This is a genomic window from Clostridiales bacterium, from assembly GCA_014799665.1.
In the GTDB taxonomy this organism is placed as follows: Bacteria; Bacillota; Clostridia; order Christensenellales; family Pumilibacteraceae; genus Anaerocaecibacter.
This window is the reverse complement of sequence record JAAVHP010000006.1, coordinates 1-57671: the sequence shown is the minus strand read 5'-3', so window position 1 is coordinate 57671 and position 57671 is coordinate 1. Positions and strand designations below refer to the sequence as shown.

General features: G+C 42.5%; 53 protein-coding genes, 1 tRNA gene and 1 pseudogene (1 of these 55 running past the window's edge). 39 read left to right on the top strand and 16 right to left on the bottom strand.

Annotation, left to right across the window (positions count from 1 at the left end; genetic code table 11):
• The 7 genes from HDT28_02525 to HDT28_02495 all read left to right on the top strand — a co-directional run.
• Window positions 1-5, top strand: partial view of a 3-dehydroquinate synthase gene (locus tag HDT28_02525; GenBank protein ID MBD5131457.1) — the 3' end only. Its footprint begins 994 nt before the window's first position; only the last 5 of its 999 coding nucleotides appear in the window; its start codon lies beyond the left edge, outside the window; its stop codon occupies window positions 3-5.
• A gap of 6 nt (window positions 6-11) precedes the next feature.
• Entirely contained in the window at window positions 12-770 is a 759-nt protein-coding gene (locus HDT28_02520; protein ID MBD5131456.1) for a hypothetical protein, read from the top strand.
• Between the two features lie 96 nt (window positions 771-866).
• Window positions 867-2033 carry an HAD-IA family hydrolase gene (locus HDT28_02515; protein MBD5131455.1) on the top strand — a complete coding sequence of 389 codons (1167 nt, stop codon included), beginning with the start codon at window positions 867-869 and terminating at the stop codon, window positions 2031-2033.
• A gap of 107 nt (window positions 2034-2140) precedes the next feature.
• Window positions 2141-3769, top strand: coding sequence for a phosphomannomutase/phosphoglucomutase (locus tag HDT28_02510; protein ID MBD5131454.1), 1629 nt, complete (start codon window positions 2141-2143; stop codon window positions 3767-3769).
• Between the two features lie 56 nt (window positions 3770-3825).
• Window positions 3826-5844, top strand: a complete 2019-nt coding sequence (gene tkt, locus HDT28_02505; protein ID MBD5131453.1) for a transketolase — start codon at window positions 3826-3828, stop codon at window positions 5842-5844.
• Entirely contained in the window at window positions 5834-6415 is a 582-nt protein-coding gene (gene yfbR / locus HDT28_02500; protein ID MBD5131452.1) for a 5'-deoxynucleotidase, read from the top strand. Before tkt ends, yfbR begins: the two co-directional genes overlap by 11 nt.
• 236 nt (window positions 6416-6651) lie before the next feature.
• Window positions 6652-7572 (top strand): hypothetical protein, encoded by a 921-nt coding sequence (locus HDT28_02495; protein ID MBD5131451.1) that lies wholly within the window; start codon window positions 6652-6654, stop codon window positions 7570-7572.
• Window positions 7573-7669: 97 nt separating this feature from the next.
• Here the strand turns inward: HDT28_02495 and HDT28_02490 are convergent, their stop codons facing one another.
• The 6 genes from HDT28_02490 to HDT28_02465 form a co-directional block, all read right to left on the bottom strand.
• A complete protein-coding gene (locus HDT28_02490; GenBank protein ID MBD5131450.1) occupies window positions 7670-8533 on the bottom strand; it encodes a DegV family protein in 864 nt (287 codons plus the stop codon).
• Between the two features lie 69 nt (window positions 8534-8602).
• Window positions 8603-9112, bottom strand: coding sequence for a GNAT family N-acetyltransferase (locus HDT28_02485; GenBank protein MBD5131449.1), 510 nt, complete (start codon window positions 9110-9112; stop codon window positions 8603-8605).
• Between the two features lie 19 nt (window positions 9113-9131).
• Window positions 9132-10073 (bottom strand): ornithine carbamoyltransferase, encoded by a 942-nt coding sequence (argF, locus tag HDT28_02480; protein ID MBD5131448.1) that lies wholly within the window; start codon window positions 10071-10073, stop codon window positions 9132-9134.
• 177 nt (window positions 10074-10250) lie between these two features.
• Window positions 10251-11441, bottom strand: a complete 1191-nt coding sequence (locus HDT28_02475) for an aspartate aminotransferase family protein (protein ID MBD5131447.1) — start codon at window positions 11439-11441, stop codon at window positions 10251-10253.
• 95 nt (window positions 11442-11536) lie between these two features.
• Window positions 11537-12403 carry an acetylglutamate kinase gene (argB, locus tag HDT28_02470; GenBank protein MBD5131446.1) on the bottom strand — a complete coding sequence of 289 codons (867 nt, stop codon included), beginning with the start codon at window positions 12401-12403 and terminating at the stop codon, window positions 11537-11539.
• Window positions 12404-12436: 33 nt separating this feature from the next.
• Window positions 12437-13432, bottom strand: a complete 996-nt coding sequence (locus tag HDT28_02465) for an N-acetyl-gamma-glutamyl-phosphate reductase (protein MBD5131445.1) — start codon at window positions 13430-13432, stop codon at window positions 12437-12439.
• A gap of 475 nt (window positions 13433-13907) precedes the next feature.
• Here HDT28_02465 and HDT28_02460 point away from each other — a divergent pair, with 475 nt between their 5' ends.
• The 24 genes from HDT28_02460 to HDT28_02345 all read left to right on the top strand — a co-directional run bounded on the left by HDT28_02460 (window position 13908) and on the right by HDT28_02345 (window position 39557).
• Entirely contained in the window at window positions 13908-14375 is a 468-nt protein-coding gene (locus HDT28_02460) for an ATP-binding protein (protein MBD5131444.1), read from the top strand.
• Complete coding sequence (locus HDT28_02455; protein MBD5131443.1) at window positions 14376-16073, top strand: AAA family ATPase; 1698 nt, start codon at window positions 14376-14378, stop codon at window positions 16071-16073.
• Between the two features lie 59 nt (window positions 16074-16132).
• Complete coding sequence (locus tag HDT28_02450; protein MBD5131442.1) at window positions 16133-16351, top strand: helix-turn-helix transcriptional regulator; 219 nt, start codon at window positions 16133-16135, stop codon at window positions 16349-16351.
• Window positions 16352-16435: 84 nt separating this feature from the next.
• Window positions 16436-16750 (top strand): hypothetical protein, encoded by a 315-nt coding sequence (locus tag HDT28_02445; GenBank protein ID MBD5131441.1) that lies wholly within the window; start codon window positions 16436-16438, stop codon window positions 16748-16750.
• 11 nt (window positions 16751-16761) lie between these two features.
• On the top strand, window positions 16762-16947 hold the full coding sequence (locus HDT28_02440; GenBank protein ID MBD5131440.1) for a hypothetical protein: 186 nt from the start codon (window positions 16762-16764) through the stop codon (window positions 16945-16947).
• Window positions 16948-17264: 317 nt separating this feature from the next.
• A complete protein-coding gene (locus tag HDT28_02435; GenBank protein MBD5131439.1) occupies window positions 17265-17480 on the top strand; it encodes an XRE family transcriptional regulator in 216 nt (71 codons plus the stop codon).
• A 9-nt stretch (window positions 17481-17489) separates the two neighbouring features.
• Window positions 17490-18347 carry a macro domain-containing protein gene (locus HDT28_02430; GenBank protein MBD5131438.1) on the top strand — a complete coding sequence of 286 codons (858 nt, stop codon included), beginning with the start codon at window positions 17490-17492 and terminating at the stop codon, window positions 18345-18347.
• Window positions 18347-19387, top strand: a complete 1041-nt coding sequence (locus HDT28_02425; protein ID MBD5131437.1) for a DUF4433 domain-containing protein — start codon at window positions 18347-18349, stop codon at window positions 19385-19387. Before HDT28_02430 ends, HDT28_02425 begins: the two co-directional genes overlap by 1 nt.
• A 29-nt stretch (window positions 19388-19416) precedes the next feature.
• Window positions 19417-20415, top strand: a complete 999-nt coding sequence (locus HDT28_02420) for a hypothetical protein (protein MBD5131436.1) — start codon at window positions 19417-19419, stop codon at window positions 20413-20415.
• Window positions 20402-22171: an ATP-binding protein gene (locus HDT28_02415; GenBank protein MBD5131435.1), complete on the top strand. Its 1770-nt coding sequence runs from the start codon at window positions 20402-20404 to the stop codon at window positions 22169-22171. The genes HDT28_02420 and HDT28_02415 overlap by 14 nt, the downstream gene beginning before the upstream one ends.
• A gap of 7 nt (window positions 22172-22178) precedes the next feature.
• A complete protein-coding gene (locus tag HDT28_02410; protein ID MBD5131434.1) occupies window positions 22179-23705 on the top strand; it encodes a hypothetical protein in 1527 nt (508 codons plus the stop codon).
• A 286-nt stretch (window positions 23706-23991) separates the two neighbouring features.
• Window positions 23992-24801 carry a hypothetical protein gene (locus HDT28_02405; GenBank protein MBD5131433.1) on the top strand — a complete coding sequence of 270 codons (810 nt, stop codon included), beginning with the start codon at window positions 23992-23994 and terminating at the stop codon, window positions 24799-24801.
• A 203-nt stretch (window positions 24802-25004) separates the two neighbouring features.
• Window positions 25005-26609, top strand: a complete 1605-nt coding sequence (locus tag HDT28_02400) for a DUF2326 domain-containing protein (GenBank protein ID MBD5131432.1) — start codon at window positions 25005-25007, stop codon at window positions 26607-26609.
• A 212-nt stretch (window positions 26610-26821) separates the two neighbouring features.
• The gene (locus HDT28_02395) at window positions 26822-28393 is read left to right on the top strand and encodes an SAM-dependent DNA methyltransferase (protein MBD5131431.1); all 1572 of its coding nucleotides are present in this window, start codon (window positions 26822-26824) and stop codon (window positions 28391-28393) included.
• Window positions 28377-29528, top strand: coding sequence for a hypothetical protein (locus tag HDT28_02390; protein ID MBD5131430.1), 1152 nt, complete (start codon window positions 28377-28379; stop codon window positions 29526-29528). Before HDT28_02395 ends, HDT28_02390 begins: the two co-directional genes overlap by 17 nt.
• A 46-nt stretch (window positions 29529-29574) precedes the next feature.
• Window positions 29575-30516, top strand: coding sequence for a DUF2971 domain-containing protein (locus tag HDT28_02385; protein MBD5131429.1), 942 nt, complete (start codon window positions 29575-29577; stop codon window positions 30514-30516).
• A complete protein-coding gene (locus tag HDT28_02380; protein ID MBD5131428.1) occupies window positions 30513-31406 on the top strand; it encodes an ABC transporter substrate-binding protein in 894 nt (297 codons plus the stop codon). Before HDT28_02385 ends, HDT28_02380 begins: the two co-directional genes overlap by 4 nt.
• A gap of 184 nt (window positions 31407-31590) precedes the next feature.
• Entirely contained in the window at window positions 31591-32037 is a 447-nt protein-coding gene (locus HDT28_02375; protein ID MBD5131427.1) for a selenium binding protein, read from the top strand.
• 33 nt (window positions 32038-32070) lie between these two features.
• Window positions 32071-35229, top strand: coding sequence for a type I restriction endonuclease subunit R (locus HDT28_02370; protein ID MBD5131426.1), 3159 nt, complete (start codon window positions 32071-32073; stop codon window positions 35227-35229).
• Between the two features lie 92 nt (window positions 35230-35321).
• Window positions 35322-36308, top strand: coding sequence for a hypothetical protein (locus HDT28_02365; GenBank protein ID MBD5131425.1), 987 nt, complete (start codon window positions 35322-35324; stop codon window positions 36306-36308).
• Between the two features lie 221 nt (window positions 36309-36529).
• Window positions 36530-37243, top strand: a complete 714-nt coding sequence (locus HDT28_02360) for a hypothetical protein (protein ID MBD5131424.1) — start codon at window positions 36530-36532, stop codon at window positions 37241-37243.
• 149 nt (window positions 37244-37392) lie between these two features.
• Complete coding sequence (locus HDT28_02355; GenBank protein ID MBD5131423.1) at window positions 37393-37848, top strand: hypothetical protein; 456 nt, start codon at window positions 37393-37395, stop codon at window positions 37846-37848.
• 88 nt (window positions 37849-37936) lie between these two features.
• A complete protein-coding gene (locus tag HDT28_02350; GenBank protein MBD5131422.1) occupies window positions 37937-38224 on the top strand; it encodes a hypothetical protein in 288 nt (95 codons plus the stop codon).
• A 274-nt stretch (window positions 38225-38498) separates the two neighbouring features.
• Window positions 38499-39557 (top strand): hypothetical protein, encoded by a 1059-nt coding sequence (locus HDT28_02345; GenBank protein MBD5131421.1) that lies wholly within the window; start codon window positions 38499-38501, stop codon window positions 39555-39557.
• 249 nt (window positions 39558-39806) lie between these two features.
• Here the strand turns inward: HDT28_02345 and HDT28_02340 are convergent, their stop codons facing one another.
• The 5 genes from HDT28_02340 to HDT28_02320 form a co-directional block, all read right to left on the bottom strand.
• On the bottom strand, window positions 39807-40124 hold the full coding sequence (locus HDT28_02340; protein ID MBD5131420.1) for a hypothetical protein: 318 nt from the start codon (window positions 40122-40124) through the stop codon (window positions 39807-39809).
• A gap of 55 nt (window positions 40125-40179) precedes the next feature.
• A tRNA-Leu gene (locus HDT28_02335) sits at window positions 40180-40267 on the bottom strand.
• 160 nt (window positions 40268-40427) lie between these two features.
• Entirely contained in the window at window positions 40428-40679 is a 252-nt protein-coding gene (locus HDT28_02330; protein ID MBD5131419.1) for a hypothetical protein, read from the bottom strand.
• A gap of 43 nt (window positions 40680-40722) precedes the next feature.
• Window positions 40723-41646, bottom strand: a complete 924-nt coding sequence (locus tag HDT28_02325; protein ID MBD5131418.1) for a YafY family transcriptional regulator — start codon at window positions 41644-41646, stop codon at window positions 40723-40725.
• A 243-nt stretch (window positions 41647-41889) separates the two neighbouring features.
• A complete protein-coding gene (locus HDT28_02320) occupies window positions 41890-42081 on the bottom strand; it encodes a 50S ribosomal protein L28 (protein MBD5131417.1) in 192 nt (63 codons plus the stop codon).
• 194 nt (window positions 42082-42275) lie between these two features.
• On the opposite strand from HDT28_02320, the gene HDT28_02315 reads away from it, so the two are divergent.
• The 4 genes from HDT28_02315 to HDT28_02300 all read left to right on the top strand — a co-directional run bounded on the left by HDT28_02315 (window position 42276) and on the right by HDT28_02300 (window position 47901).
• On the top strand, window positions 42276-42626 hold the full coding sequence (locus tag HDT28_02315) for an Asp23/Gls24 family envelope stress response protein (protein MBD5131416.1): 351 nt from the start codon (window positions 42276-42278) through the stop codon (window positions 42624-42626).
• Between the two features lie 104 nt (window positions 42627-42730).
• A complete protein-coding gene (locus tag HDT28_02310) occupies window positions 42731-44341 on the top strand; it encodes a DAK2 domain-containing protein (GenBank protein ID MBD5131415.1) in 1611 nt (536 codons plus the stop codon).
• Window positions 44342-44389: 48 nt separating this feature from the next.
• The gene (locus tag HDT28_02305; protein MBD5131414.1) at window positions 44390-46363 is read left to right on the top strand and encodes an ATP-dependent DNA helicase RecG; all 1974 of its coding nucleotides are present in this window, start codon (window positions 44390-44392) and stop codon (window positions 46361-46363) included.
• Window positions 46363-47901, top strand: coding sequence for a ComEC/Rec2 family competence protein (locus HDT28_02300; GenBank protein MBD5131413.1), 1539 nt, complete (start codon window positions 46363-46365; stop codon window positions 47899-47901). The genes HDT28_02305 and HDT28_02300 overlap by 1 nt, the downstream gene beginning before the upstream one ends.
• Here HDT28_02300 and HDT28_02295 read toward each other — a convergent pair whose 3' ends face one another.
• Window positions 47902-48513, bottom strand: coding sequence for a hypothetical protein (locus HDT28_02295; GenBank protein MBD5131412.1), 612 nt, complete (start codon window positions 48511-48513; stop codon window positions 47902-47904). It abuts the gene before it with no gap.
• A 290-nt stretch (window positions 48514-48803) separates the two neighbouring features.
• Between HDT28_02295 and HDT28_02290 the strand changes: the two genes are divergently transcribed.
• Window positions 48804-51833, top strand: a complete 3030-nt coding sequence (locus HDT28_02290; GenBank protein MBD5131411.1) for a M28 family peptidase — start codon at window positions 48804-48806, stop codon at window positions 51831-51833.
• 101 nt (window positions 51834-51934) lie between these two features.
• On the opposite strand, the gene HDT28_02285 is transcribed toward HDT28_02290, so the two are convergent.
• From HDT28_02285 to HDT28_02270, 4 genes and pseudogenes are all read right to left on the bottom strand, one after another.
• Window positions 51935-53599, bottom strand: coding sequence for a DUF4368 domain-containing protein (locus HDT28_02285; protein MBD5131410.1), 1665 nt, complete (start codon window positions 53597-53599; stop codon window positions 51935-51937).
• Window positions 53596-53763, bottom strand: coding sequence for a hypothetical protein (locus HDT28_02280; protein MBD5131409.1), 168 nt, complete (start codon window positions 53761-53763; stop codon window positions 53596-53598). Before HDT28_02280 ends, HDT28_02285 begins: the two co-directional genes overlap by 4 nt.
• Window positions 53764-53830: 67 nt before the next feature.
• Window positions 53831-54097, bottom strand: a complete 267-nt coding sequence (locus HDT28_02275; protein MBD5131408.1) for a hypothetical protein — start codon at window positions 54095-54097, stop codon at window positions 53831-53833.
• Between the two features lie 1053 nt (window positions 54098-55150).
• Window positions 55151-55696 (bottom strand): annotated as a pseudogene (locus HDT28_02270) (LysR family transcriptional regulator).
• A gap of 150 nt (window positions 55697-55846) precedes the next feature.
• Here HDT28_02270 and HDT28_02265 point away from each other — a divergent pair.
• The 3 genes from HDT28_02265 to HDT28_02255 form a co-directional block, all read left to right on the top strand.
• Window positions 55847-56734: an aldo/keto reductase gene (locus HDT28_02265; GenBank protein ID MBD5131407.1), complete on the top strand. Its 888-nt coding sequence runs from the start codon at window positions 55847-55849 to the stop codon at window positions 56732-56734.
• 1 nt (window position 56735) lies between these two features.
• Window positions 56736-57512: a 4Fe-4S dicluster domain-containing protein gene (locus HDT28_02260; GenBank protein MBD5131406.1), complete on the top strand. Its 777-nt coding sequence runs from the start codon at window positions 56736-56738 to the stop codon at window positions 57510-57512.
• 13 nt (window positions 57513-57525) lie between these two features.
• A partial coding sequence (locus HDT28_02255; protein MBD5131405.1) for a hypothetical protein occupies window positions 57526-57671 on the top strand: 146 nt, incomplete at its 3' end.

Sequence of the window (57671 nt, the reverse complement as noted above, 5' to 3'; positions counted from 1 at the left end):
CGTAAAGAGTTATGAAAATCGCATTGCTCGGAAACGGTATGGGGACGCGTTCGTCCGACCTTCATAGAGCGATAGCAAAGGCGATAGGCGCGCCGTTGGAGTTCGAGGTAAAGAACGCGGTGCGCGATACGCTTGCGGCGACGGTCGGAGAGCTATTAAATAGCTACGACGGGTTTTTCGTAACCAAGCCGTACAAGAACGATATTTCAAGATTTATAGGGAACAAAAGCGGCAGTGTGAACGTAGTCCGCTCGCGCGACAGAAAAGCGTTTAACACTGACGGTGCAGGGTTCGTTCGCGCGCTCGACCGTAACTTTATCGATTGGCGGACTAAGGTAAAAAGCGCTGTCGTGCTCGGCGCCGGCGGCGGCGCGTACGCAGTAACAAAAGAACTCATCGCGCTCGGCAAAAAGGTGTTCGTGCTTAACCGAACGCTCAAACACGCGTTAAGGCTGTCCACACTCGGCGCGGAGCTGTATACCAATCAGCCTGCAGAGCTTATTATTAACTGTACGCCGCTCGGAACGTACGGTGAGGACGCGCTCAAAACGCTGTGCGTTCAGCCTTATTTCGATTATGCGTTCGATCTTGTTTACACCGACGATACGCCGTTTTTAAGGCGAATACGCGCCCTCGGCGGGCAGACGGCTAACGGGTCCGGTATGCTTATTTATCAGGCGATTGAGGGTGCTAGAATTATTACAGATGGGGATTTCGATATAGAAGACGTGTACGAAAAAGTGAGAGCGGAGCTCGGAGGGAGGTTGTGAAAATTTTGGTTTTGAAAGGGATCGATTTTAATATTACGGTTAAGCGCGGTGTAGACGGATATTTCGCTGCGCTTGCGTACCTTGCGGGTATGTGCAATGGTTAATCCCAACGGCAGAAACATTGCGCTCATCGGCGCTATGGGTAGCGGTAAAAGCGCTTGGGCTAAGCTGTATTCTGAAACGTTCGGCGTTCCGTATTTTGACACCGACGAGGAGATTACGCGCCGCTACGGCTCGATTTCGGGCATATTCGAGCGCGAGGGTGAGCAGACTTTTAGAAAGTACGAGCTCGAAGCGGTAAAGGAAGCCATAAGATATAACCCGTATATAATCGCTTGCGGTGGCGGCGTTGTGCTAAGCCACGAGTGCATGGCGATACTTAGGCGGCACTGCGACATAGTGTGGCTGACCGCGCCCGTCGAGGTTTTAAAGGATCGCATAGCCTCGTCCGACCGTCCGCTCAAAACCGAGCTCGAAAGACTTGTAAAGGAGCGCGAACCGCTTTACCGCAGATACGCCGACTATATATTCGATAATTCGGACGAACCCTATATCTTGAATTTCATGGGTATGCTGTTAAAGCCGAGAAAGAACAGGTACGACGTTGTTCTTTGCGACGCCGACGATACGCTGCTTGATTTTAAGACGGCGATGCGTTATTCCGTTTTGCACGCGGCGCATACGGTCGGTGTTAAGACGGACGACGAAACGGTGGTCAAAGTATACGCCGCTATCACAAACGAGATTTGGGGCGCGTTGGAGCGCAAAGAAATAACGCGGGAAGAGCTCGATCGTAAGCGGTTCGGTTTGTTTGTCGAGCGGTTGGGCGAGAGCGTAGACCCGCACAAAATGAAAGATCTTTTTATAACCGCAATGTGCAAAACGCGGTATATCCTGAACGGCTCGATAGAATTCTTACGCAAGGTCCGCGCGCGCGGCGCTAAGGTTTATATAGCTACCAACAGCTTTAAGCATATAGCGAGCGAACGGCTGAAAGCGCTGGAAGGCGAGCACGACGGATATTTTATTTCGCAGGACATCGGCTACGAAAAACCGGACACGCGGTATTTTAACGGCGTGTTCGATAAAATAGGCAATCCCGATAAGTCGCGCGTGATCATGGTAGGCGACAGCAATACCGCCGATATCGCGGGCGGAAAGAATGCGGGGATAGACACTTGCTTTTTTGACCCGTCGGGAAGGCTCGAAACTTCCGCCGATTACAGAATTCGGGCGTATGACGATTTTTTCGATATATTGTAAATTGCTTGGAAAAAATTACTAAAATACTCTAAATATGTTTGTCAAAAACAAATAAAAGCGATATAATATAAGCGGAACTAAAATCATGACCAAAGCGTGGAGGCTGTATGAACGATTACGGCAATTTGAAAAGCGGTACCGATATACGCGGTAGGGCGATAGCGACGGACGGCAAGCCCGCCGTTCTTACCGAAAAAGCCGTTGCCGATATCGCGGCGGCGTTTGCGCTGTGGATTTGCCGCAGAGTGGACAAGCCGCGCCGCAGGATCGCGATCGGGCGCGACAGCCGCATAACGGGCGAGCAGTTCCAAAAAACTATCATTGCCACGCTAAGGTATGCAGGGCTCGAACTTTTCGACTGCGGCATGATAACGACGCCCGCGGCTTTCCTTACCACTCAGCATTCGTCGATTGTTGCCGACGGCGCGATCATGATAACGGCGAGCCACCACCCGATGGATATCAACGGGCTTAAGTTCTTTACCCAAGAAGGCGGCGTCAACTCGAAAGAGCTCGACGAAATAATCGAGCTTGCCAATAACGATCAAAAAATAGCGCCCACAGTGCGTTCTACCATAATTCCTCGCGACTTCTTGCGCGTGTATGCCGATAGTTTGGCGGATACCATACGCAAGGGCACTGGTATGTTCCACCCGTTCAGGAATATGAAGATTGCCGTCGACGCCGGGCACGGCGCGGGCGGGTACTTCGCTACCAAGGTCCTTAAAGGACTTGGCGCGGATATTTCGCCGTCGCAGTTCTTAGAGCCCGACGGAACGTTTCCCGCGCACCCGCCCAACCCCGAAAACGCCGAGGCTATGGAATCGCTCAAAAACCGCGTGCTCGAAACGGGCGCCGACCTTGGTATAATCTTCGACGCGGACGGCGACAGGTGTGCTGTTGTCACTCCCGACGGCACGGAAGTCAATAGATGCAGGCTTATTGCGCTCGCGGCGGCAATGGTATTGCCCGATCACCCCAATGCAACCATCGTAACGGACAGCGTTACTACTGAAGCTTTGCGGCAGTTCATTGAGAGCCGCGGCGGTATTCAAAAGCGGTTTAAGCGCGGCTACCGCAACGTTATCGACGAGGCGAAAAGGCTTTGCGACAGCGGCGTAGACGCACCGCTCGCAATCGAGAGCAGCGGACACGTAGCGTTCAGAGAGCATTTCTTCCTGGACGACGGCGCGTACTTCGTCGTTAAAATTCTCATAACTCTTGCTAATCTCAAAAAGCAGGGTTGCGAGCTTGTCGATCTTATTGCCGATCTCGATACTCCGCTTGAAGAAGGGGATATTCGTCTTAACTTCACTTGTGATGATTGGCGCGAAAAAGCGGAAACCATCATTACGCGGCTTACAGGGCTTTCGGAGAGGTTACTAACCATTTCGGGCGACAACTACGAGGGTGTTCGCGCGTACGTATCGCACGGCGACGGTTACTTTATAGTCAGAACAAGCGTTCACGACCCTGTGCTTCCCATTTACATAGAGAGCAATAAGCGTGGCGGAGCGCATAAGATAGCGAGCTTCCTGTATTCGTTCCTCAACGGCTTTACGGGGCTCGACTGCGCGCCGCTCGAACAGTTCTTGGATGATACTGCTGTCCAAAACGAATACGCGGACGGCGGGGAAGCAATACCCGAGGATGACCTTTTCGGCGGCGAGGCCGAAATCGACGGCGACGCTTACGAGAACGCGGACGGTGATAGCGACGGCGCACAAGACTTTTAATAATAGTTTAGCACAAATATTCTACAGAGAAAATCAACCCATTTAAGGAGATAAATATGACAAACGAAGAACAACTGACCATATCAACCTTGCGTATGTTGTCCGTTGAGCAGATTGAAAAGGCAAAGAGCGGACATCCCGGCATCTGCCTCGGCGCGGCGCCCATGGCGTATACCCTTTTCGCTAAGCACCTCAAACACAATCCCAAGGATCCCAACTTCTTCGATAGGGACAGATTTGTTCTTTCGGCGGGGCACGGTTCGGCGCTACTGTATTCGCTTCTTAACGTTTTCGGCTATGCAACGACTAAGGAAGACCTTATGCGCTTCCGTCAGCACATGAGCAAGACCCCCGGGCATCCCGAATACGGCGTAACGGCGGGCGTAGAGGTTTCGACCGGTCCGCTCGGGCAGGGCATTGCCAACGCCGTAGGCTTCGCGCTTGCCGAGCGTATACTTGCCGCCAAGTTCAATCAGCCCGATTGCACGCTTATCGATCACTATACATACGCACTCTGCGGCGACGGGTGCATGATGGAAGGTATCGAGAACGAAGCCGCTTCGTTCGCGGGCACGCAAAAGCTCGATAAGCTTATCGTTCTTTACGACAGCAACCATATCACGATCGAGGGCAGCACCGACCTTGCGTTCACCGAGGACGTGGGCAAGCGCCACGAAGCGCTCGGCTGGCAGGTCCTGCACGTTCACGACGGCGAGGATATAGACGCCATTTCGGCGGCTATCACGCTCGCCAAGGCGGAAAAGGAAAAACCCTCGCTCATTATCGTAAACACCACTATCGGCTACGGTTCGCCGCTTGCCGGCACGAGCAAGTGCCACGGCGCACCGCTCGGCGGCGATAACGTTAAGGCGTTGCGTAAAACGCTCGGCTACAAGACGGCGGCTTTCGACATCGCGCCGCAGGTGACTAACTATATCGCAACGCTCGCGCCTACGTTCAATAAGTATCAGACCGAATGGAACAAAACGGTCAAAGCCTACAAGACCAAGTATCCCGAACTGTTCGAAACGTTCACGGCTTGGCGCAAGGGCAATATCGATTTCGAAGCGCTCGACAGCATTTACGACAAGCCCGCTAAGAACGAGGCTACCCGCGCGTCGAGCTCGCGTATTCTCAATATAATCGCCGAGCATAACGAGAACGTTATAGGCGGATCCGCCGACCTTGCTACTTCCAACCTCGTCGTTATTAAGGACGGCGGCGACGTGTCGGCGACCGAGAACGGGCGCAATATCCATTTCGGTATTCGCGAGCACGCTATGGGCGCGATATGCAACGGTATGTATTTGCACGGCGGCTTGCTTCCGTTCTGCGCCACGTTTACCGTATTCTCCGATTACATGAAAGCGGCTATCCGTATGAGCGCGATCATGAATATCCCCGTAGTGTACGTTCTGTCGCACGACAGTATAGGCGTGGGCGAGGACGGACCTACGCACCAGCCGATCGAGCAGCTTTCCATGCTGAGATCGATCCCTAATATCAAGGTATTCCGCCCTGCGGACGCCAAAGAGACCGCGGCGGCTTACGAATCGGCGTGGACGGGCAACAGCCCGACGGCTATCGTACTTTCGCGTCAGGAGCTTAAACAGCTCGACTGCACGGGCACGGAAGCGTTGTTCGGCGGCTACGTGGTTGCCGACAGCAAGAAAGAAACGCCCGACGTTATCCTTATTGCGAGCGGCTCGGAGCTTTCGCTTGCAATCGCCGCCAAAGACGAGCTTATCAAGAACGATATCGACGCGCGCGTCGTAAGTATGCCGTGCATGGAGTTGTTCGATATTCAAACGCTTAAATACCGCGAGTCGGTGCTCCCGAGCAATGTTCGCGCTCGCGTTGCAATCGAAGCGGGTAGGTCGATGCCGTGGTTTAAGTATGTAGGTATCGACGGCGAGTGCTGCTGTATCGACGCGTTCGGCATGAGCGCGCCTGCTAACGTTATGTTCGAGGTGTGCGGGTTCAACACGGATAACGTGGTAAAGCTTGCCAAAAAGTCTATACGCAGCGCGTCCAAGATCGGTGCGTTAAGGCAGAGCGAGAGCGATGACGAGTAAATTTTTCGCGTTCCTCGATAGGATGAAACTGATCGACCGCTGGGCGCTCATGCGCAATACCTCGGTCGAGGACGTGGCGCAGCATACCATGCAGGTTGCCATGATCGCTCACGCGCTGTGCGTTATAGAAAACACGGTGTACGGCGGAAAGCTCGACGCTAACCTTGCGGCAGTGCTTGCGCTCTATCACGAGAGCGCCGAGGTCGTAACGGGCGATCTTCCCACGCCCGTCAAGTATTACGACGACGACATCAACCGCGCGTATAAGAACATAGAGCACCGCGCCGAGCAGAAGCTTGTAGACACGCTTCCCAACGAGCTTAGGTCGGCGTTTGCGCCGTTCGTCAAGCCCGATAAGAAATGCGCCGAGTACGCGATTGTGAAACGCGCCGATAAAATGAGCGCGCTCATTAAGTGCGTGGAAGAACTCGCGGTGGGGAATAAAGAGTTCGAAAAGGCGTATGCCGCAACGCTCGACAGTCTTGTCGGTGTGCCCGAGAAATCGGTTAAATATTTCCTCGACGTGTTTATCCCCGCGTATTCCATGAGCTTGGACAGCTTGCTCGATTGACCTACTTCTTTGAAAAGAAGTAGGCAAGAAACCTTTGATGTTGTGTGTTTACTAAGTGAGTATTACTTTGTTACACCCAATCAATTAAGTGTCGTTATCAATTTCTTTACGCCATACTGTTCGGTCATTTTGAGCGTCGGCGAAGAATCTTTTATCTCTAATAATTACTGAGGTCCGTCGTGAGCAAAGTTAAGAGTAAATCTTATAGAATATTCGAACTTATAAGATTGTTTGGCTTGTTGACTTTGGTTTGCGGCGGGCTTTTGTGCTTTGTCGGGTTTTTTGCCGCACGGAATATCATTTCGTATATCGACGGGCTTGGACAGCAAGCCGCAATCGATAGCGGCGTAATTGTTGAGGCGGAAATCGTCGGCGACATACCGACAAGCAGCAAGGGCTCGTCAAAACGACTTTTGAAATACGAATACACCGACGAAAACGGCGTGCGCTATACAGGTTATTGGAATAGGGTCGACTCAGACGAAGTATCCGCGTATATAGGGCATAAAATAGAAATATATATAGACGGAGAGGGTAGCAGTATACCTGTCGGCGATGACCCGGATTTGAGCACAAGCCTGGCATGGTCGATCGTTTTCTCCGTAGTGGTCGGCGTGGGCTTCATCGTCACTGTCGTGGTGTATTGTAAAATATTCGGCGGCATAGCAAAAGCATGGAAAAAGCAACGCTTGGAAGCGGAAAATCCCTCGAATACCGATAATAACGAAAAAATCGAGGACGAACAACACGAAAAAACGGATCAACCGGAAAAAACAGAGCAACCCAGGCAAACGGTTTCTGACAATAAAGGAGATATTACTGTGAAGTTTACTCTTACCTTCGGGAGTCTCGACGCTACAAAGATCAAAAATCCCAGAATCAGGGATATAGAAAAGGCGGTTTTATTTTTGAAAGAAACGCCCGAAACCTTTATGGTTTTGGAACCTCGCGTGCCGATCGATGAGTTTACTTTTATTCAAGCCATGGGCTTCGAGGACGGTAAATGCCACGCGGAAGCGCAACGCCGCGACGGCAAGGTTCTGCGCATATTCGGCACCGACGATATGACCGAGCAAGAACTTCTGACAATATTAAAAGACTTTCTCGGCGGCAAGGTTCCCGACATAAGCGGGTGGAAACATATAGACGATTTTTAATTTAAGATAAAACTAAAAAGAGTGGTTAGGTTTAACCACTCTTTAATATTTTAGTGTAAAAGTTTCTTCCCTTTTTTTCAAAAAATGAAAGAAAAAGCTATTCGGCTCTATTATCGCCTGTGAAGAATAGGGCAACGGTGCCTGGACCCGAATGGCTGCCTATAACGAAGCTGAGCGGCATGATCTTAGGCGTAATGCCGAACTTCTCGGTAATAGCGTCGGCAACAAACTTGGCGTCGTCGAAGCAATCTCCGTGCGTGATATAAACGGTCTCGCTCTCGCGGTTATACCGATCTTCCATCTTTTCTACGAGCATCCTGAGCGACTTAACTCTGCCAGATACTTTCTTAATAGGCACAAGCCTACCGATCTCGTCCACGTGCAATACGGGCTTTATGTTGAGCATATTCCCGAAGAACGCCGAGCCCTTGCTAAGCCGTCCGCCGCGTGCGAGGTATTTAAGGTTATCGACCACGAAATAATGCAGAACGCGGTCGCGCACCTCGTCGGCATAAGTGCACGTCTCCTCGAAGGTCGCGCCGCTCATGCGCTTATCGTTGACGAGCGTAACGAACAACCCTTCGCCGCCCGACGCGCACTTGGAATCGACTACGTAAACCTTGTTTTCATGCGTAGCGTTAAGCTCGTCCGCAACGCGTTTAAAGTTTTCGTAAGTGCCCGACAGAGCGCTGTCGAACGCGAGATACAGTACGTTCTTGCCATCGGATAAAAGATTTTCCAAAAAATCTTTGGCGGTTTGTTCGTTGACCATTGACGTGCTCGTGCGCGCGCCGAGCCGCATAGCATCATAGAACTGATTGAATTTAAGCTGGTTGGCGTCGCTGTCGCCGTACATAACGTCGTTGACGAAATACAGTAATTCGCACGATACGATATCCATTTCGCGTAGCTGCTCTTTGGTAAGATCGCTGGTGCTGTCGGTTGCAATGATGAAGTCCATAATTCCTCTTGAATTTACTTCGTGTATTTTTCGTCTTTCGTTAAAAATAAAATCAATCATTTGTAAATGTTATTGTAGGAAAGCGGGCGAGAGATCTACGGCGCCTGCGCCTTCGAGTTCGAGCACGAACAGCGCGCGTACGTACCCGCGGTCGAACGCCGTCGAGTGGACGTAAAACTGCTTGCCGTAGTAGTACCGCGCCAGCCTATAATACTTAGCATTTGTGTGAAGGGTAATAGCCTTTGCGCCGTTCTCTCTTGCGTACTCGACGGCGGCGTCAAGGAGCGCCGAGCCAAGTCCCGAATTGGAGATCTTGGGGCTTACGCCGAATCGATATATATACCACAAATCGTCGGAAAGCTTTTTGATGCGGATAGCGCCGACCAGCTCGCCGAACCGCTCTACTACGAACACCGCATTATTTCGTATATCGAAAAGGGTGGTGTCGAGCGTTTCTTTGAGCGCTTTTACTTCGTAAGTGACGTGCAGATCCTCTTGATATAAAGAGAACGACTCTTTGGTGACTTTGAGCACGGCGGGGGCGTCCGCCTCGTCCGCGCGGCGTATTGCAAGGAACATCTTAGGTATACTCCTGCGTTTAGCGCATCAATAGGCACATGACCGCTTTTTGCACGTGTAAGCGGTTCTCGGCTTCCTGAAAGATTATCGAGCGCGTGGAGTCGATTACTTCGGTCGTAACTTCCTCGCCTCGGTGCGCGGGCAAGCAGTGCATAAACACCGCGTCCTTGTTTGCGAGCGAGAACACTTTTTCGTTCACCTGATAGGGCATGAGCGCCTTTTCCTTGGCGGGGTCTTTGGCTTGACCCATGGAGAAGAAAACGTCGGTATAGAGCGCGTCCGCGCCAGAAGCCGCTTCTTCGACGTTATCTGTGACGGTCACGTTGCCGAACTTTTGCGCGGCAGCGGTGATTTCTGGATTGGGCTGGAAGCCCTTAGGCGAGCAAATGCAAACGTTCATGCCCGTCTTTGCGCCCGCGAGCATGAGCGAGTGCGCCATGTTATTGCCGTCGCCGAAGTAGGCGAGCTTAATGCCGTTAAGGTGTCCGTAGTTCTCGTACAGCGTGAAAATATCGGCGAGTGCTTGGCAGGGATGGAAGTCGTCGGTAAGTCCGTTTATGACCGAAAAGCTACCGTACTTGGCAAGCTCCTCTACGTCTGACTGCTTAAACGTGCGGATCATAACGCCGTCTATGCCGTAGCGCGACAGCACCTGCGCGGTGTCCTGTATCGTTTCGCCGCGACCGAGCTGAATATCGTTGCTCGATAAAAACAGCGAGTGTCCGCCGAGCTGGTGCATACCCATTTCGAAGGATACGCGCGTGCGTGTAGAAGATTTACTGAATATCATAGCGAGAGTCTTGCCCTTTAAAAGCTCGTGCTTTTTGCCGCGCTTGAACGCGTTTTTGAGCTTGTCCGCAAGATGCAAAATTTCGTAAATGTCTGAAGTCGAATAGTCGAGCAAGTTAAGCAAATGCTTGTGCTCGATCTTGCCTTTTGCTTTATACGATGATACGTCCATAATTCTCCTTAAAATCGGGGTATTTGATTGGTAAATTATTTATATATTATATCATTATTTTTGTTTGATAGCAAGTAAAAACGCGCAATTGACAGGCAATGCGCGCTTTTACTTGCTTCTTTTGGGAAAGAAGTAAGAAAACCTTACTTTGGGTTTGCAATAATATTTTTACAAATTCTATAAATTGGTCGAAGCACAGATTTTATCGAGCGCGTCGATAAGCCCGTCGATCTCCGCCTTGGTAATGGTGAGCGGGGGAATGAGCCTGATCGTGTTATTGCCCGCCACGTTTATGAGATACCCTTGCTCGCGAAGTTTGCCTTCGAACTCATGCGCGTTTATCTTTTCGGAGAGTTGTATGCCGCGCATAAGCCCCTTGCCGCGTATGTCGGTTATAAAGTTGTACTTGGAAAAATGCGCTATTCTTTCGCCGAGATATTCGCCGATTTGAGCCGCTTGATCGAGCAGCCCGTTTTGCAAAATTTCGAGAACCTTGTTCGCAGCCGCGCAGCAAAGCGCGTTGCCGCCGAAGGTCGAGCCGTGATCGCCGAGCGCGAACGCCGTACCGACTTCCTCGGTCGCAAGGCACGCACCCATGGGAAGACCACCTGCAATGCCCTTGGCGAGCGTTATAATATCGGGTTTAATGCCGAAATGCTCGAATGAGAACAGCTTGCCCGTTCTGCCCATGCCCGTTTGTATCTCGTCTACTATAAATAGCACGCCCTTGGACTTGCACAGCGCATAAGCGTTTACAAGAAAATCGTTTGTGAACGGGCGCACGCCGCGTTCGCCCTGTATAGTTTCGAGTATGACCGCACCCACGTCGTCGGTGAGTTTAAGCTTGAAATCGTCGAAATCGTTGTACTTGAACGTGTCGAAGCCTTGGGGCAGGGGTGAATAAACCTCGTGCTGCGAGGGATTACCCGTAACGGTGAGCGTGGCGAGCGTTCTGCCGTGAAACGCGCCGTCCGCATAAAGTATGCGCTTTTGCTTGCCTGCGTTCTTAAAATACCGCCGTGCAAGCTTGATAGCGCACTCGTTCGCTTCCGCACCCGAATTGCAAAGGAACACGCGCGAAAACCCCGAAGCTTCGCATAGATTATGGATATACTCTGATTGAATGTCGGTATAGTAATGGTTGGATACGTGTACGAGCTTGTGCATTTGGTCGCAAACAGCCTTAGTGTACTCGGGGTGGTTGTAGCCCAAAAGATTGCACGCAATGCCCGCCACGAAATCTACGTACTTATTTCCGTTGATATCGTAAACGCAGTTGCCTTCGCCGTGGTCGAGCGCAAGCGAAGTGCGGGAAAATACAGGCATATAGTTTTGCGCTTCGTATTCTTTGATCTTGTTAAAATTCATTGCACACCTTGAAAGAATTGGGAATTATGAATTAGAAATTTCCCCAAATGGGGGTATGAGGTGGTGTCTCGTAGCGACGTCGGGCACTCTTGAATTTATCCGTTTTCTATCATTGTGCCGATACCGCTGTCGGTGAACAGTTCGAGAAGAATAGAGTGGGGGAGTGTGCCGTTAAGCACGAAAACGCTGTTTATGCCGCGCTCGATAGCGTCGATACAGCTGTTCGCCTTGGGCACCATGCCGCCCGAAATAGCGCCCGACTCGATCATCTTTTTAAGTTCGGAAACGTTTATTCGATCGATTTTGGTTTCTGCTTTATCTTTGTCAGTCATTATGCCGTCAATATCGGTAAGGAATAAAAGCTTTTCCGCGTGCATAGCCGCGCCGATAGCCGCCGCCGCAACGTCGGCGTTCACGTTGTAGCTATTGCCTGCGTCGTCGGTTGCAATCGAGGCGATTACGGGAATGAATTCGTCGCGCGCGAGTATTTCCAAAAGCTTGGCGTTGATCTCTGTGATTTTACCTACGTATCCAAGTTTCGGGTCGAGCCGTTCCGCCTTAATAAGCTGCGCGTCCTTGCCGCAAAGCCCGATTGCCTTAACGCCCATGGAATTGAGCTCGCCGACGATATTCTTATTGATCTTCCCGCATAAAGTCATTTGCGCGACTTCCATCGTTTGTTCGTCGGTAACGCGCATACCGTTGACAAACTGAGACTGTATGCCGAGCTTGCCGAGGAGCTTATTGATCTCCGGCCCGCCGCCGTGTACGAGTATGGGATTGACCCCGACGATTTTAAGCGCCGCTATGTCTTGCAGAATAGTGGTTGTTACCGCCTCGTCGTTCATAGCGTTGCCGCCGTACTTAACGACGAGCGTCTTGCCCGAATACTTTCGTATATAGGGCAGCGCCTCGCATATTATCTGTGCGCGTTCGATAGTCGATTTAAAGTTTTCGTTCATGTCTTTTTTGCCTTAACTGAAAAATTACCGAAATTAAATAGGTGAGTGTACGGGCAGTCCCGCCGTTTCGTTTATGCCGAACATAATGTTCATGTTCTGAACAGCTTGTCCCGCCGCACCCTTTAAAAGGTTGTCTATGACGGACACGACGATACCGCGGTTGCCGTCGAACCGCGCCGAGTAAATACAGCGGTTGGTGTGCGCAACGCTCGATATTTCGGGAAGACTATCGCTATATTGTATGAACGTTTCGCCGTGATATGAGCTTTTGAGAACATTTTCCGCCTTTTCGGGATCGGGAGTAGTGAAATACACCGTCGAGAGTATACCGCGCTTGATGGGCAAAAGGTGGGGCGTAAAGAGTACGTCAACGCCTAATTTTTCGCGCATCTCGGGCGCGTGACGGTGGGTGAAAAGTCCATACGCCTTGAAGTTCTCGTCGAGAGTGCAGAACGAATACGCCTCGTCGCTCTTGCGGCCCGCGCCGCTAACGCCGCTCTTGCTGTCCGCAATTATGTTTGCGGCTAAGCCCATCTTGCACAGCGGAAGCATGGGGAGAAGAACGCTAGTAACGTAGCAGCCGGGGTTTGCGACTAGCTTGGCTCCCGCTATTTGTTTGCGATTGACCTCGCACAGCCCGTAGACCGCGAGCTTGTTAAGATCAGGGCGCGGGTGAGTAACGCCATAGGTTGAGTTGTATACGTCGATATCGTCGAACCGATAATCGGCGGAAAGATCGATAACGCGCACGTTCGCATCGATAAGCTTTCCAACTAGCTCCGCGCCCGCTGTTTGCGGTAGGGCAACAAACACCACGTCGCACGATAAGAGCACGGGATCGGTCATATCGGTAAAAGCGAGATCGATCGGCAGCGCGGGAAAGACGTCGCATACGCGCTTGCCTGAGTGCGCTCGGCTTGTTACCGCGACGAGCTCGGCGTAAGGATGCGACGAAATAAGCCGCATGACCTCAGCTCCTGCATAACCGTTTGCGCCGACTATTCCTACTTTGATTTTATCCTTCTTCATGTTACTTCCGTAAAAAATGATAATCTTTATATATTGTAATACTTTACGAAAAAAAATGCAACCGTTATAACATAATACCGAACATTTATTCGACGCTTTGTAAATGTTACTTATTGTCGCATAATAAAATACTCGATTACTTTTATCTCGCGAAAGGGGAATAAGATTACTTTGTCAGAGGAAGTAGTTATTATTTAGTAAAACAATATTTGGTATACAGCCGACACTAAAATCAACAATATAATGCGCATTTCAATGAATCTCTAAAACCTTACTCCCAAATCCCTCCCAATGAAAAAATACCTTTGGGAGGGATTTTTTGAATGACGGACTATCTGTCCGTTTTTGCACTAAAAGTGTACATATAATTCGCACATTGACACGTCAAAATTCGGTGAACTCCCAATAGTATCTTTACAAATGAAAACTAAAATGATATACTTATTATAATCTTAACTTATAGGATACAAAGAATATGAAACTTACACAAATTGATATATTAAAATACAAGTCAATCAAGGAAAAGATGTCTATCATCATAGATAATGATAGGATTGTAACACTGATAGGCAAGAATGGCAGCGGTAAGACAAATGTTTTGGAAGCGATAAAATATGCCTTATCAAGGAATCGATTTTATGGAAGTGATAAAATTGAATGCGATATTAAATATCATATTGAACTCGATGATGGCGAAATAGATAATTATTTTGAACATATTCAGGCTGAGCAAAAGACAAAAGAAATAATAGTTGAATTTAACGGTAGTTATCCGGAAATTCGATCAGTACAAGCTCCAATAATTGAATATGATGCTAGCTGTTTTAAGGTTAGATTGGAATCAGTGGTGAATGATTTTAGCATTGCAGCCCAAAAATATTTAAAAGCGTTGAAAACAATAGAATCATCTGATAGTTACTTTGGGGAATACTTGGATTTATAGGTGGAGGAAGATAACAAAGGACGAATTTTTCAATTGAAAAAATACCATATTGATAATATTGAAAACGATATTAAACATCAAATAAAACACATGCAGGACTATATCACCCATCTTTTCAATAATGGTAGAATTATATTAAATCAACATGATCATCCTTATTCTTTAAATCATATGTTATGGAAAATCCATTTTTATAGAATACCAATTGATGAGAAAATTAAGATTAGCCCGATAGTAGCAAGTAGTTTGGGAATTACGAAAAAGAAGCTTGATAGTGCTAATGAAAAGTTAAACAATAAGTTAGCTGAAATTAATCAAATACTAGAAAATGAGTATCAAGAAATACAAATACTGCTTGATGAGTTTGAAAAAATAAAGAAAGAAATGACAGCTATATTTGATGCAAAAATAGACGCGCATTATAGTCGAGAAGAGTATATTAACGAACAGTTTCAGTCTATTGTCGATAAGATGAGGAATGTTGTATTTAATAATTGTTATTTCTTAGATAATGAAAATTCTTTACTATTCTTCCATTCTAATGATAGAGAGTATAGAAGGGATTACATAAATGAGCAGTATTTAAATTCACGAAATCCCATTATTGAGGCATTTGATACATTTTTACATAATAGTGGAGTGCTAAATTTGGATTTAAGCTTTACACAAAAAGATAAGTTAACCGAACAACAAATAAAGAAATCAATAAGAGCGCTTAATACTGAATTCTTACCCGGTATTGTGCCGAATTTTGATGACTCAGAAATCGTAAAGTTTTCAGTTGATTATAATAACGGCAATTTTAGTCTGTATGTCCATGAAAAGAATGGGGATACAGTCTCTTTGTCTAATACAAGCTTAGGACGGAGATGGTATCTTACATATCAATTTGTTAAAGCGTTGCTAAAGCCGGGGGATATGTTGTTTATTGATGAGCCTGCGACATTTTTACATCCTCAAGCACAAGTTGAATTCAAACAGGAACTAAATAAGTTATCAAAGGATGGGGTTTACATTTTCTATTCTACGCATAGTCCCTATATGATTCCCGAGGATTGGGGACAAGTGTATAATGTAGTAATGACTGAGCATGGTACAGAAATATTCAAGTTTGACTCAGGTGATGATTTGTGCAAAACTATAAAAGAGGAATTGGGCGCAACAAATGCGGCGAACATCTTATTTAATTTAGAAAAAACGGTGCTGTTGGTAGAGGGCGTTGCAGATATGGCATGTATTGAAAAATTCGCAGAGGTGCTAAAATATAATATAAGCGAATATAAAATACTTCCATGTAATGGTTCTCCAATTCTTGATGTGACATACTTGTGTATTCAGCAGGGTATAAAATTTAAGGCATTATTGGATTTGGATAATAAGAGCAAACCACAAAAATGGTTAAATAAAAAGTATGGCTATAATGAGTATTTAAAGATTTTTGAAACTAATAAAAATTGTGTCTTTACGCTGCCCATTAGAAACCAAAAAAGTTTGGAAGACTGCTTTCATGAAAATGATAATATAAGGTATTTCTTTGATTATATATGGCAAGATAAAAGTGGCGTTCAGCATGTTGAACGAAAAATTAATAAAAACAAAATCAAAAAAGCTACGAAATTTGAAGATGAAACCAAAAATAATTTTGAACAGTTGTTCAAAGATTTACGCATTCCTAAACTTGACGATGTAAATAGTTAGTGTTATAATAAATGCACATTCATAAGTTGCCGAGTCATCATTCTATCGGAGGTGACATTATGAATGAAGTCAAGAAACTGAATAAGAAGTTGGTTGCCAAGAACATTAGGCGTATGATTTCTGAGTCTGACTACACGATAGAGTCTATCGCGGCGGACTTAGAGATATCTGATAGGCTAGTATATTATTGGCTTAGCGGCAAGCGCACACCTGCGCTCGAAAATGTTTACGGCTTATCCCAATTGTTCAACGTTTCGATGGAAAGCATTCTCGCTTGAGAGTGCTTTTTCATTTTGAACCGATGTTCATTACGAAATCTTATTAGTGATGATATAATGTATTTACATTAAGGAGGTGTTATAATGTCAAAACACAATTTATCAGTATTATGGGATAAAGTTTTCCCAAATCAAAGAGAAGTCTATGACTATGCCGGTAGGAGAATGGTGCGTTCGGCTATCGGTAATCCAAACAGCAGCTGTTGTCCCACAATAGATCATATCCGTCCGATATCGCAGGGCGGAAAGGATTGCCTTGAAAACATAGTTATTTGCAATCGCATAACCAATCAAGAAAAAGCAGATTCGTTTCCAAATTGGTCTGCAAATGGTAAACGATTCCAAGCAAAACGTGTTCGTGGAACATCGGACGAATATGACATTTATCAATTGGATTAAGGAGAGAGAATATGAGTAAAGGTCGTGGAGTATCGGGATACACGCACACGCAACGACAGTTGGACGATTATGCAAATCAGCATAACCCCAACAATCATGCGTACTGGGATAATTTGGATAATCATTCAAATCAGTGTAATCCAAACAACAATGAGTATTGGCGTAGCAGTAGTAATGAATATGATACCGAGGATTAATTATAGACATCAAATAGAGAAACGACTGTTTTGAAATATTCGATAACGTTTTTTATGATAATAACAAGATTGTTTTACACATCAAGATTATTAAAACTACAATTTTAAAAGCCTAGTTTTATACCCTTAATTTTATAGCAAAAGTGTCGTAGTAGTATTTCATGCAAAGAAATAAATGTGATATAACCATGTGTCTACAATTAACTCATTGTGATTTTGGAAATGATATGCTAAAAATACCATATGAAAAAGCATTTTAGGAATAAATAATAAATAAAAATATTGACAACATCATTATTTTGATTTATAATATGAATATGAATATAGAGCAAGAGATAAAAATACTGTGTGTAAAAAATGATATGTCTTTAGCCCAATTAGCGAAAAGACTAAATATGACTCCGCAAGCATTCAATCAAAAATTAAAACGTGGGACATTTTCGTTAGATGATTTAAAGTCTATTGCAATGGTTTCTAATTGTATGTTAGAATGCGCATTTGTCTTTGCAAATGGGGACAGAATAGAACTTTAGGGAGTGGTTATGATTAAGTATATAGAAGGCGATATTTTTAGTTCACCCGCACAAGTAATTGTGAACACAGTTAACACTGTTGGCGTTATGGGAAAAGGATTAGCCTTGGAATTTAAACAGAGATATCCCAATATGTTTGAAACATATAAGAGAATATGTGAAAAACATCAATTTTCTATTGGGAGATTAATGTTGGTATATGAACCAGACCACTGGATTTTACTGTTTCCAACAAAACAAAATTGGAGATATCCATCAAAGTTAGAATATATAGAAAGTGGGCTTATAAAATTCACGCGAACATATGTTGAAAAAAATATATCATCCATTGCCTTTCCAAGATTGGGTTGCGGAAATGGAGAATTAGAATGGGATCAAGTAAAAGCTTTAATGGAAAAGTACTTGAAACCTTTGCCAATTGATGTCTATATTTATGTGAAGCCGTTTGAAGTATTGCCGGAACATAAAGCGATAATTTCAACTTTGGAGTGGTTGAGAAAAAACGCGAAAGATATGTCGTATGACGGTGTAAAAGATGATATAACTTATAATTCTGCAATGTTGCCTATAAGTTTAAGTATAGATGATGAGAAATGGTCAGCTGTTTTTAAAGATGACTTAGTTTTTAACAATAGTAAAGATGAACATGTAGTTTTAACGAACGATGAATGCTATAATATTTGGGATAGTGCTCGTAGATCCAACTTATTCATTGCTCAAAATCAAAAAGAAGAATTATTTTTTTGCTTGTTGTTAAATCTTGGGTATGTAACAAAAATCAAAATTTTAGAAGGGAGCGGATCACAATTTGCATATCAATTAAACAATGGTATAGGAAGAGCATTTACAATTAGGGGGAAATTGTGATGACATTTCAAGAAATTATTGATTACAACGCTAAAACATATTGTGTTGAAAGATCTTGGTGGCCGCGCTTTGCCTATCATTTTACAGATATCACAAACATAGTTAAAATACTAGATTGCGGGTTTCTGTATAGCAGAAAAAGTAGTCAAAAAAATAATTTAATGCAAAACGATAATGCTAGTCGCCAAGTTATTGATATGACTTCTCCAGATGTGTTGAATTATGTTAGATTTTACTTCAGACCGCTTACCCCCACACAATACAATAATGAAGGCTATAAGCATCCCGCTCTTCGGTTTGACCATAGCATAAACGCAAATGTTCCGGTGCCGGTGTTTTTACTTTTTGATTTGCAAACCATATTACAAGATAATAATACTCGGTTCTCAGAGAAATCACAGGCTGGATATAGTGCAGCCAGATTGCTTTCGGGACCGGATGATTTTTCGAAACTGAATTTCGCTAAAATTTATGAAGTTGGAAGAATGGATAATAGGGATGAGGATGTTAAGTATCGGCAAGCGGAAATTTTATATCCCGAAAGTTATCCAATTAGGAATAGCTTAAAATATATTATTTGTAGAAATGAAGTTGAACGAAGAACATTGTTAAAACTGTTAAAAGCCAGAAACAATAAAACCTATGCCGAATATAAAGAAAAAATAAGAGTGAATTCTAAGGATCTTTTTGAAAATAACGGGCTTTTTGTTAATTCTGTTAATTATTATAAAGGACAATTAGAAATAACATTTAACCAGAACAGAGAAAGAGCGCATTTTTGTCAGAGGCAAAAAATGCGCAACGGCGAAGAAAATCTGCAACCGATACCGTGTAAGTTAAATTTGAAATGGGTAAAATCTAAAGATGTTATAGTTTATGAGACTGATGAGACTGCTATGCTTGATTATGAGCATATAGGTAGTATATCTTGCAATTTACCTACATACGAGAATGCTAAATGGTTGGAAGTGAATTTGTTCTTAGACAATAATATTATGTGCTCTTATGATTTTGATTTAAAAGATTGTGATATTTTTTAGTACTGCATTCAATTATCAAGGAGATGCTAATGAGAATTTATAACATCGATGAACAAAGGCAAGATGTGAAATCGTATTTGATCAAATGTTTGTCATCTAACAACATAAGTTTTTTGTTGGGGGCAGGGTTTAGTGCACCATTTTTAAGAGTTCTAGATGGCTTTGAAGAACGATTAACTGATGCGATTGAAAGTGGAGATATAAAACAAAAGGCATTATTGGAAAAAGAGTTTTTTAATAATAGTATTTTGCCGATTCTTGACCCAAAAGAGTTAGATACTAATATGAAATATCGTGATAGTTTTTTAAATTCGATCAAAAATATTTTAGAGAAAAGGCATAGTTCGGTTTTACATAAAATGTTTAATATATTTACCACAAATTATGATATTCTTGTTGAACAATCATTGGAACGCAACGCAATAGAATACTCAGATGGTTTTTCAGGACGGCTTAATCCGTTGTATTCTACAACGAATTTTGGAAGAGTTATAAAAAAGACGAGCGCAATAGCTCACAAATCAACAGAAATAGTAACTGCAAACTTGCTAAAACTACATGGTTCATTGAATTGGACACAAACAAACGATGACATTATTTTTGAGAATTATATGCAGAAGATTGAGCGCGTCAGAAAGTTCTTACAAAATGACGATGAGTTTATGCGCGCTTATGAAAAAGAGTTTTTGATTATCAACCCTAATAAGGAAAAATTCAACACTACGGTTTTAAATGCTAACTATTATGATCAATTAAGAATTTTTGGAAATGAGCTTGAACAAAGAAATGCTTTATTGTTAGTTTACGGATTTTCGTTTAATGATGAGCATATTAGAACAATAGTAGAAAGAGCTTTAATTAATCCAACTTTAACAGTCGTTATATTTGCATTTAGAAAATGGGATGAAGACGCATATAAAGAGAAGTTTGACAACTATCATAATGTCGTTGTATTGCGTAATAATGGTGAATTAAATATTGAAAAAGTCTCACAGTTTTTCAGGGAGATTGACAATGATATTGAATGACATATTGAAAATAGGTGAAGTAAGAGAAGTTTATGGACATAAAATAAAGGTTGGCATTTATAGCGAAAAAAATGTCGAATACTTAAATTATGATGGAATACCTATTAAAAATGTTGGCATAGGTAGTTTTATCATTATTAGGAAAGGTTTTTTGAATATAATAGGAAAGGTTGATGGAGAATTTATAACTGCTACATCTTTAGAAAGTGGTTATGCAGAAAAAGGACGCGGTATAGCACGGACATTAGATGTATCTATTTTGGGTCATTTAGAAAATGAACAATTTATATTTGGAGTAATTGAGCTTCCGTTAATAGGCAACTTTGTCTACATTATAGATGATGAACTGCAAAAGAATATTTTGGATCATCATTCGCAGTTTGCATTAAATTTAGGTTCTTTAATAGAATATGATAATTATCCGTTTAAATTGGATTTGCAAGAATTGATATGTAGTCATATTGGGATATTCGGAAATACCGGAAGTGGGAAGTCAAATACTTTAGCCAAGATATATACTGAACTTTTTAAGGTGCATTCAAATAATCAGCAGTTTAAAGACAATTCGTCCTTTGTCTTTTTTGATCTAAATGGGGAATATAGAAATACGTTTCCCGATGCTCATTACTATGAGTTGAATACAATTGCAAATGAAAAATATCAATTAGATGAAAGATATTTAACTGATATTGAATTTTGGTCAGTTGTTCTTCAGGCTTCTGAAAAAACACAAAAGCCGTTTTTAAATGAGTGTATTAAAAATTATGAAAAATGTAAGCAATCGCTTGATTTTTTTACTCTGGAAAAATTAAGTGAGCTTGTTTTTAATAGTCAGAAGAATTACGGTGAAATTAGATCGTTTATAATTCATATTTTTTCTTGCCTGGGTTTTGAAGATGAAATTATATCATTTGATGACAATATTAGTATTGAGTATAAGAAATTTATAAGTAATACGCGTGGAACTTTAAATTATTTGACAACTTATACTGAATTATTTGATGATATGGATGACAAAGTTATTTCTATAGGTCATCTAGATGATATTCGTATTTTTTCTTTAATCGTTTATTATACATATTGTCAAGAATTAAATAAAGGGAAGATTGCGGCTCAAAATATCATTCAATTATTTAACCGTATGGATAAAATTATATCTGAATTAGGAAATATATTTGAGTTTAAGCGCGATTGTCCTAATGAACATCTTGTTGTTATATCATTATTTAATTTGAATGCTGAGTTAAAGAAGTTAGTGACTTATATAATATGTAGAGATAAATATGAGAGTCATAAAAAGCATCGTGGAAACAATCGGTTGCAGTCGTCTCTTCATATAATTATTGAAGAAGCTCATAATATTTTATCATATGGATCAGCGCGCGAGAGTGAGGAGTGGAAGAATACACGTTTAGAAACGTTTGAAGAAATTATTAAAGAAGGTAGAAAGTTTGGAGTATTTTTGACTATTGCTAGTCAAAGGCCGTCGGATATTTCAGAAACGATTATCTCACAGTTGCATAACTTTTTTGTCCATCGCTTAGTGAATGCTGAAGATTTAAAACGGATTTATAAGTCTGTAGCATTTTCTGATTCCGTTTCTAATAATATGATTCCCATTTTACCTGCCGGTGGTTGTTTATTTTCAGGCATTGCTGCTAATTTTCCATTATTAGCAAAAATTGATTGTTTAGATCAATCTATTGCGCCTAATAGCTCTAACGTTGATTTAATAGATATTTGGGGATTGAAATAAATATAGTATGGATTTTAACGCAAAAGAATTTATAACACAGCTTGGTTTGTTTTGGGGACAGTTGTTTACTTACAATCATACACTTATGAAGCATTCTGAAGACGAAACGCAATTTGGTTCGGAATCATTTACTGATATTATAGATTTCTATTTAACATCGCAAGCACAGTGTTTTATAAAAGATTTTCTTTTGCAGCATATCGGTAGTATGGGAATGCTTCTTACCGCACGTTGTTTTCTCGAAGGCTTAGCATTAAAACGTATGTATGAAAAAGGCAAGATAAGCGATTTGCAAATTGAATTGTTACGCCACCAAGTACATATTATCGAATACAATTATTATAAAGAGTTTGATGACATAGCCGATAAAATTTTACTTCCTGAAAAGTTAGAAAAAGACAAAGATGATGCTATAAAATTTTTTCAAGAAAAACTCTCTGGCAAATACAGCGAAAAGCTCATAAATGACATTACCAAAACTAACAAACCGTTCTTATGCGATCCTCATACAAATTTTAGAAAATTAGTCGGAGAAAATTTAGGCGAAGAATATGCCAAGATCTATGGGCTATACAGTCAGGCAATTCATCCTTCGGTTAACGATTTCTATATGAATGAAGGTATATGGCAAACGATACCCAAAATATTGCTTCTCATAATGGAAGAATACAAGTCATTACCGCAATCGCAACTTACTTTTAATCTTTATAGCGCATCTATATACGCATCGGATATAGCGAGAAGATATGAGGATTTAGTTCGTCAAGAATGTAAAATTCTAATAGACATAAGCAATGTGTTTAATAGTTTCTTTGATAAGAACTATACCTCGGACACATTGATGAGTATAAATCTTTTAATGAGTGAGATGTGCACAGATAAGTTACTCGGATTATGTGAACAAGTGAAGTCTAAATGGAAGATTGCATTAGATATGTTCTCATCGTTTTATAAATGCTATATAACATACTTCCCACACGAAGAACATTTTAAGCTTCTTGAAGAACATGAGCGTGTACAAATTAGGCGAAATCTAGGACAAGATTTCTCCACCGCATGCGCTTATAATTTCTATAAAACCCTTTATCCAAACGGCGTAAGCAAAGAAACATTTGAAAGGAGTTTTCTAACAATTAGCGGCTATACTGTTGATGAAAAAGGGAAAACTAAAAATCTTACAAATATAGTTAAAGATTTTATCACTAAGTTTGCTAATCCAAACGCTGAGGTTTCGTTTGATAGAAGTATGCTTTTAGATTATGTAGAAAGTCAAATGCTTTCTCATGCCAATGGATATATGTGGTATGCCAATCGTGGCGCTTGGGGTGAAGTAAACAATTTGATTATCGGTATGGATATGTGTTTGATGTTCATATTAGAATCAATTCTTGCTATCTTTAACGCGCACAAAGTTGTTGAAGAAACTAAATACTATAAAACCATTATCAATATTGTTAGAAATAGTATCAAAAGAATTAGGACAATTTATGACGAAAAAATAAAATTATTGAGCATTCCGAGTGTGGTGATATAATCATATCATTAATTTAAACTTAATCTGAAATGTTTTTAAAGAAACAAAGTTAATAACTTTTGTCATAATATCTAAACGAGATAGCGAAATGTTGTTCCGATGAATCGCAATATTATTTTATTAAAGTGTTCAAAAATGTTTTGTAGGATGATAAAAAATGTATTGATTTATATATTAGGATTTGATATAATTATATGGAGCGGAAATTTATGTGTCTTAATTGCAGATGCAACTATTAGTGATGTGTGCTTTTAAGTAGTAACTATAACAAAGGTGGTCAAAACATATGACTAAGGAAGAATTTTTAGAAGCAAGAAGCAATGATAAATATTTGATACCTCGCAAAACGCGTGATGAATGTGAAATTCGACTATTTTTAAGAGAGGTTAATTTTCATTGCCCATTGTGTGGGAAAGAATTGCAATATCAGAAACAGAAAAAACCGGCAGCAAAACTATTTGAGATCGCACATATTTTTCCGAATAGCCCCACTAAACAGCAATATGAAGAGTTATTTGGGGAAGAGCGGCTTGGGGAGAATTCGGAAAGTTTTGAAAATAGAATAGCGTTATGTAAAGATTGCCATGAAACTCAAGACTATCATACGACGAAAGAAGATTATAAAAAATTATTAAATAAGAAACGAGAGTTATTGCGAGCAACCGCTCTACATGATGTTACTCAAACGCTTGGATTGGAAACGGAAATTGAGATAATAATCAATAAGGTTTCTTGCATATCCGATGTCGGTATTAAGGGTATTAATTATAAGCCAGTTCCACTGGCAAATAAATTTTATGAGAATGAACTATCATTGAAAGTTAAGGTTGCTGGATATGTTAATTGTTATTATACATATATAAGAGAGCTTTTTAGAAATATTGACGGAAAGAATGGGTTTGTTTTTTCTGTATTATGTAAACAAATCAAATCGTGTTTTGAGAAGATGGAAGCTGTAACCCAAGATAAAAGCGAAATCTTCAATCACATGGTTGATTGGTTGCTTCGAGAAACACAAACAAGTTCTCGAGAGGCTGGTGAAATTGTAGTATCATTTTTTATTCAGAATTGTGAGGTGTTTCGTGAAATTGCCTAATAAAATTGTAAGTTATAATGAAAGTATAATAGGAAAATTTATTCCAATTATAGTTGAAATTCGAAGATTTGATATGACCATATTTTCTTTGTATAAAAAAACAAAAAAACATTTTTCAGATATTGAAGAATTCATTGATACATTAGATTGCTTATTTGCATTGCAAAAGATCGTATTTATTAAAAAAACGGGGGTGCTTCATTATGTTGCGTGAAATATGCTGTAATCAGTTTTATCAAAAAAAGATTATCTTTTCTGATGGATTGAATGTCGTATTAGGTACAGACTGGGGGGACAATTCAATTGGTAAGTCAACATTCTTACTCATAGTAGATTTTGTATTAGGTGGTGACACATATGCTAAATCCTTAGATATTTTGAAGAATGTTGATCCTCATGATGTGTGTTTTGCTTTTGTAAAAAATGAAGAGAGCTTTTATTTTGCTCGAAAAAATACTGAACCTAATATCGTATGGACATGTGATAGTGGTTATAATAAAATTCTCAAAATGAGTATAAATGAATATAGGGATTGGTTGAATGCGTTCTATCAGCTAAATTTGCCGGATCTGAGTTTTAGAGACGCTGTTGGTCGATATATTCGTGTATATGGTAAAGATAATTATGACGAAAAACACCCGCTAAATTCTGTTTCAGGTGAAGCAGATAGGGATGCATCCTATGCATTATTAAAGCTTTTTGATAAATATAAACCAGTTTCGATATTATCGGCTCAAGCCGAGGTTTCAGCTAAAAAATTAAAAGCGTATAAAAAAGCTCAGTCTATGGAGTTTATAAGCAAAATAGGCAAACGAGAGTATTTAAATAACTTAAAGGAACTTGAACGATTAAATAAAGAGCTGGAGCTTTTGGCTGTTAATATAGAAAAAGGGTTTGCAGATTCTGATGCGATAATAACAGAGAAAGCGATTGAAATTAAAAGAAGTTTGTTTAGAGTAAGAAAGATGCGAAGCAGCGTTTTAACTCGACTTAACTCTTTGGATGAAAGTTTTCAATATAAGTTTGCTATAACAAATGATAATCTCTCTGAGATTAATGAGTTTTTCCCTAATATTAATTTAAAGAAACTGGAGGAAATAGAACAATTTCATCATGATATTTCAATCATATTTAGAGAGGAACTTAAACAAGAAAGAGCTGAATTAATTGAGGAATTAAAAGAATATGAATCAAAGATTAATTCATATGTAGATGAATTGCAAGAACTAATTCAAAATCCAAACACATCAAAAGCTATTTTAAAGCAGCATTCTGATTTAATAAAAGCAATTGAAAAAATTCAAAAAGAGAATGAAGCATATTTAAAATTGGTATCTTTAGAAGAAACGAAGAAATCGGATCAAGAAAGATTAATAGAAATTGAGAGTAAACAATTTTCTTTGTTGGCGGCCGATATAAACAATAAGATGCATGAAATTAATGATTATATTTATAATGGTGTATTTAATTCACCTGTAATATCTTTTGGACCTAAATCCTACCAGTTTTTTACGCCAAATGATACCGGAACTGGTGTTGCATTTAAAGGATTGGTTGTGTTTGATTTAACCGTCTTATTATTAACTGCTTTGCCATTAATAGTACATGATTCTTTGATTTTAAAACAAATATCAGATAAGGCAATTGAGCAAATTCTAAAATTGTATGAATCCTGTGGCAAGCAAGTTATTATAGCTCTTGATAAGCTTAGCTCATATACTGCGGATTCAGCTAAAATTTTAGAACAACATATGGTTTTGGAGTTGGCTCCCAATGGAAAAGAATTGTTCGGGCGTTCTTGGGGATAATTTCAACAGAGGATAAGTGTCGGGTTGGATATATGAAGATAATTGTTTAAAATTAATGGTTGTCGTTCAAGTATGCGGCAACCGTTTTTGTTTGTAGGTATAATCTCTTGCCGTGAAAGCTTAAAGTGTTTGTCCAGAAAATGGGAGTTATTTTATTGAATTTTTCGACAATTTATGATATAATCAAATGAACATTGAGTATGGAGTGAAAAATGGCGAAAGTAGCAAAAGCAAAACAAGAGAAAAGTATGGAAGCGGCTCTTTGGGAGTCGGCTAATAAATTGCGCGGCGCAGTAGAGCCGTCGGAGTATAAACACGTAGTTTTGAGCTTGATTTTCTTAAAGTATGCGAGTGATAAGTATGAAGAACGCAAGCAAGAAATAATTGACGAAGGACATGCCGAGTTTGTAGATATTGTAGATTTCTACACAATGAAGAGCGTTTTTTATCTTCCTCCGGTTGCGCGATGGTCGTATATCATGGAGAATTCCAAGCAGAGCGATATTGCTCTCAAAATTGACAACGCATTGTTTACAATAGAGAGTAACAATCCAAATTTAAGGGGAGCTTTGCCTGATAATTATTATTCGAGACTTGCGCTCGATACTAATAAATTGGCGTCGTTGCTTGATGAAATAAATAATTTAGATATAACAAAAGACAAAGAACAAGACGTAATGGGTAGGGTGTACGAATACTTCCTGTCCAATTTTGCTCTGCAAGAGGGGAAAGGCAAGGGCGAATTCTATACTCCCAAGTGCATAGTTAACTTGATTGCCGAACTTATCGAACCATATAAGGGCAAGATTTATGATCCTTGTTGCGGTTCGGGCGGTATGTTTGTGCAATCGATGAAGTTTGTACAAGCTCACCACGGCAATACGCGAGATATTGCTGTATACGGTCAGGAAGCTACGAATACCACACTCAAACTTGCACGTATGAATTTGGCGATTCGTGGGATAAGTGCCAACTTGGGCAAAAAAGCGGTAAGCACATTTACCAATGATCAACACCCCGATGAGAAGTTTGATTACATAATGGCAAATCCTCCGTTTAATCAAAAGGATTGGCGTGGGGATAAAGAACTAACGAAAGATCCACGTTGGGATGGTTATGAAGTCCCGCCTACAAGCAACGCTAACTACGGTTGGATATTGCATATGGTTTCTCACTTGTCGCAAAACGGAGTTGCCGGATTTTTGCTTGCCAATGGCGCGCTTTCAGGCGAAGGAACGGAGCTTGCCATTCGCAAACAACTGATAGAAAATAAACTTGTCGAAGCAATTATTATATTGCCTCGCAATCTGTTTTATACGACTGATATTAGCGTTACACTTTGGATAATTAATCGCAACAAAAAAGCGAGAGAGATAACGCAGAATGGCGCGAAAAAGAATTATCGTGCGCGCGAAGACGAAATTTTATTTTTGGACTTGCGGCAAATGGGCTCGCCATTTGAGAAAAAGTATATCGAGCTTACAGATGGCGACCGTAAAAGGGTTGTAGATACATATCATGCTTGGCAAACACAAGAGTGGACCGAAAAAGATAATGTCCATGAATATTGCTATTCTGCTACAATACAGGAAGTTGCAGATAAAGGATATTCGCTTGTTCCGAGCAAGTACATTAAATTCGTGAACCGTGACGAGAATATCGACTACGATACCAAAATGAAGCAACTGCAAACAGAACTTACTGAACTATTGAAAGAAGAAGAGAAATCCAAAGCGGACTTGTTTGCCGTATTAAAGGACTTGGGCTATGAAATCAAATTGTAAAAAGCTCGGTCCGTATATAAGGCAGATAGACGAGCGCAATGTGGAAGATATACATTATGAATTGCTTGGCGTGTCTGTTGATAAATGCTTTATCAAATCTATTGCAAATACAGTTGGCACTGATTGGCGAGGTTATAAGAAAATTCGACGCGGACAGTTTTGCTATATTCCTGATACTTCTCGGCGTGGAGATAAGATTGGAATAGCATTGCAGTGCGATTATGATATTGCGCTTGTTTCACAAGCATATACAGTTTTTGAAATATCTAATACCGATACTTTATTGCCGGAATATCTTAATTTGTGGTTTAAGCGCCATGAGTTTGATAGGTATGCAAGATTTCATTCTCATGGAAGTGTACGAGAAATATTTGATTGGGAAGAAATGTGCAATATCGAGTTGCCTATCCCCGCAATAGACGAGCAAAGAAGAATCGTAAACGCTTATAACACGATCGAGCGTCGTATTGAACTTAAACGCAATATAAATGAAAACTTAGAGTCGCAAGCGCAAGCAATTTTTAAAGCGTACTTTGTTGATTTTTATTTTAACGATGGACAAATGCCATCGAATTGGAAGATTGCAACGATTGGGGATGTCGTTTCTGTTGCACGAGGAGCATCACCTCGTCCGATACAAAAATATATTAGCAGTAACGGCATGCCTTGGGTAAAAATTTCAGACGCTTCATCAAGTTTGACAAAATACTTGTTTACCACATCTGAATGCATTATAATGGAAGGTGTTTCCAGCAGTAGGATTGTAACGCCGGGCACTATGATAGTATCAAATAGTGCTTCACCTGGATTACCAATGATAGTGGAAATTACTGCATGTGTTCATGATGGGTGGCTCATAATCGACAACTATAATCATGTTACTAAAGAATTTATGTACTACTATTTTATTAGTGAGCGACAAAATTTAATTTCATCAAGCAATGGTAGTGTGTTTAATAATCTCAAAACTGATATAGTTAAAACACATCCGATTATAATACCTGATTATGAAACAATGTTGCTGGTAACTGATAGTTTTAAAAAGTTAAATAAGACTATTAAGAATAATGCCATTGAAATAAATGCATTGAATGATTTAAAAAATAATTTATTAAGACAAATTAATTCCTATTAAGACGCTAAATAATCTGTTAGATAACCAGTCTTTGAGTGGAAGTAGAATGAATGAAGTAGATTTTATCAACGCAAAAATGAATAGACAGAATGTGCAAATGCCGCAATTCTTGTACAAGTACAGGCCGTTTGATAGGTTTACTTTTGATATGCTTGATAATGCGTATGTATATCTTTGTCCTGCTGAAAGATTGGATGATCCAAGCGAATGTAAAGTCGATTTTACTGTCCAAGATTTTTATGACTTAAAGACAAATCGGTTGACATTTATGGGCGTGGAAATGATTTTGAGTTTTATCAAACCATATACAACCGAGAAGAATTTTCAATACATAAGAAGCATTGTAGCTCGTACGCTTATGCCGCAAGGAACTGTTAGAAGACATTTTTTATTAGATGCATCTTTTGAGATACAAGAGCTTGTGCCCGATGCCAATATTACTCCTGTTATAAATTGGCTTGGAAGCATACCTGACAAATTGAATGACCCGAACATAAGATATAAGTTTTTAGAACTGTTTTCTCTTGCGCACGATGCACGCAGGGATATGGGTATTTGTTCTTTGAGCGAATTGAATAATTCTGACCAAATGTGGCGTAACTATGCCGACGATTCAAAAGGATATTGTATTGAATACGATACACGAAACTACGAAAACTTGTATGCTCTTTATCCTGTTGTGTACCAAGACAACCGAGAAACGAATATTGTAAACAGCATTTTAAGTTCGTTTATCGGTGAGATGATTTTCGGTATGAGTTATGGTCAAATGGCGGCGGATAGATCGCAATTTGCACGATTGTTTTTAACAAAGGACTTATTTTGGTCGTATCAAAAAGAATGGCGCTTACTCGGCGACGCCAATCAAAAATTGTCTGCGCCGACGATAAATGCAATTTACTTGGGTAAGAATATGCCCGAACAGGACAAGCAGCAGATGATAGAATATTGTAAAAATCACAGCATTAATGTGGAGGAAAAAATATGAATGGAATAGTTTTAGAATTACAGCAAGAATTATTGTCGAAGGATTGCGACATTTTGAATGCTTTGAGAAAAGCGCATATTATTGCAACAAAATTGAAACTTTCTGAATTTGACTCTTGGATTCAGCAAGAATTAAATGGGTATAGCAGAGAAAGTGATGCCCCCGATTATAGACGTGTTCGTGGGGTTTTAAGAGCATTTAATCCTTATGTCGGTTGGATTCCCGCCATGATAGATAACTCGTCATTAGAAGAAACCATTTGTTTGCGAAAATTAATTGATCCTATAAGTTCCTTAATGGATTTATATGACAACTCTAATGATATACAGTTAGAATATACTGGAAGTATTCTTGCAGAATTGCATAAACTTTTTGATGCTCCTATTAAAATGCGTTATGTTTTGTTTGTTGGGTCGCATTGCATTAAAGAGATAATTGAACATATTAAAGATTCTCTTTTGCAATGGACGCTAAAACTAGAAGAGAACGAGATAGTTGGCGCAGATTTAAGTTTTACTACACAAGAAAAGGAAAAGGCGCAATCGTTACCCCAAACTATAAACAATTATTATGGACCAACTAATGTTATTGCTGCCTCTACGTCGAATACACAAATAGCCGTAGGTAATAACAATACTGTTACTTTTGATTATGGTAATGGAAAAAACGCTGTTGTTGAAATTAAGAAATCTATTGAGCAAGAAATAAAGACGAAAGAGGACAAAGATGAAGCTCTGGAGTTATTGAAAGAGGTTAATTCCAAAATAGCAAAAAAGAAAAAGCCAAGTATAATTAAATCCGCATTTGTGGCGTTAAAAGATTTTTTGATAAGTGTAGGTGCAGGGATAACAGTAGCGCTTATAGAGGCAAAGATGAATGGCTTATTTTAGAATCACTTTATGTTAGGAGATTCATTAAGGAATGAAGCTCAATTAGAATTATCCGTAACGGAGTTATTTCAAATGAAGAGTGCGAATATGTGCCCAGTGACATCATTTACGTGAAGTAATAGATGTTTTTATAAAAGCTCAGGAAATTCAATGTGAGTAAAATTTTTAAGAGGTACAAAGGATAATGTATATTAATTTAACGCGTCAAAGCGTTCCATCTCAAGAATATCGGGAACTATTAGGAACAGCGATATGTGTGTTCAATTCAAATAATGCTTTTGTTATAGAAAACATATTGCATACAAATCAAAAAGATTATAATTGGTATGACCTTATTGAAAAAGAATCTGGGCAATTAAAGAAAATCATTCAAGCAACTATATTGACGCGGACAAGCCGAGAGATTTTGGACTTATTTTCCGAATTAGTGGAGATGAGAAATAGAATTATTCACAGCTTTCTAATTACAGACAAAGATAATGAACAAAGGTTAGCGACGAAAACGAGAGTAAAAGACGGAAATAAACAATTTGTGATTACCGAAGAATATATAACGGAATTTATAAAAAAGAATGAAACACTTTGCTTGAAGTTACATGATTATAGAATTTCTTTGCGAAAAGCCAATTGAGAAAAGTTATAATACGAGTTAGGAGATTCACTAATGAATGAAGCTAAATTAGAATTATCCGTAATGGAGTTATTTCAAAACGAAGGGTACGAATATGTATCCGGCGACAGCATTTTGCGCGAAGTCACGGATGTGCTACTTCGGGACGATTTGCGTGCGTATCTTGCGACTAAATATGCGAAAGAGGGGATAACTCCTTCCGAAATCGAAAGTATTATTTTGAGTTTAGTCAGAGCTTCGCACGATCCGCTGTACGACGCGAATAAAGAGATGCTTACTAAAATGACAGAGGGCTTCATTTTTCGCCGTGAGGATAAGACAAAGAAGGACATTTTTATTCGGCTTATCGATTTTAAAAATAAAGACGCGAATATTTTTAAGATAGTCAATCAAGTGGAAATTCAAGGCGTGTCTCAACTTCGTATTCCCGATGCGGTTGTTTATATAAACGGCTTACCGGTAGTGGTGATTGAGTTTAAAAGCGCTACTAGAGAGAACGCCACGATATACAATGCCTACGAGCAGCTGACTGTGCGCTATACGCGAGATATTCCAGATTTGTTCAAGTACAATGCTTTTGTGGTAATTAGCGACGGGGTTAACAATAAGTACGGTTCACTATTTGCCGATTACGACTATTTTTATGCGTGGAGAAAGGTTGACGATGGAGTGAGCGAGGTTGACGGTATAAATTCGTTGTATTCGCTTGTTAAAGGGTTGTTCCGCAAGGACAGGCTGTTAGCAGTTATAAAAGACTTTATATATTTCCCCGATCAATCGCAAAAGGAATTAAAAGTGGTTTGCCGCTATCCGCAATATTTTGCGGCAACAAAGCTATTGGAAAATATAAAGCTTCACCAAAAGCCGCAAGGTGACGGTAAAGGCGGTACATATTTCGGTGCTACGGGTTGCGGCAAGAGTATTACAATGCTTTTTCTGACCCGTATGCTTATGCGGAGCGAGTATTTCAAGAGTCCGACGGTTGTTTTGATTACAGACAGAACTGATCTCGATACTCAGCTTTCCTCTACATTTTGCAATGCCAAAAAGTTTATCGGAGATAATACGGTTGAGAGTATTGAGTCGCGGGCAGACTTGCGCGAAAAATTACAGGGTAGAGCAAGCGGTGGCGTGTATTTAACGACTATACAAAAGTTTACAGAAGATATTCAGCTACTTTCAGATAGAACGAATATTATTTGTATTTCTGACGAGGCACATCGTTCGCAAGTAAATTTAGAACAGCAAGTGAAGGTAACTGATAAAGGCGTTCAGCGGCGTTATGGCTTTGCAAAATATTTGCACGATTCGTTACCGAATGCAACTTACGTCGGGTTTACGGGTACGCCTATCGACGCGACAATCGATGTGTTCGGCTCGGTGGTAGATAAATATACTATGACAGAATCTGTTAAGGATGGCATTACTGTCAATCTTGTTTATGAAGGCCGTGCGGCGAAAGTTACGCTTGATAAAAACAAGTTAGAGGAAATAGAAGCCTATTATGCGCAATGTGCGGAAGAAGGCTCAAACGAAAATCAGATAGAAGAAAGTAAAAAAGCAATGTCGCAGTTAGATGTCGTTCTCGGCGATCCAGACAGATTGGAAGCGATTGCAAATGATTTTGTTGCGCATTACGAAAAGCGTGTAAGCGAAGGTGCAACCGTTTGCGGCAAAGCTATGTTTGTGTGCGCTAACAGAGCAATAGCGTTTAGTTTATATGAAAAAATCAAGGCGATTCGTCCGCAGTGGACTGACGTGAGGGAAGCGGATGAGGGCGTTGATCTTACCGATAAAGAACGTAAAGAGATAAAACCAATTGCCAAAATGAATATGGTAATGACGCGCTCGAAAGATGATATTCCTGCATTGTGGAATCTTCTCGGTAATGATGATTACAAAAAGGAACTCGACAGACAATTTAAGAAAGTTAAGTCGAATTTCAAAATTGCAATTGTAGTGGATATGTGGCTTACAGGTTTTGATGTCCCCGAACTCGATACAATGTACATAGACAAGCCGGTGCAACAGCATACTCTTATTCAAACCATATCGCGCGTCAACCGTGTTTGCAAAGGCAAGGACAAAGGTCTTATCGTTGATTATATCGGTATTAAAAACAGTATGAATAAGGCATTGCGCATATACACCGATTACAAAGAAAATGATATAGAAGAAATAGGCAAGTCGGTTATTATAGTGCGTGATACGTTGGAAGTTTTGGATGCAATGTTTAAGACTTTCAATGTAAAGCCGTTTTTTGACGGTACTCCGTTGGAGCAACTTGATTGTCTTAATCACGCCGTTGAGTTTGTGCAACTGTCGAAAGAAATGGAAGATCGTTTTATGCAACTTGTAAAGCGGTTGAAAGATGCTTATAATTTGTGTAGCGGCGGCGATGAGCTTTCGGATGCCGAGCGCGATAAAATTCATTTCTATCTTGCCGTGCGTTCTGTACTATTTAAACTTACGAAAGGTGAAGCACCCGATACGGCGCAAATGAATAAGCGAGTTGCCAAACTCATAGAGGAAGCAATACAGGCGGAAGGTGTATCGGAAATTTTTACTGTAGAAAAAGACACGCCGCGGTTGGAGCAAGATATTTTCAGTGATGAGTACATTGAGCGGATTAACCGTATTCCAATGGTAAACACAAAGATTAAGTTACTACAGCGGCTTTTGAAACGCGCAATAGATGACTATAAGAGAATAAACCGGATAAAAGGCATTGATTTTACTGAAAGGATGAATGCCATAGTGGAATTGTACAATGCTCGTCGTAGAGATAAGGCATTTGCAAACGAAGTGCTTGACGATGTTGCTGAACAACTGACCAAATTATTGAAAGAACTCGGCAACGATAAGCTTTCTTTTGAGGCGCTGAATATCTCATTTGAAGAAAAAGCGTTCTTCGATATTCTGGAGATAATAGCAAAGAAATACAACTTCTATGACGAGTACATAGAAAAGTACGGTAATGAAAGCTTGCTAAAACTTGCAAAAGAGATTAAAACGATAGTAGACGATAAGGCAAAATATGCAGCTTGGTCGGCAAGGGACGACATAAAAGCAGAACTTAAAGTGAACATCATTTTGAAGCTTGCCGAGTATCATTATCCGCCTGTTACAGTGGATGAGGTATATAAAGAGGTTCTGGCACAGGCGGAAAATTTCAGAAAGTATTCAGAATAAATTTACAATGAATTATTCAGTGAACATTGCAAAAGCTTTGAGAAATGTTTATATTTGTATTAAATTAGAACGATATTTGTTTGGTAACGATTGTGGATATTAAGAAAAAGAGAAAGCATAGAAAGCATACGGTAAATGATTTCTATTGCGGAAATAAACGCCATAAGGAAAAGTATGGTTTTATTGAGATAGAAAATCCGGAGTATTACAAGAAGGGCAACAGATATGATTACGTTGGTCCGGAATTTTTAATGCGTAAGCCGACACCGGAAGAACGAAAAGAGATAATCGTAAACTACATCATAGCGCATAACGGCAAATATATAGATATGTTTGCACTTGCTGAAAAACTTTGCATATCAGATCGTTTAATGCAGATGACATTAAAGAGTTTAAGAGAAGAAGGGATTATAGAAGTAATACATACTTTTAGCGATACTGGCAAGCAACTTCAAAATAGATACAGATATATTGGTGCGCCGTGTGAAAGTTACGGAGCAGGATTAAGTTTGGATATGCTTTATGATACTGAAAACAGAGCGGGGTTTAGAGCTTGGGATTGGGAAGATTTTAAGTTCAATAATGACGGATCTTGGTATGCTTTATATGGTTTGGATGGTTGTAAAATAGAGCGCAGGAAACTAAGGAGAAAATACCTTGAACGAGTAAATGTAGATGAATCTTACGGCGTGAAAAATGCAAAATATTTTGTTTTACGATATTGTCATTGGATAGAGAATAAAGAAGATGTACCAATTCCGCCAGAACATATTAAAATAAATCATACAACAGGAGAGACGTATGATGGTCGTCCCGGAAGTTTATCTGCTGACGGCACAAAGAAGTTTGAGCTTGAACCTTTAGATAATATATTTGCCTTTGCACTGTTCGGTACGTTTTTTGCGGCAGAGTATAATGGCGTGAAAGATAATCCGCAAATACATTTGTTTGATCCGAGAATAGACGAAGATTATATTACGTTTACTTATTGGGGAGATAACGTATTGCATTTGGCTTGGGATACTGATGACGGTAGAGAAAAACATTTGCAACTGGTAGGTGAATTTACAAGCAAATAAATATATTAAAGATAGGCTATGTGAGCCGTGCGATCTATTTCGTGCGGCTCATATTTTGCAAAAAATTTTTTATAAAAATTTTAGAAAAGTAGGGGCGAAATTTAGCGTTAGTAAGTGTAAGGCTTTTTATCATGCCATAAAGGAGGTGATGCGTATGCGCTAGAAATAGACTTGCAAGCGGTCTTTAAATGCTTGCAAACAATGGAAATAACGGAGGAATAATGGAACAAAAACAATTAAAGCAATTTACTTTTTATGATTTGTATTGGGATTTGATTCGGCAATCGGACGACGCTTCAGCAGGGAGAATGGTGCGGAATATCTGTCAGTATATGTTGACGAATGAAGAAGTGGCAGAGTCGCAGGACGATAAAGAAAGCTTCTTTTGGAGTAATATCGTAGACTTGTTGGAAGAAGATAAGCAAATCGAATTGAGCGGCAAGCAGCCGAAAAATCTTAACAGTAAAATGCGGCACTTTACGTTTGTGGATACATACTACAAGGCAATTAAACTTATGAACGAAGCGGAGAGCGGACAGTATGTTAAGGCAATTTGTGAGTATATGTTTGACGGCACGGAGAGGAAATTGAAATCGCCTGTGGATGCATACTTCGCACTTGCTAAACGGAAATTGGAACTATCGAGAAAGAGAAAGCAAATAGGTTCGATAGGTGGCAAACGTGAACGCGTAAAGATAACAAATGAACAAGTGAGAAACATTACAGACAATGCTGAATACGGCATATCGTTCGAAGAATTTATGGGACTGCATCCGAACATTCAAAACGATTTGTATGCTTCGAATAAGCAACTTTTGGACAAGGTAGATTGGGCGTGTTTGGATATTGGAATGGATAGACATCCGGAATATAACAGGTGCAGTAGCTTGTATCGATTATTGACCCACTATAAGGAAATCGTTGGGGATATTTAATGGTAGCAAAGATGGAGCAAAGTGTGGCAGGTTTCTTGAAAAAAGTAAGCAGGATAAGGAAAGTGGGCAAAAAGCCCATTTCGAACTTTGGAAAAGCGGGAAACCCGCTTTCCGTTTAACAACAAATAATTTAAATAGGAGAAATAAAAATGAAAAGAAAACAAACAAAAAAAGCAGTAGACCGTCATATCAGAATAACGGACATTGATATGTTGGAACAGATAGACGAAATAATGGAAGATCCGGAATACAAGAGTTTTAGCAAAGTCATCAATGACGCATTGTTTTACGGTTTGCCGATTTTGCGTAACAAGCTGTACGGAGAGGTTACGCTGGATGACGAACAGCCCGCGCCGCAGAGACCGCAAATAAATGGCAGTAGGTTAGATGACGAGTTGTTCGATACTATCGTCAAACTGATGAAAGAGACCGTGCTTAACGTAACGATTAACAAGTCAATATTATCGTCGGTATACCACGATTTAGGACGAGTAAACAAAGTTTTGCAGCTTGATAACGATCTATACGAGAAAGGACTAATGAGCGATACGCCGGACTATCTTTACGAATACGAATTGGAAGGGTTGAAAAAATTACGCCGGTAATTCCCAAAAGTACTTGACTTGCATATAAGCTTCTGCTAAAATATACCAAATCGTATATATACGACAAATATATTTTACGGAGGTAAGTATGGAAAAGGTAGATAGGTCTATAAAAGACAAACGCTACGAAGAAAAGCACAAAGTTGAGAGAAAGGCAAAGTGCATGGTATGGGGAACGAGCGTGCCGAGAGAGAAAGCCGAACAAATAAATGAGTTTTTGAATAGATACGGCTATACAAAGGTACAGTTAATCGAGGCGGGTTACAAAGCGTTATTAGACGATGCCGCCGAACAAGATTTATCCCTTGCTAAGATAGTAGACGGTTATGATGACTTTTTCGGTTTTGAGAAGGTTGATAAAAAGAAAACCGAATAACTAAAATCTTATAAACGAGGAGGAACACGCTATGAAAAGAGGACATAGTATTCAGAGCTATAAGGGTGATAAGTAATTACCCGAATAAGGACATTTGAAAGAACAAAACACGTTACAAGCGGACAATTCCGTTATGCTACTGCTTGAATCGCTGAAAAAACAAAACGAGCTATACGAGCGAATTCTGTTGGGGGTGGTTCCGCAGACCAAAACAAGTAAGGTTAAAGAGAATCGTCGGAATGTGCTGAAATTCACAAAAAAGGAGATTTCAAATATGCCGACATCATTTAGAAACGTCTTTGCGGTGAACGATTTGATCGTACACTACCGTTTGAGAAAAGACGGTGTTTACGAAGCGAGATTTCACAGACAAGGAATTGATATCGAAGTTTCGTCCAAAGACTTAACAATGCTCAAAAAGAAATTTGTCGATAAGCTTAACGGCAAAGATGATAGCCGTAAGCCTAAGAAGGCAGACAAGAGCAAAAAGACATTCGCGGAATATGCCGACGAATGGCTGAACATTAAAAGAGTTACAACCAAGCAATCGACCTATAAGGAATATGTTCGTATGATTAATCACGACATATTACCGGTATTCGGGGAAACATTGGCGACCGAGATTGACCGAAGCGATTTGCAGAACTTTTTGCTGACCTACGTTGACAAAGGTGTTTTGCGAACTGCGCACAAACTGTTCTTGGTTCTTAGGTGTATCTTCGATATGATTGCGGACGATTACAACATTCCAACGCCCATGAAAAAGGTGGTCGTTCCAAACTACCAATGCAAGAAAGGCTCGGCGTTTACGTATGAAGAGGAACGGAAGCTTGTTAACTATTGTCTCTCAAACCTCAAAAAAGACGCATCGCACGCCTTAATTGTACTTTTGTATTCTGGAATGCGTCGAAGCGAATTAGCCTCTTTAAACGTAATTGACAACGTTTGGATTGAATGCGAGACGAGTAAAGAACGCATGGGTAAGGATATTGTAAAGCGTAGAATCCCGTTTACGCCAATGATGAAGCGCGTGCTTTCGTACGTTGACTTTGAAAAGGCGAAGAGGGTAAACCTTAACACATTGCATACTACGGTTAAGCGGTTATTTCCAAATCACCACTTGCATGAACTGCGGTACACGTTTATCACGCGCTGTAAAGAATGTGGTGTCCACGGTGAATTGGTAATGCTGTGGGACGGTCACGAAGAGGATAGGAGTATACATTCTTCGCGCATAGACCGAGGTTATACTGACTTCTCGGATGCGTTTCAGCTTAAAGAAGCAGCGAAGGTGGACTATCTTAAATGGGACTTTAATGACACAACGGACTAATAGAAAGTCGTAAAATTGCCCCAAAAGACTACGGACAATTCCCAAAAGATTCCCAAAACCCCTCCCAAAATCGGTAAGTCAGTCATTTTTTCAGACATTTGTATGAAAAAGAAAAACCATATGTTGTGTTCACTGTTTATGAATTACAACATATGGTAGGCTGGCAGGGGTAGAAAGATTCGAACTTTCGGAATGACGGAGTCAGAGTAAATGGCAATCGCTTACTCGAAAAAAATTCAACAAATATATTTATTTGTTTGTTTCGAAATACTCGATAAATGCCGGTTCGCTTTTTAATTCTTTTATCGCGATTTCGCGCGTGTCGAAGAATGAGGAGCGGGGAGAGTGCTGCGGTTGCCAGTATGGTGTATTAGGTCGTCCCATTTCGTCAAAAGGCTCGTCGTCGGTCATTAATTCCTCGTATATATAATAGAAATAACCCTCGTCGGCGCGCAGTAAAACGTATCGTTTGGTTTTATCAAACGAGTAGAAAACGTCGATTACTTCGTCGACGAACTGTTCGTCGTTGATTATATGGGAATTATTATTTAGCTTCTGATCAGACATTTTATCGAAAAAAGTTTTTTATTACAAAACCCGCTGCTTATGCAACGGGTTTTATTGGTGCCGGTGATCGGAGTCGAACCGATACGGGTTATTAGCCCACCGGATTTTGAGTCCGGCGCGTCTGCCAATTCCACCACACCGGCAGGTGCATAAATGATTTTACTATATATAAAAGAAAAAGTCAAGCGTTTTCCGTATAACCGTACAAAAAACAAGGAAGTGTCAGGCAACTTTATAGAATTAACGAATACCTTATAATAGGAAAAAGCAACGCCGTGCTTGGCGTTGCTTATATCTTACTATTCAATCAAACGGTTTATATTCGTGATGGCTTATCGCGTCGTCGTGGTTAAGGTCGTACAAAAGCTCTTGCGCTACCTCTAACTGAATGAGGTTTGCGTTGGTCTCGTTCATGCCGAGCATCCCCATCGAGCCGTTTATCATGAGCGCTTCATACATTATTGCGTTGTCCTCGGCGGTTTCGAGCTTTGCTTCGCGTTCGTCCTCGATTTCCGTCGCTTCTCTTATCGTTTCTCTGTAATCGTGTTGTTCCATGCTTTTAGTGTGCCGCAAAACAACAAAATTATACAGACTTATTCTAATTATATATAGACGTCATGCGCTTGATTTCTTCGCGTATCGTATCGGCTAGGTCTGTCGGGGCGAGTATTTTTATAGACGAACCGTAGGAAAGCAGGCGTTTAAGCAACGCGTCGGTCATAGGCACTTCGGCGCGCGCGACTAGCTTCGTTCCGCGTTCGGTCACGGCGCCCATGCCCAGCCAGTCGACAATGCTCTCGCTGACGGCGGGGTAGAACTCGAATTCGAGATCGATATAGACTTCGTTATAGTATTCGAGTTCGAGTTTTTCCACGAGCTTGCTTTCACATTTGGAAAACCTTTTGCTCGTCATGCGCAGATCGCTTATGCGCGACAGTCGAAAAAGCCGAAAGTCGCCCCGAAGCCTGCACATGGCGTAAACATACCACGCGCCAGACTTGAACACGAGCGTATACGGCTCGATAGTGCGGTAGGATATATAGCCGCGTCCGTCGGTATATTTTATTTCTACTGCGCGTGTAAGCTCGATCGCCTGTGAAAGAGTTTTGATCCTCGGTCGAAGGCTTTCCGCTTGCTCGTAATCGCAGTCGATATACAGCCCGTCCTGTTTGATTACGAAATTGTCCTGTTCGCGCCGCTTGTCCACGGCATCGAGCTTTTCGATAAGCGCCGCGTTGACTTTGTCGCCGTATTGCTCGGCGGTGCGGGCGAGCGCGTCTTTGATCCTGCCTGTTTCGGCTTCTGTCAATATCGTCTTGTCGAGCATATAGTCGTCGGCGAGCATTACGCCTCCGCCCCGACCGGGGATAGAAGTAATTGGAATGCCCGCGTCCTGCAAAACAAGCAAATACCTCGACACCGTTCTTACGTCGATATCGAAGCGTTCGGCAAGGTAACTCCTGGACACCTTGCGCTTGTTCAGCAGTATCATTAGGATAGAGAAGATAGTAGACTGTTGCATTACCGATATTATAACATTAAAAGTTGTAGCTAACGCTACTTGCGGCTGTCGCCGCCGGTTTACTCCGTAAAACAACTTTTTGTTGAAATGCAGCGCGAATTTGCCATTGCGAGCAAGCAAATTCACTTGTATTATAGTTCAAAATCCGCGAACTGTCAAGACGATAGTTTAAAGCAAATAAAATCCGTGCAAGAGGACCTTACACGGATGGCGTTACTGTATGAAAATATAGACTAATATATATTAGTCGTTCTCTTGTTTTTTTGCGGTACGCAAGCAACGGGTGCAAACATATTCGTGCGACACCTTGCCGTCAACTTCGGTTGTAACTTTATGGACGTTGGCGTTGAAAGTACGCTTTGTCTTTTTGTGGGAGTGGCTGACATTGTTGCCCGACACTTTACCTTTACCGCAAACCGAACATACTTTACTCATGTGTTTTGACCTCCTAACGCGGCTCTAACGAATTTTTCTATACCAATATACCACTTTTTTGCTCGTTTTGCAACCGAAATAGGGTACTTTTTTACTAAAATTTACAAAAATATGGGTAAAACTGTTGCAATATTATTTTAAATCGGTTAAAATATATGAGTGCGGTACATATACTTAACTGTTTTGGAGCGAACATGAGCGTCCATACTTCCAATGCTTACGGCAGAATAACGGTAACGGAGGACTCGATAGCACAGGTTGCTGCCGATACCGCTTTGGACTGCTACGGGATAGTAGACCTCGTATCCAAAACCTTTTCCGATAATTTGTCGGACCTGTTCAAACGCAAACGATTATCACGTGGAGTAAACGTCTTCACGAACGGGGACCGAATTTTTATTGATTTATACGTCATTATTAAATACGGTCTGTCGATCGAAGCCGTTGCCGGCTCGCTCAAAAAAGCGGTCAAGTACCGAGTGGAGCGGTTCTCGGGAATGGTGGTAGATACCATTAACGTCCACGTAGTTGGAATTAAGGTATAGTACCTGCTTGGAGCTTCCGTATAATATAATAAAGAAAAAGCGCGGAAGTTCCCGATTGGAGGAACAATATGCAAAAAACAATCAACGGCGCTACGTTTCGCAAAATGATCCTCAACGGCGCGAAGCTGTTGGACGCGAACAAGGCGCACGTAAACGAACTTAATGTTTTCCCGGTGCCTGACGGCGATACCGGAACAAATATGTCAATGACCATGTTATCCGCTTCTCGCGAGGTAGCAGGTTGCTCGACAAACAATATGCCCGAACTGTGCGACGCAGTCGCCAAAGGCGCGCTCCGCGGTGCGCGAGGCAATTCGGGCGTTATTCTCAGCCAAATACTCAAAGGCATGACCTCGGTGCTGTCGCAGAGCAGCGAGCTGTCCGCCAAAACGTTTGCCAAAGCCTTTGCGGCAGGTACGGAAATTGCTTACAAGGCGGTTACCAAACCGAAAGAAGGCACTATACTTACAGTCGTTCGCGCTATTTCGGAAGCTGCCGAGAAAGCGGCTAAAAAGAACGTCGAGCTTAAAGATTTCTTCGAAGCTGTTATCACGGCGGGCGAGGAAATGTTAAAGCAAACCCCCGAAATGCTCCCCGTTCTCAAAAAAGCGGGCGTAGTCGACGCGGGCGGCAGAGGACTTTTGATACTTTTACAGGGCTTCCTCAACATCCTTTTAGGTCAGGAAGAGGACTACTCGATAGAATTCGACGACTCGTACAAGGCGGGATCTTCGGACAGTCCGTACGACGAGCAGGCGCATTTCAACTATAACGACCTTGCGGAAATCGAGTTTGCGTACTGCACCGAGTTCTTCATCGTCAATCTTTATAAAAAGACAACCGAGGCGGATATCGACTTGTTCAGAGAAAAACTCATGAACATAGGCGACTGTGTGCTCGTAATCGGCGATCTTTCCATGGTCAAGGTTCACGTCCACTCCAACGCGCCCGGTCAGGTTCTTACTTATGCGCTTGAATTGGGCGAGCTCGATCATCTTAAAATCGAGAACATGCTCCAACAAAACCGCGAGCTTAAAAACAAACAGCAGGAAGATCTTAAACCGTTCGGTCTCGTATCGGTATGTGCGGGCGACGGTCTTACCGCGATATTCAAGGATCTACTTGTTGATAACGTTATAGAGGGCGGTCAAACCATGAACCCGTCAGCGGACGATATCGCAAAAGCGTGCGACGCGGTCGCCGCCAAGGATATCTTCGTTTTCCCCAATAACAAGAATATCGTGCTTGCCGCCAACCAAGCCAAGGCGCTCAGCAAACGCACTATTCACGTTATACCCACGTCCAATATCCCTCAGGGGCTTTCGGCGGTTCTTGCCTTCAATCCCGAGGATACGGTGGACGGCAACCTAAAAAATATGAACGACGCGCTCGGCGGAGTGCGCTCGGGCTCGGTCACTTATGCGGTTCGTAGCACCCAGATCGGCAATTTTGACCTCAAAGAAGGCGATATTATCGGTATGGACGCCAAGGATATCGTTGCTAAGGGCGACAGCGTAAGCCGCGTTACCGAGCAGCTTATTGATAAAATGATGGACGACGACGTCAGCTGTATATCGTTGTACTTCGGTAACGACGTAAAAGAGGACGATGCCAACGCGATAGCTGCCGATCTGACCAAAAAGTATCGTATGTGCGACGTAGACGTACATTACGGCGGTCAACCGCTTTACTACTTTATAGTTTCTCTCGAATAGTATATATGCCGTACCGAGCAATCGTTCGGTACGGCTATTATTGTAATTTTGGAGCTTGCCGAGATAAAGGGAATAGGCGCTAAGCGACTGCAAGCGCTTAATGAGATGGGTATTTATACACCGTCCGATTTGTTGTTGCGTTTTCCCGACAAGTACATACGCGCCGACGCGTTGCTTGACCGCAACATGCGTGACGGCGAGCTTATTTCGTTTCTCGGCGAGGTTGCCGTGCCTGCTAAGCGCGCTTTTATTCGGCGCGGATTGAACGTAGTAAACTGCACAGTAAGTAATAACGGAATAAATGTGCGTTGTTCGTGGTTCAATCAGCCGTTTGCGGCACGAAACCTCAATATCGGTGATAAGGTTTACGTTATAGGCAAGGCTAAACGGTTCAAGTCTTCGGTTCAAATCACAAATCCTATGTTTTTAGCGCCGCAAGCGGGTGACGGCGATATAATTCCCGTATATAAAACGGCTATTCCGTCGCGGACTTTCGCCGGCGCAGTGACAACCGCGCTCGAAAACGTGACTGTGAACAGCTTTATTCCCAAATCCGTAGCGCAAAAATTCGATCTCATGCCGCTCCAACAGGTGTTGAGAAGCGTTCACGCGCCCAAAACTACGGAAGAACTCGAAAAAGCCAGGCGTTCGGTCGCAATAGAAAATATGTGCTATGTCATAACCTCGTACCGCTTGTTAAAGGACGATAAGCGGTCGTACGGTTATTCGGCGACCGATAAGGATATTAATGATTTCATAACAAGTTTACCTTACGAATTGACCGAAGGACAGGATAAAGCGTGGCGCGAAATAATATCCTCGCTTAGGTCGGACAAGCTCGTAAATATGCTCGTTCAGGGCGAAGTCGGGTGCGGAAAGACGGTAATTGCGCTACTTGCAATGTATTTTTCGGCTAAAAGCGGATATCAGTCCGCATTAATGGCGCCCACCGAAGTGCTCGCGCGGCAGCATTATGCTACAATGATCAAAATTTTGGAGCCGCTCGGCGTTAAGGTTCAATTGCTTTGCTCGTCAATGACTGCACGGCAAAAGGAAGCCGCGCTATTTAATATAAAATACGGTGCGGCGAGCTGTATCGTCGGTACGCAGTCGCTCATAGGTGAAGTTACCGAGTACGGCAATCTTAAACTCGTAATAGTCGACGAACAGCAGCGATTCGGCGTAAACCAGCGCGCTAAGCTCGAAAGCAAGGGGCAAAACACCGACGTTATCGTAATGACGGCGACGCCAATTCCGCGCACGCTCGCACTGTCGCTGTACGGTGAGCTTCAACAAATCGAAATCCGCTCAATGCCGTCCAATAGATCGACCGTACATACTTCGATCGTACCGCCTGAAAAGATACAAAAAATGTACCAATACATAGCAGGCAAGGCGGCGGTAGACGAGCGCACGTACGTGATCTGTCCGAGGATAGAAGGCGGCGACGACGAGCTTACGGGTGTGGAAGAAATTTATAAGAAATTTAAAAATTCGAGCATTTCGGAGTTTGTCGGGTGCATACACGGCAAGATGAAAGACGCGGATAAAAATGAAGTCATGTCGGCGTTCAAGACGGGTGAGATCAAAGTGCTCGTTTCAACGACGGTTGTAGAAGTCGGTATCGACGTGCCCGAGGCGACGACGGTAGTCGTATTCGACGCCGAGCGGTTCGGGCTGTCGCAGTTGCACCAAATACGCGGACGCGTGGGGCGCGGCACGAAAGAGTCCTATTGTTTTTTGGTGAGCGAGCACGGCACGCCCGAAAGCGACGCGCGGCTCAAAGAGTTTTGCACTATGACCGACGGGTTTTCGGTGTCCGAGCTCGACTTTAAACTGCGCGGCGCGGGTGATTTCGTGGGACTCAGACAGCACGGCACGGGCAGTTTGGAAATCGACGGCAGGGTAATCGAGCGGGCGCGCATGCTGTCCGACGCGCTTATAGCCGACGGGAGCGTTTCCGAGCAAATCATTAATTCGCTTAAAAGCCCCGAATTTATTAAATCCGTTACTATGAACTAATGAATACGCCCATAAATTTCAGAGCTTTTTTAATAGTAGCGTTATCGGTGACGGCGGCGGTGTTTTGCGTATATGCGTACGCGTTCAGCCGTGCTGTCGGCATTGTTTTGGGTTGTATTTTGCTGTGCGCGATTTGTGCCGAGCTTGCGGTATCTATATTGAAATTCCGCCGCGAAAAGGTCAGGCTTCGCGTTGTTTTGGCGTTCGCGCTTGCACTCATAGCAAGTACGAGCGCGTTTTCGGTCGGTTGCGCCAATATAAACGCGTGGGCGCGTTCTCAAGAACAGGGCGGAAGTCAAGCTGTTATCGGCAGGGTGTGCTATGTCGACGTAAGGTCGGGCGAGTACCGCGTGGACTTAGACGAGCTTACGCTCGGCGGCACAAAGGCGGACGGCGTTTTGCGGCTAAGCTTCGATCCCGATATTTCGGCGATCGCCGAATCGATAACGATGGGCGATAGGATAGCGTTCGGCGCAAACGTTAAGATCAATGAGCTTTACGAGGACGGTGAGATAAACGGTTCCGCGTATCGCTCCGACATAAGATACTATGCGACGATCACCGATGATAACGTATCGATCATGCGCGGCAATCCCAAACCACTCGAAAGGTTTTTGCAGGCGTTGCACGGCTTATATCTTGACAATATGGGTGAAAAGTATGGAAATATCGCGTTTTCCATGATTACGGGCGATAAACATTCGCTCGATGGCGATATTACCGATTACTTTTCGGCGGCAGGCCTCGGGCATATCATGGCGGTATCGGGCTTGCATATAGGATTCTTGACGATAGTTCTTAACCTCGTTTTATGCAAAGTCGGTAAGAAAATTCGACTGCCGATAATAGGCGCGGTACTTTTGGCGTACACGGTAATGGCTGATTTTTCTCCGTCGGTCGTGCGGGCCGTAGTAATGGCGTTTGCGTCGAGCGTCGCGCTGATAGTAGGTGGACGGCACGATATTTTGTCGTCGCTCTTGTGCGCGTTCTCGCTTATTCTGGCGGTAAAACCGCTGTACTTGTTCGAAGCCGGGTTTTTGCTCAGCTTCGGCGCGATATTGGGTATAGCCATGTTTGCCAATATGATAGGGCGTGCGTTGAGAAGGCACGGCGCGAACAACAAGGTGTCAAGCGCGATAAGCGCGTCGGTATCGGTGTCTGTGGGAATACTTCCCGCCGAAGTGTATTTCTTCAATCAATTCCAATTGACGGCGGTGCTTGCGAACATGATATTACTGCCGTACGTTTCGGTCGTTTTCATATCGATATTCGTGCTAACGCCCATTGCCGCTATACCGGGTTGTGGCGCAGTTCTTATAGCGTGCAAGTATCTTCTTATACCGCTCGACTATATTTCATTCGGTTTAGCTCAGATCCCTTACGGTGTTTTGTATATTAAATCGCGTGCCGCCGTATTCGCGTGCTATCCCGTAATGTTCGGCGCGAGCGACTTCTTTATGCTCAAAAAGGGTAAAGCCGCGTCGATTATTTACGCGGCTGTCGTTTGCATTGCTATAATAGCGGTGTGTGCGGTTTAGCTACCTTGCGGCTTGGACTTCGGGCAGGTCCGCTGTCTGCCTTGAAAGGATGATCGTTTTGCAATTGTCGTAGACGAGTAGCTTGCCCTGATCGAGCCGTTCGGCGTATAGCGCGTCGGCAACGTATACGTTATGCGCGGTAGGATCAATAGGCTCGTCGTAGAACAGGGTTATATTGCGGCGACTCGAATACCAATGCCCGTAGTGGTCGGAAGTAACGCCGTTAGCCGTGGCGACAAGAGTAAACGTATTGTCGGAATTGAGCACTAGCTCGTAGCTTAGCGTATCGTCCTGTTCTTCGCCAAACGGTGTGTGAACGTATTCGACGGTGTACGTGCCGAAAATATCGGGCTCGAAATGTCGCCGCACGCCGTAAATAGGCGAGCGAAGCATACGTTTGCCGAAAAATTCGTGTAAGTCTGTTCCGTCGATTTTTATTTCTATTTCGGTCATGTTTCCGTCGCCCGACTCTTCGGCTTGCTGTACGGACCGCGTGGTTTGCGACGGAGCGGGCGATTCGATATCGACCGCTTTGGGCGTGGGCTTTCCGCAAGCGGCGAGCGAAGTCGCGGTAACGGCGGATAAAGCGAGCATGGCGATTAACTTTTTCATGGTGAACACCTCCAAACGAGAAGATTGCGTCTTGTAAAGGTAGTGTTTTGCTCGCATTGAACTTTTATGCAAGAGAGTCGAATTTTTCTTATGTTCACTGGAATTACGAAAAATAATGGCGTTAAGAAGTTAATAACGCTGCGAAATTAATTGGGTGTAAACAAAAACGAATAAATCAAGTAAACACACAACATTAAAAAACGAAAATTTGAAAAAAGAGCGTGAAATCAATTGTAATAATCTTCTAAATATGATAAAATATTCGTATATATCAAAAATTCGGAGCCGTAATGAGTAACGAAGAACAAACAATAGAAAAGGCGGAAAATACCGTTCCGCAAACGGACGCGCCCGAGCAAACTCAGGGCGATAATTCCGTCGCACAACAATCGGTCGAACAGCCCGTCGAAGCGCAAGCGCAACAGGCGGACTCGACTCCCGAACCGAACTCGGAACCCGAGAGCGAAAAAACCGACGAAGCAACGCAGGAAACGCAAGAGTCCGCGCAGTCCGGCGAAGCCGAGAAGGTCACGCCGAAGGAAGAAGCCGATACTCCTACCGAGGACAAGTCGGACAAGCCCAATGACGCTCAAAAACCCGCCAAAAAGGCGAGTAAGAAGTCGGACGGCGGCAAGATCGACCTCGGCAGTAACAAGCTTTTCAAAGCCTTGTACTATCCGATTTTGGCAGTGTTCGTCGCGCTTATGTTCATATTCTCGGTTATCGACGGTAGTTACGGGTATAGCCCCAACGCCTACGACGCAGAGTACTACGCCAACGTAAACGCGAGTATAGCGTACCTTGCCGAAAACCCGCGCTCCGCAATGAGTCAGTCAAGCACGGGCAATAACGCCATTGGCATCACTGCCGCGCGCGACCATATTGTGGACACGCTCACTTCGGGCGGGTTCAACGAAAAGCCCGAGCAAAAGACGGACGACGATCTCGACGAGGTCGACGGCGAAATCACCACCGACACCGAGTGGTACGTCAACGACGCCAACGTGTACCTTCCCACGGTCACTACTCAAACATCCACGCTCACTGCGGCCCTTCAACAAAACATGGGTTTGAGCGACTACCTTGTAGGTACGGAGATCACCAATATTATCGCCGCTATTCCTTGCAATAAGGATAACGCGGGCGCAATAATAATTACCGTGCGTTACGACAGCCGTCCCGACAGCACGGGCGCGGGCGCAAACGCCGCGTTCGTCGCTAACGTACTTCATACGCTAAATCTATACGTCAAGAACCAAACGTCGTTCGAGAACGACGTTGTGGTCGTGTTTACCGAGGACCTCGACAACTCGTACGGCGCAAACGCGTTCTTCGACGCGTTCAAAGGTCTTAACGACGTAGTGTCGCGCGCCAAGGCGGGTATCTCGCTCGAAGCGTACGGCAATGCCGGCACGCTCGCTCTTACCGCGTATAACACCGCAGGCTACGATTATATCAGCGCATATACGGGCGTATCGGGCTCCGTACTCAATTCGTCGGTAGTATCCGCTTCGCTTCCGTCGGCGCTCGTAAACGAGGGGGCAGTGACCGCGTTCGGCGATATCCCCGCCGTTCAGGTCGCAGTACTCGGCGGGCTCGATAAAGCCGAAAGTATGCTCGACAGTGCGGACAACCTTTCCCAAGCGATCGTCCGTCAGCAGGCTCAGTTCGTAAAAGATTATATTGATAGCTTCGGCAATACAAGCAAATCGTTCTCGTCTGAGCCCGACGGCAATATGGTCGTGTTCTCGTATTTGGACGGCGGCTCGATCACGTATAATTCGATCGCTGCGTATGTTATCGGCGCAGTGATCATACTCATGATAGCCGGCGCGATTGCGAGCATGATAGTCAAAAAGACCTTCTCGGTCAAGCGTATGTTCATCGCTATGGGCGTACAACTCCTTACCGTGATCGCAACGCTCGCTTGCTTGGTGGCCTCGTACTTTGTAGTAACGCTCATGCTCACGGGCTTCGGCGTACTGCCCATTCACGCGATAGCGAATATCCGTTACTTTAATGCGGGAATACTCATCGCCGCAATGATAATAACGCTTGCCGCGTCGTTCGGATTCACTACGCTGTTCAAGAAACTGTTAAAAGTAACTTCGTCCGATACCGTGCGCGGCACGGCTATGCTGTTCGGCATAACGGGCGCGGTAATGAGCTTCGCTTGCCCCGCGTACTCGTTCTTAACGAGCTGGCTCGGCATACTCATGCTTGTCGTGCTTATCGTATCGGCGCTCACTCACAAGCAATTTAAAGCCAAGTTCGGCATAGGCATGGATAGGCTGTATCTCTACGCTATACCCGTCGCGATCTGCCTTCCCATTATAATGAGCTCGGTGGTTATGACCGCTTCGCTTCTTCCGCTCGCGCTCATGCCCGTGCTCATGACTCTGTTTACGGGTATGCTCGGTGTTGCGGTGCCGTATCTCGACCGCACGCAGGTGCTGCTCGACAAGGTCGCCAAAAAGCTTCCCAAGCGCACCGTGCGCGTCGAACGCGTCGTGACCGAACAGGTCGAGGACCGTGCCAAGAAAGGCAAGTTCACCGAAAAAACTTATAAACGCGTCGAGAAGGAAAAAGTAGCGATAGGCTATAAGAACTACTTCGGTATAAGCGTGCTTGCCGTGCTCGGTATAGTCGTAGCGCTGTTCTCGGGCGGCTTCGGCGTAAGCTTCGGCAAGAGCATTACGGGCTATCACGACTATCAGAACGCTATATATAACGACGCTATCGTATACGAATGGTCCAAGGACGAAAGCGGCACGACCACGCAGAGCATAGTCGTAGAAGACCTCATGGCGTACAAGTTTATCCGCTACTCGCTGAACGACCTAAAATACGAGGGCGGCAGATATGTAAAGACTGTCAATTACTCGACGGTCGTCACCAACGAGCCCAATATCACTCGCGACGCTTCGGGCGATAACGCCGTGTATAACGTAACTACATTCGACGGCGCGCTGTCGTACGTAACGCTTACCATTCCGTCGGCGAGCTCGATCACCAAGATAACCGTCAAGGAAGCTTCCAAGGCGGATAGCGGTTATAAGGGCTATGTGTACGAGTTCGATAACGAAAGCAAGATCACGCTTCGTTTGCCTTACGGCTTCGGCAACTTCGAAATGGAGATCGAGGGCGCAAGTCCCACCCGCTTCGAATACGATGAATACCGTTCGGTCGCGCCGCTCAGCAGCAATACGCCGCTCAGCAACGTGGACGAGTGGAACACCGTGGTGGCAGATTATGTAGGCACGGACGTAGGCAACAACCTCAGCGGCGGTATAGTCGTAAAGCGCACGTTCTCGCTCTAATATCCCGAATAAAAACCCAAACAACCAAAACCAACCGCACCGAAATGGGGCGGTGCAATAGGGATTATTTAATTTCTAAGAGAGACGGTATAGCAGAAATGCTATGCCGTTTCTCTTTTGTCTTGAACGGGTAAGAGTATTTGTCCCACACCGTTGAAGTAAAGGTCTATCCGTTGTGTTCTCCGTCCGTTAATCTTTTCCGCTTGGTGAACAACTACTTTTTGTACGAACTCCCGTACAAGTTCGGGCGTGAGTTCGGTTATCTCCGTGTACTTGCGTACCGAACGCATAAACCGTGTTACGTTGTCGGACTGTTCTTTCGCTTTGGATAACTCTTGCCGCAAATGGTAAGCACGCTCTTTGCGTTCCCGTTGTTCTTGCTCATAAGACTTACTCATCTTCACAAACCGCTCGTCGGTAAGGTTGCCGCAAACTTTGTCCTCATAAAGATTTTGTATAATGCGATCGAGTGCTTGTATACGCTTGTCAGCTTCTTCGAGTTCGCGTGTTTGGCTAAGTAGTTTCTTGCGTAGTTTCTTTTCGTTCTCGTTCCGCACAATTTCCAAGAACTCTTGCTCATAGTTCTTTGCGAACGCAAGCACTTTTTGAAGATTTGTAAGCACAAAGTGTTCTACGGCTTCAACGGTAATCTGATGCGAAGTGCAGGTTGCCTTTTTCTTTTTACGGTATGAAGAGCAGTTGAAGTATTCCTTTTGCTTCATAGTAGTGCAACGGCAAAGATACATCTTTTGCCCACAGTCGGCGCAATACACCAATCCCGAAAAGATACTCATTTCTCCCATATCGGTAGGTCGGCGTTTGGCTTGTCTTATACGTTGAACGGTATCGAAAGTGTCTTGGTCTATTATTGCTTCGTGTGTGTTCTCGAAGATTGCCCATTCCTCTTTCGGTAAGTCAATTTTCTTTTTGCTCTTGTAAGACTTCTTTTTCGTCCGAAAGTTTACCGTGTGTCCGAGATAAGTGGGATTGGCAAGAATCTTGTTTACACTTTGCGTAGCCCAAATTTCGGGGAACTCTGTTTCCTGCGAAGTAATAGGCAAACAAACTCTACGCTTATAGATTATAGGCGTCTCTCTGCCGCGTTCGGTAAGTATCCTTGCTATTTGCGTCGGACCGAAACTCTGCATACAAAGTGAGAAAATTTCCTTAACTACTTTTGCGGCTTCTTCGTCCACAAGCCATTGTTGTTTGTCGTGGTCGTCTTTCTTATACCCATAGGGCGGTATCGTGCAAAGATGCTTCCCCGACATTCCTTTGGCTTTGAATACGGCACGTATCTTTTTGCTCGTGTCTTTCGCATACCACTCGTTAATGATATTGCGGAATGGAGTGAAGTCGTTGTCTACCGAGCTTTCGCTATCTACTTGGTCATTGATAGCAATAAACCTTATGTTCGCTTCGGGGAAAGTAATCTCCGTATAGAAACCGACCTTCAAATAATCTCTACCGAGCCTCGACATATCTTTTACGATAATCGTTTTGACTTTGCCTTCGTTCACGTCGTCCATAAGCCGTTGGAAATCGGGACGATTAAAGTTCGTTCCCGAATATCCGTCGTCCACATAGAAGCGTGGATTGGTAAAACCGTGTTCTTGAGCGTACTTGCTTAATATGGCTTTTTGATTCTTAATACTGTTGCTATCGCCTTGAAGTTCGTCGTCCCGTGAAAGGCGGCAGTACAAGGCATCGATTTTATCACCTCCGTTAAAGTGATTATTATGTTGCATTGAAAGTTGTGTGTTCATTCCTTGTCTCCTTTGGAATACACCCTTTCAAGCGAGTCCTTGATTATAAGTCGTTTGAGCTTGTCAAACACGTTGTCTTTGGAATTGTCGCTGTCATTTACGGCAACGATGTATTCCGTTCCGTTATACGTTTCCGTATAAGTATAGAGTTGCTTTTCGATAATTTAAGTCCTTTGTGGACGTCGAGATATCCGGTTATTTTTCCTCGCTACCATCCATAAGGAAGAATAGTTACTTTTTCTCCGATACAAAGAAATCGTCGTAGCCATCAATAGTCTTGGCGAGAGAAGTATCCGTTTCAGCGGCTTCGTCAATCAATGCTTTAAATCCGGCTTCGATGAGTTGCACTTTGGTAAAACCGTACTTCGCCAAGAACTCGTTTATCTCTTCGGCATACTTTCGCGGTACACTTGTACCCCAAATCATATACTTGGCTTTTCTTTCTTCCTTATGCTTTTCTTCATAACGCTTGTCTTTTATAGACCTGTCTGTTGTCATTGTTCTTTCCTCCGAAGGGTAAATATCTAATCGTATATATACGACTGAATATATTTTACTCCACTAAGAGTTGTTTGTCAAGGGTTTATCCACTCATAATAGTACCTCCTTAGAATATCACTCTACTTAACCAAGCACACTTTTCTTAAAACGTGACGGTCTAAGTAGAAATTTCTAAAAAGAATTTTTATACCCCTCCATATAACCAATGACACTTATCTCAAAAAGTTCGGGGTCTAACGTAAAAATTTCTTAAAAAAGTTTCAAAGTTCCTTCACCTATCCAAGCGCACTTATGGGTAAAAATATTTACGCGTGGACGAAAATTTCTTAAAAAATTTTTTCTCTCTACTTAACCAAGCACACTTTTTAGGAAAATATTTATACGTAGACGAAAGTTTCTCAAAAAATTTTCCCTTCATTATACCAAGGACAGTTTTCTTGAAAAGTTGACGGTCTGAACTTAAATTTCTTCAAATAATTTTTCATACCTATCTATATATCCAAGGACACTTTTTTGCTTTCACAACCGAAATACCGAAAATTTCTTTCGCATCCGTCCATATAACCAAGCACACTTATACTCGGTTTTGCAACCAAGAAGCGTAAAAATTATTTTGGGATTCTCTCCAAGATTACAAGCAGGGTTAGATGTTCTTGGGGACACAATTGCAATAAAATAAAAATCAAGCAAATGGCAAGTTCGTGGTAAAACATAAAATCGGAACGGTATAGTACGTTCCGATTTTATGTTTGATTAATTAAGGGAATTATAATCTCTCAATCAAATGCTTATTCTTTTTCAGGATGGTTATGTAGAAAATATCAGTGGCATCTCTTTCCAAAATCGGAATAACCACTCTGTTCGGTAATTCGCCGAAATATTTNNCCGAAAGNTTNGTGGCNAATACGGGNAANAGNGATTCCTCNGATTAAATCGTTAAANGTGTTTCTNTCNGTTTGAACTATAAATCTNGTNTTGGGCAAATGTTTTAGNACCTTTTCCCAAGAGCCNATTTGNTCAAANANTAGCATAGANATGCCGTCCATTTCTTCAAANGTNACACCNTCTCGTTTTNGTNGCNAGTTTATGNTNGTNNGGAACGCAGATATTCAAGTGTTCTTCTTTGAACTTAACNGANACGTAATCNGNGGANTCNAGTTGNNTTGAAGTTATAATGATATGNTAATCNCCGCTTNNNANACCTTTNANNAGTNTNTCGTTNTCNGCAATAGCNGTNGTTACCGTTTTATCGGGGAACTGTTGNGAAAGNTCNGGNATNAGTTCCCACATAGGNGCAGGGGCGCACGNGCCTACNGAAATATTNCGTTTNCTTTTATCNAACGCCTTNATGCTNTCNNTATAGTANTCNAANTCGNTNAANANTTTTNTTGCNAAGTCAACNGCGAGCTTNCCGTTTTCGTTAAGCTCNATTTTNTTTTTTAAGCGGTCAAACAGGGTAACGCCCAAATCTTCTTCCATACGTTGCATAGAACGGCTTAATGCGGGTTGGGAAATAAACAGAACTTCCGCCGCTTTGCTTACCGTTCCGCAATCGGATATTGTAACGAGTTGTTTGAGTTGCTGTAAATCAATCATAATCATTCACCCGTAGCCATTATAGCAAAAACAAAAAGCAAAGTCAATCACTATGCGTTCAAGTTATAGTGTAATGCAAAATCGNTATTTTACTTCTTGCNCCAAAACGACTATAATTTAATTGTAATAAAACAATCGGAGGTTTAATCTATGCAATACGTTACTTTATCAAACGGAGTAAAAATGCCGCAGCTCGGCTACGGGGTATATCAGGTATCAAAGGAAGAATGCGAGCGTTGCGTTCTCGATGCGCTCAAAGTAGGCTATCGCCACATTGACACGGCGCAGAGCTACTTTAACGAAGAAGAAGTAGGGAACGCCATTAAGAAATCGGGCATCCCCCGCAAAGAAATCTTTTTGACGACCAAAGTTTGGATTGAGCATTACGGCTATGAAGAATGTAAGGCTTCGGTAATGGAGTCGCTGAAAAAGCTTCAAACCGACTATATAGACCTTATGCTTTTGCACCAACCGTTCTCGGACTATTACGGCGCGTGGAGAGCATTGGAAGATTTATACGAAGAAGGCAAGATAAAGGCAATCGGTATCTCGAACTTCTATCCCGACAGAATGATAGACCTTGCGTCTTTTGCAAGAATAAAGCCTATGGTAAATCAGGTGGAAANGCATCCATTCAATCAACAAATCGAAGCACAGAAATGGATGGAAAAATACGGTTGCCAAATCGAAGCGTGGGCGCCGTTCGGTGAAGGACGAGGCGGACTGTTCACAAACGAAACGATTGCGGCAATCGGAAAGAAATACAACAAGTCGGTTGCACAAGTAATACTTCGTTGGGAGTTACAGCGCGGTATCGTGGTTATACCCAAATCTGTGCATATCGAAAGAATGGAACAAAACTTCAACGTGTTCGATTTTGAACTATCGAAAGAAGATATGGCGGTAATGGCAAGCCTTGATAAAAAAGAAAGTTCGTTCTTCTCGCACCAAGACCCCAAGATGGTTGAGTGGTTTGTGCAGATGGTAGANGAACGCAAGAAGAACAACGATCACAAAAAAGAAAAGAAGAATTGGTAAAATGACAATCCTGTATTTTACGGCAACGGGGAACAGTTTGTACGTTGCGAAGCAATTTGACGCAAAGTTAATAAGCATACCGCAAGCAATTAAAGAAAAGCAATACGAATTTGCCGATGACGTTATCGGNGTGGTGTGTCCCGTATATTGCAATATGCCGCCGAAAATCGTGCTTGATTTTCTATCGAAAGCAAAGCTAAAAGCCGAATATAAATTTATGATATTGACTTACGGTCATACCAACTTCGGCGCGGCGGCTCTTGCTAATGAACTTTGCAAAGAACAGANCTTCGACTATATTCAAACGGTTTTAATGGTGGATAATTATCTTCCTATGTTCGATATGAATAAGGAAACCGCCATAGATAAAAAGCTCAATAAACAACTTGCAAAAGTAAAAGAAGATATAGCGGCAAGAGAAAAGGCAATTCCCAAGCGAGGTGCTTGCGACAAGTTGAAAGGCGGTATGGCGGATAAATACTTTTCCGCGCATCCCGAACTTAACGACGGAAGCGCAATCACGGTTACGGATAAATGCGTTGGGTGCGGAATATGCGTAAAGGTTTGCCCGATAGGTAACTTTTATCTCGAAAACGGCGTTGCCAAACGAAAAAGCGAAACCTGTGAATTTTGTCTTGCGTGTGCCAACCTTTGTACCAATAAGGCGATTATCTGCAAGTATTCGGACAAGAATCCAGATGCAAGATACCGTAATCCGAACGTAACGCTTTGCGAGATAATCAAAGCGAACGCGCAAGTAAAAATCGAATGCAAATAATAAGGAGTGCATTATGAAAAAGTTTTTATCAATCATTGCAACGGCTTTTTGCTTCGTGCTTATGTTTACGCTCGTTGCTTGCGGCGGTGGCGGAAACGGCGAAGTGCCGCCTATCGGCGACGATAATGACCGACCTAATTATGAGGGAACTAAAACGCT

Bases quoted from the DNA above. Each gene is read 5' to 3' on its own strand.
- HDT28_02520 (MBD5131456.1), top strand. From the start codon at position 12: ATGAAAATCGCATTGCTCGGAAACGGTATGGGGACGCGTTCGTCCGAC.
- HDT28_02515 (MBD5131455.1), top strand. From the start codon at position 867: ATGGTTAATCCCAACGGCAGAAACATTGCGCTCATCGGCGCTATGGGT.
- HDT28_02510 (MBD5131454.1), top strand. From the start codon at position 2,141: ATGAACGATTACGGCAATTTGAAAAGCGGTACCGATATACGCGGTAGG.
- tkt (MBD5131453.1), top strand. From the start codon at position 3,826: ATGACAAACGAAGAACAACTGACCATATCAACCTTGCGTATGTTGTCC.
- yfbR (MBD5131452.1), top strand. From the start codon at position 5,834: ATGACGAGTAAATTTTTCGCGTTCCTCGATAGGATGAAACTGATCGAC.
- HDT28_02490 (MBD5131450.1), bottom strand. From the start codon at position 8,533: ATGGACTTCATCATTGCAACCGACAGCACCAGCGATCTTACCAAAGAG.
- HDT28_02485 (MBD5131449.1), bottom strand. From the start codon at position 9,112: ATGTTCCTTGCAATACGCCGCGCGGACGAGGCGGACGCCCCCGCCGTG.
- argF (MBD5131448.1), bottom strand. From the start codon at position 10,073: ATGGACGTATCATCGTATAAAGCAAAAGGCAAGATCGAGCACAAGCAT.
- HDT28_02475 (MBD5131447.1), bottom strand. From the start codon at position 11,441: ATGAATTTTAACAAGATCAAAGAATACGAAGCGCAAAACTATATGCCT.
- argB (MBD5131446.1), bottom strand. From the start codon at position 12,403: ATGAACGAAAACTTTAAATCGACTATCGAACGCGCACAGATAATATGC.
- HDT28_02465 (MBD5131445.1), bottom strand. From the start codon at position 13,432: ATGAAGAAGGATAAAATCAAAGTAGGAATAGTCGGCGCAAACGGTTAT.
- HDT28_02460 (MBD5131444.1), top strand. From the start codon at position 13,908: ATGAAACTTACACAAATTGATATATTAAAATACAAGTCAATCAAGGAA.
- HDT28_02450 (MBD5131442.1), top strand. From the start codon at position 16,133: ATGAATGAAGTCAAGAAACTGAATAAGAAGTTGGTTGCCAAGAACATT.
- HDT28_02445 (MBD5131441.1), top strand. From the start codon at position 16,436: ATGTCAAAACACAATTTATCAGTATTATGGGATAAAGTTTTCCCAAAT.
- HDT28_02440 (MBD5131440.1), top strand. From the start codon at position 16,762: ATGAGTAAAGGTCGTGGAGTATCGGGATACACGCACACGCAACGACAG.
- HDT28_02435 (MBD5131439.1), top strand. From the start codon at position 17,265: ATGAATATAGAGCAAGAGATAAAAATACTGTGTGTAAAAAATGATATG.
- HDT28_02430 (MBD5131438.1), top strand. From the start codon at position 17,490: ATGATTAAGTATATAGAAGGCGATATTTTTAGTTCACCCGCACAAGTA.
- HDT28_02425 (MBD5131437.1), top strand. From the start codon at position 18,347: ATGACATTTCAAGAAATTATTGATTACAACGCTAAAACATATTGTGTT.
- HDT28_02420 (MBD5131436.1), top strand. From the start codon at position 19,417: ATGAGAATTTATAACATCGATGAACAAAGGCAAGATGTGAAATCGTAT.
- HDT28_02415 (MBD5131435.1), top strand. From the start codon at position 20,402: ATGATATTGAATGACATATTGAAAATAGGTGAAGTAAGAGAAGTTTAT.
- HDT28_02410 (MBD5131434.1), top strand. From the start codon at position 22,179: ATGGATTTTAACGCAAAAGAATTTATAACACAGCTTGGTTTGTTTTGG.
- HDT28_02405 (MBD5131433.1), top strand. From the start codon at position 23,992: ATGACTAAGGAAGAATTTTTAGAAGCAAGAAGCAATGATAAATATTTG.
- HDT28_02400 (MBD5131432.1), top strand. From the start codon at position 25,005: ATGTTGCGTGAAATATGCTGTAATCAGTTTTATCAAAAAAAGATTATC.
- HDT28_02395 (MBD5131431.1), top strand. From the start codon at position 26,822: ATGGCGAAAGTAGCAAAAGCAAAACAAGAGAAAAGTATGGAAGCGGCT.
- HDT28_02390 (MBD5131430.1), top strand. From the start codon at position 28,377: ATGAAATCAAATTGTAAAAAGCTCGGTCCGTATATAAGGCAGATAGAC.
- HDT28_02385 (MBD5131429.1), top strand. From the start codon at position 29,575: ATGAATGAAGTAGATTTTATCAACGCAAAAATGAATAGACAGAATGTG.
- HDT28_02380 (MBD5131428.1), top strand. From the start codon at position 30,513: ATGAATGGAATAGTTTTAGAATTACAGCAAGAATTATTGTCGAAGGAT.
- HDT28_02375 (MBD5131427.1), top strand. From the start codon at position 31,591: ATGTATATTAATTTAACGCGTCAAAGCGTTCCATCTCAAGAATATCGG.
- HDT28_02370 (MBD5131426.1), top strand. From the start codon at position 32,071: ATGAATGAAGCTAAATTAGAATTATCCGTAATGGAGTTATTTCAAAAC.
- HDT28_02360 (MBD5131424.1), top strand. From the start codon at position 36,530: ATGGAACAAAAACAATTAAAGCAATTTACTTTTTATGATTTGTATTGG.
- HDT28_02355 (MBD5131423.1), top strand. From the start codon at position 37,393: ATGAAAAGAAAACAAACAAAAAAAGCAGTAGACCGTCATATCAGAATA.
- HDT28_02350 (MBD5131422.1), top strand. From the start codon at position 37,937: ATGGAAAAGGTAGATAGGTCTATAAAAGACAAACGCTACGAAGAAAAG.
- HDT28_02345 (MBD5131421.1), top strand. From the start codon at position 38,499: ATGCCGACATCATTTAGAAACGTCTTTGCGGTGAACGATTTGATCGTA.
- HDT28_02340 (MBD5131420.1), bottom strand. From the start codon at position 40,124: ATGTCTGATCAGAAGCTAAATAATAATTCCCATATAATCAACGACGAA.
- HDT28_02330 (MBD5131419.1), bottom strand. From the start codon at position 40,679: ATGGAACAACACGATTACAGAGAAACGATAAGAGAAGCGACGGAAATC.
- HDT28_02325 (MBD5131418.1), bottom strand. From the start codon at position 41,646: ATGCAACAGTCTACTATCTTCTCTATCCTAATGATACTGCTGAACAAG.
- HDT28_02320 (MBD5131417.1), bottom strand. From the start codon at position 42,081: ATGAGTAAAGTATGTTCGGTTTGCGGTAAAGGTAAAGTGTCGGGCAAC.
- HDT28_02315 (MBD5131416.1), top strand. From the start codon at position 42,276: ATGAGCGTCCATACTTCCAATGCTTACGGCAGAATAACGGTAACGGAG.
- HDT28_02310 (MBD5131415.1), top strand. From the start codon at position 42,731: ATGATCCTCAACGGCGCGAAGCTGTTGGACGCGAACAAGGCGCACGTA.
- HDT28_02300 (MBD5131413.1), top strand. From the start codon at position 46,363: ATGAATACGCCCATAAATTTCAGAGCTTTTTTAATAGTAGCGTTATCG.
- HDT28_02295 (MBD5131412.1), bottom strand. From the start codon at position 48,513: ATGAAAAAGTTAATCGCCATGCTCGCTTTATCCGCCGTTACCGCGACT.
- HDT28_02290 (MBD5131411.1), top strand. From the start codon at position 48,804: ATGAGTAACGAAGAACAAACAATAGAAAAGGCGGAAAATACCGTTCCG.
- HDT28_02285 (MBD5131410.1), bottom strand. From the start codon at position 53,599: ATGAACACACAACTTTCAATGCAACATAATAATCACTTTAACGGAGGT.
- HDT28_02275 (MBD5131408.1), bottom strand. From the start codon at position 54,097: ATGACAACAGACAGGTCTATAAAAGACAAGCGTTATGAAGAAAAGCAT.